Origin of the sequence: Rathayibacter sp. AY1B6, assembly GCF_002932755.1 — a bacterium.
Taxonomy (GTDB): Bacteria; Actinomycetota; Actinomycetes; order Actinomycetales; family Microbacteriaceae; genus Rathayibacter.
The window spans coordinates 1-55404 of sequence record NZ_PSWL01000014.1; the positions used below are offsets into that span (position 1 = coordinate 1).

Genomic DNA, 55404 nt, shown 5'->3' on the forward strand with positions numbered 1-55404 from the left:
CTGCGCTCGTCTGGCGGGCCGACGGCTCGGACGTCTCCGTGCCGGTCGCCGAGCTCGTGACCGGCAACATGACCACCACGCTCGCCCGGGACGACGTGATCCGCTCGATCGAGTTCCCGCTCTCCTCCCTCCAGGCGCGCACCGCGTTCCGCAAGACGGCGCTCTCGCCTCTCGGACGCTCCGGCGCCGTCGTCATCGGCCGCCTCGACACCGACGGCGCGTTCGTCCTCACGATCTCCGCGGCGACCGTCCGGCCGGAGCTGCTCCGCTTCGCCACCGCCCCGTCCGCCGCCGAGCTCGCCGCGGCCGTCGACGGCGTCGCGACCTGGTTCACCGACCCGCACGGAGCCGCCGACTGGCGCCACGCCGTCGTCCGCGTGCTCGCCGAGGAGATCCGCGCCGAGCTGACCGGAGGTGCCCGATGAGGTTCACCGTCAACGGGGAGCCGGTCGACGCCTCCCCCCGCCCGGGCCAGGTGCTGCGCACCCTCCTCCGCGATCACGAGCACTTCGAGGTGAAGAAGGGGTGCGACGCCGGCGACTGCGGCGCCTGCTCCGTCCTGGTCGACGGGACGCCGTTCCACTCCTGCCTCTACCCCGCCCACCGCGTCGAAGGGCGCGAGGTGACGACTGCGGCCGGCCTCGGCACGGGTGAGGAGCCGAGCGCGGTGCAGGAGGCGTTCGTCGAGGCCGGCGCGTTCCAGTGCGGCTTCTGCACGGCCGGCATGGTGGTCACGGCCACGGCGCTCGACGGAGTCTGCGCCGAGGACGTGCCGCGGCTGATGAAGGGCAATCTCTGCCGGTGCACGGGCTACCGTCCCATCCGCGAGGCCGTGACGGGCGCCTGCGCGTCCGGGCACGGCGCGCACGCGGCCGGGCCGTCCGGTTCCGACCGCGGAGAGGCGCCGGGTCACGGGCGGCATGCGGCCCCGCCGTCGGGTCTCACGCCCGTCCGCCGCACGGGTCGCCCGTCGGCCGAGGAGTCGCGGGTCGGCCGCTCGCTCGGCGCGCCCGCCGGCCGCCGGATCGTCCAGGGCCGCGAGCCGTTCACCCTCGACGTCGCCGTGCCCGGCCTGCTGCACCTGAAGGTCGTCCAGAGCCCGCACGCCCACGCGCGCCTCCGCTCGATCGACACGACCACCGCCCGCGCGATGCCGGGCGTCGTCGCGGTCCTGACCGCCGAGGACGTTCCGGACGTCCTCTACTCCACCGCCCGCCACGAGTCCCGGCTCGACGACCCGGACGACACCCGCATGCTCGACACGGTCGTCCGGTTCCGCGGGCAGCGTGTCGCCGTGGTGGTCGCGGAGTCGGTGGCCGAGGCGGAGGCGGCCTGCCGCGCCGTCGAGATCGACTACGAGGTGCTGCCCGCCGTCTTCGACCCGGAGGAGGCGCGCTCCCCCGGTGCGCCGCTCCTGCACGCCGACAAGGACCCGATCGCCTCGCGCATCGCCCGGCCGGAGGCGAACGTCGTCGCGGAGCTCCACGGCGAGTACGGGGACGTGGCCGCCGGACTCGCGGAGGCCGACGTGGTCGTCGAGGGCCGCTACTCGACCTCCCGCGTCGCGCACACGGCGCTGGAGACTCACGGGACCATCGGCTGGATGGAGGGCGGAGAGCTGGTGCTGCGGACCTCGACGCAGGTGCCCTTCCTCGTGCGCGACGAGATCGCACGCCTGTTCGACCGCGATCCGTCGACCGTCCGCGTCTTCACGGCACGGGTGGGCGGCGGCTTCGGCGGCAAGCAGGAGATCCTGACGGAGGACGTCGTCGCCCTCGCCGTACTAGCCACCGGTCGGCCTGTGCAGTTCGAGTTCACCCGGAGCGACGAGTTCACGATGGCCCCCTGCCGACACCCGATGCGGGTCGGCGTCACGCTCGGCGCCCGGCGCGACGGACGGCTGACCGCCCTCGCCGTGGACGTGCTCTCGGACACCGGCGCCTACGGCAACCACGGACCGGGCGTGATGTTCCACGGCACCTCCGAGTCGGTCGCCGTCTACAGCGCGCCCAGCAAGCGCGTCGACGCGCAGGCCGTCTACACGAACAACCTCCCCTCGGGGGCGTTCCGCGGCTACGGGCTCGGGCAGGTGATCTTCGGCATCGAGTCGGCGATGGACGATCTGGCCCGTGAGCTCGGGATCGACCCGTTCGAGCTGCGGCGGATCAACGCGGTGCGCCCCGGCGAGCCGCTGGTGGTCACGCACGTCGAGGGCGACGACATCGGCTTCGCCTCCTACGGGCTCGACCAGTGCCTCGACCTCACCGAGGCGGCTCTGGCCGGCGGCGGCGGCTCCCCCGCCCCCGACGGACCGGGGTGGCGGACGGGGCAGGGCACCGCACTGGCGATGATCGCCACCATCCCTCCGAGGGGCCACTTCTCGGAGGCGACCGTCACCGTCGACGCCGAGGGAGTGCTGACCATCGGCGTCGGCACGGCCGAGTTCGGCAACGGGACGACCACCGTGCACACGCAGCTGGTGGCGAGCGCCTTCCGCGCCTCCGCCGACCGCGTGCGCATCCGGCAGTCCGACACGGACGCGGCGCGCTACGACACCGGAGCGTTCGGCAGCGCGGGAACGGTCGTCGCGGGAAAGGCCGTGTACTCGGCCGCGACGCGCCTCCTGGCCGACCTGCAGGCGCTCGCCAAGCGGCTGACCGGGCACGACGAGACCTTCGAGCCCGACGACGAGGGCCTGCTCGCCCCCGATGGCACCCGCGTCGGATTCGCCGACCTGGTGCGCGCCGCAGGCGGGCCCGTCACGGCGACCGGCACCGAGGACGGGGCTCAGCGCTCGCTCGCGTTCAACGTCCAGGGCTTCCGCGTCGCGGTGCACGAGCCGACGGGCGAGGTCCGCATCCTGCAGTCGGTGCAGGCGGCCGACGCCGGCTTCGTGATCAATCCCGCGCAGTGCCGCGGGCAGGTCGAGGGCGGAGTGGCGCAGGCGATCGGCTCGGCGCTCTACGAGGAGGTGATCCTCGACGGCGAGGGCACCGTCACCACGGCCATCCTGCGGAACTACCACATCCCGCAGATGGCGGACGTGCCCGAGACCGAGGTCTACTTCGCGGACACGGCCGACGACCTCGGACCGTTCGGAGCGAAGTCGATGAGCGAGGCGCCCTACAACCCGGTCGCCCCCGCGCTCGCCAACGCCGTCCGCGACGCGATCGGCGTGCGGCCGACCGAGCTGCCGCTGTCCCGCGACCGCGTCTGGCGGCTCCTCCATCCGGATGCGGCACCGGTCGCGACCGTCGAGGCGGGGTCGCCTCGCGGCTGAGGGCGACGAATCGGATGCGCGGCGCGACCCCGTGAGGCCCGCCTGCTGTGATCCGCCGCTCAGACACGCGACGCGAGCTCCGCGCTCGCCCGGGCCACCTCGCGGGCGATCGCGTCCTCGTCCGCGTTCACCAGCCGGCCCTCCCGCACCGTCGGGCGGCCCTGCACCAGGAGCAGGCTCAGCGGGGGCTGCGCACCGAGCGCCAGCGCCGCGACCGGATCCGCGATGCCCGCGTGCTCGATCCCGTCGATCCGCCAGAGGGCGAGATCGGCGAGCTTGCCCACCTCGATCGAGCCGATCTCGTCCTGACGGCCCAGGACCCGCGCCCCGCCGATCGTGGCGACCGAGAGGGCCTGGCGGGCGCTCATCCGGTCGGCGCCGGCGCGCAGGCGGTTCATCAGCACCGCGGCGCGGATCTCGGAGCCGAGCTGCCCCGACTCGTTCGACGCCGCGCCGTCCACGCCGAGGCCGACCGGTGCTCCCGCGGCCAACAGCTGCGGGATCGGCGCGATGCCCGCCGCGAGCCGGCCGTTCGAGGACGGGCAGTGAGCGACTCCGGTGCCCGTGGCCGCGAACTTCGCGATCGCATCGGAATCGAGGTGGACGCAGTGCGCCATCCAGACGTCGTCGCCGAGCCAGCCGAGCGACTCCAGGTGGTCGGTGGGCGAGAGGCCGAACGCCTCCCGCGTGTAGGCGTCCTCCTCCACGGTCTCGGAGCCGTGGGTGTGCAGCCGGACCCCGAGCTGACGGGCGAGGACGGCCGACTCCCGCAGCAGGTCGGTGGTCACCGAGAAGGGCGAGCACGGTGCGATCGCGACCCGCACCATCGCGTCGGCGGAGGCGTCGTGGTACCGCTGGACCGCCTCTCCGCTCGCCTGCAGCGCGGCAGCGGTGGTCTCGACGGCGAAGTCCGGCGGGAGGCCGCCCCTCGACTCGCCGAGGTCCATCGACCCGCGGGTCGCGTGCAGCCGGAGCCCGAGGGTGGCGGCCGCGTCCACGATGCCGCCGACGATGTCGCCGGAGCCCCGCGGGAAGACGTAGTGGTGGTCGGCGACGGTGCTGCAGCCGGACCGGGCGAGGACGCCCATCGCGCCGAGGGCGGCGGAGCGGGTCAGATCGGCGTCGATCCGGGACCACGCGGGGTAGAGCGCGACCAGCCAGTCGAAGAGGATCGAGTCCTGCGCCCAGCCGCGGGTGAGCCACTGGTAGAGGTGGTGGTGCGTGTTGACGAGGCCGGGCGTGAGGAGGTGGCCGCGGCCGTCGATCCGGGTGAGCGTGATCGGCTCGTGAGCGGGCCCGCCGGTGGGAGAGCGCCCGTCGAGGGCCCACGCCGGAGGGTCGCCGGCTCCGACCGCGACGATGCGGGAGTCGTCGACGACGACGTGGCCGACGGGGTGCTCGGTCCCGTGCGCGTCGACGGTGGCGACATGGGCTCCGGTGAGGACGTGGCGCTGCATGCCCTGAGCATGGCACCGCGGTGTTTCGCGGCCGTTACCCCAGGGGCGCGCGATCTGCAGGAGCGCGTGCCGTCTGCAGGAGGGGGCGCGTGCGATCTGCAGGATGCTGTGCGATCCGCAGGATGCTGTGCCATCCGCAGGAGGGGGCTGTGCGATCTGCAGGACGCTGTGCCATCCGCAGGAGGGCCGCGTGCGATCTGCAGGACGCTGTGCCATCCGCAGAAGGGCCGCGTGCGATCTGCAGGACGCTTTGCCATCCGCAGGAGGGTCGCGTGCGATCTACAGGACCGGAGTGTGCGATTCGCAGGAGGGTGTGCGATCTGCAGGAGTGTGCGCCGTGTGCAGGGGCGGAGTGTGCGATTCGCAGGAGGAAGTGCCGTCTGCAGGACGGGCGCGTGCGATTTGCAGGGGATGCGCGCCTCAAGGCCCATCCTTCCGCGCGATCGGTCGAGAACGAGCAGCATCCCCTGCAAATCGCACATACCCCTGCAAATCGCACATACCGCTGCACACGGCACTCACCCCTGCAGATCGCGCGGGGGCCTGCAGACCGCTCAGAGCCACCGCTCAGGGCCACCGCTCAGCGCGCAGCGTGGATCGGCCCCGAGCGCCCCGCGAGCGGCCCCCCCGACGTCCCCGTGCGCGCGGCGAGGACCTCCGCGAGGATCGACACGGCCGTCTCCTCCGGAGTCGACGCCCCGATGTCCAGGCCGATCGGCGAGTGCAGGCGGGCGAGCGCCTCCTCCGTCACTCCCGCCTCGCGCAGCAGCCGCAGCCGCCGCTCGTGGGTGCGCCGCGATCCCATCGCGCCGACGTAGGCGACCGGGAGCGCGAGCGCGGTCTCGAGCAGCGGGATGTCGAACTTCTCGTCGTGGGTGAGCACCGCGATCACCGTGCGGGAGTCCACTTCGGTGCGGGCGAGGTGGTCGGACGGCCACTCGACGACGACCTCGTCGGCGCCGGGGAAGCGCTCGGCGGTCGCGAACACCGGACGTGCGTCGCAGACGGTCACGCGGTAGCCGAGCAGGGACCCGGCGGAGCAGAGCGCAGCGGAGAAGTCGACGGCGCCGAAGATCAGCAGGCGCGGCCGCTCGGCGTGCACGACGTAGGCGACCTCCAGCTCCGCGCCCCGGCAGGCGGTCTCGACCGTGGCCGAGCGACCGGAGGCGAGGCGCGCCTCGCGCTCGGCGAGGATCCGACGGGCGGTGTCCTCGTCCAGGTGCGGGCCGACGACGTCCTGGAGGCGCGTCGCTCCGGTGAGGACCACGCCGACCAGCTCCTCCGGACCGCCGACGACGATCGCCAGCGCAGCCGAGCGGCCGGCGCGGGCGGCGCGCAGCTCGGCGAGCACCGCCGTGGAGCCGGAGTCGAGCACCTGGCCGAACACCCGCAGCTGACCGCCGCAGGAGAGCCCCGCGGCGAAGGCGGCCTCGTCGTCGAAGCCGAAGTGCTCGGCGGCGGTGCCCGCGGTGCCGAGCACCTCCTGGGCCAGCGCGTACGCCTGCGCCTCCACGCAACCGCCCGAGATCGAGCCGATCGCGTGCCCGTCGGCGTCGACCGCCATGGAGGAGCCCAGGGCACGCGGAGCCGAGCCGAAGACGTGGGTCACGGTGACGACCGCGACGCTCCCGCCCGCCTCGACGCGATCGAGCAGGGCGGCGGCGATGTCGAGCACGACGGCTTCCTCTTCTCGGACGGGAGGCGACGGCGCCGGGGCTGCGTTGGGGAGGGAGGGCGACGGCGCCACGGCTGCGGCAGGGACGGAGGGCGACGGCGCCACAGCTGCGGCACGGACGGGAGGCGACGGCGCCGGAGCCGCAGCGCGGCCGAGCGGAGCCGCCGACGGGCGCTCACACGCAGGAAACATGCCGAGTATAGGGTCGATCCATGCCTGACGACGCTCCCTTCCTCGACCTCGTGATCCGCGCCTCCGACGTGCTGACCGAGAACGGCCGGCGTCCGGCCAGCATCGCGATCGCCGAGGGCCTGATCGTCGCGGTCGGCGAGCGGGACGCCCCCTGGCGCACCACGGAGGAGATCGTCCTCCCCGAGGGCCAGGTCCTGATCCCGGGGATCGTCGACACCCACGTGCACGTCAACGAGCCGGGCCGCACGGAGTGGGAGGGCTTCGCCTCCGCCACCCGCGCGGCCGCTGCCGGGGGCGTCACCACGATCATCGACATGCCGCTGAACTCGATCCCGCCGACCACCACGGTGGCGGGGCTCGAGGCCAAGCGCGCGGCGGCCGGGCCGCAGGCGCAGGTGGACGTCGGCTTCTGGGGCGGGGCGATCCCCTCGAACCTCGGCACGCTGCGCGAGCTGCACGACGCGGGCGTCTTCGGCTTCAAGTGCTTCCTCTCACCGAGCGGCGTGGACGAGTTCCCGCACTTGAGCCGGGAGCAGCTCGTCGAGGCGATGCGCGAGATCGCCGGATTCGACGGACTGCTGATCGTGCACGCCGAGGACCCGGCCGAGCTGGAGGCGAGCGCGCTGGAGCCCGGCGCCTCCTACGGCGCATTCGTCGACTCCCGCCCGCCCGCCTCCGAGCGCAGCGCGATCCTGCACGTGATCGAGGCCGTCCGCGAGACCGGCTGCCGCGCGCACATCCTGCACCTCTCCTCCGCCGATGCACTGCCGCTCCTGCGCGAGGCGAAGGCCGAGGGGCTGCCGATCACCGCCGAGACCTGCCCGCACTACCTCACCTTCGACGCCGGCTCGATCCCCGACGGCGGCACGCAGTTCAAGTGCTGCCCGCCGATCCGCGACGAGCGCAACCGCGAGCTGCTCTGGAAGGGGCTGCTCGACGGGACGATCGACATCATCGCGTCGGACCACTCCCCCGCCACCGCCGAGCTGAAGCTCCCCGCGGGCGGCGACTTCGGCATCGCCTGGGGCGGGATCTCCGGGCTCGAGCTGAGCTTCCGCGCGGTCTGGACCGGGGCCCGCGAGCGGGGCATCCCGCTCGAGCAGGTCGTCGCCTGGATGTCCACGGCGACCGCCGCGTTCGCCGGGCTCGGCCAGAAGGGGCTGCTGCACGCGGGCTCCGACGCCGACCTGGTCGCCTTCGACCCGGAGGCGCAGTGGCGCGTGGACGTCGACGCCCTCTCGCACCGGAACCCCGTCTCGGCCTACGAGGGCCGCGTCCTCCGCGGCACCGTCGCCGCCACCTGGGTCGGCGGCCGCCGCGTCACCGCCGAGACGGTCCCGCCCGCCGGGCGCCTCCTCACCCGCCCCTGACCTCGACCGCCGATCCCTGCACCCCTGGCGACGACACCTCGGGGAGGCCCGCCGCTCATCGGCGACCCCGTGTCATCGGCACATTTCCAGTATGTGAACGGAGGCGGGTCGGAGCCGCGGAGCGGGCGGATCGCACAAGACTCGGGGACGCGGAGACGGCGACTCGGGTCGCTCCGCCGATGCGCAGAGCGTCCGTCAGGCGCGAAGCTGGCGGACGGGCTCGAAGGAGCCTCGAGCCGGACGGGAACCACGCGCGGCCCGGCCGCACGGAACGGACAGGAGCGGACATGTCGATCATCCTCGGGGACCACCAGTACGGGAAAGCCGAGAACCGCGTCGTGCGGATCTACCGCGAGACCCCGCGGCACGAGATCCACGACGTCAACGTCTCCACCGCCCTCCGCGGCGACTTCGAGGCCGCGCACCGCGAGGGCGACCAGTCGGCCGTCCTGCCCACGGACACGCAGAAGCAGACCGCGTACGCCTTCGCGAAGGAGAAGGGCCTGCGCTCGATCGAGCCCTACGGCCTCGAGCTCGCCCGCCACTTCGTCGACGGCTACGAGCCCGTCCACGGCGCCCGCATCGAGATCGAGGAGTTCGCCTGGGAGCGCGTGCTGGTGGACGGGCGCGAGCACGACCACACCTGGGTCCGGAAGGGCCAGGAGACGCGGATCGCGTCGGTGACGGTCGAGGGCTCGGGCGACGAGCGGCGGATCTGGATCACCGGCGGCTTCAAGGACCTCACGATCCTCAAGTCCACGGGGAGCGAGTTCCACGGCTTCCTCACCGACCCCTACACGGTCCTCCAGCCGACGAACGACCGGGTGATGGCGACGTCGCTGGTCGCGAAGTGGCGCTTCGCCCTGACCGAGGGCGAGATCGCGGCGATGGACTGGGAGGCGGTCTACGCGGGCGTCAAGGCGCTGATGACCAGCCGCTTCGCGACCGTGCACTCGCTCGCCCTCCAGCAGACGCTCTTCGAGATGGGGAGGGCGGTGCTGGAGGAGTACCCGCAGATCGTCGAGATCCGGCTCTCCGCGCCGAACAAGCACCACTTCGTCTACGACCTCTCGCCCTTCGGCGTCGAGAACGACAACGAGGTCTTCCACGCCGACGACCGCCCCTACGGGCTGATCCAGGCGAGCGTCACCCGTGACGACGCGCCGCCCGCGGGATCCGCCTGGACCGCCTACACGGGCCTGGTGTGACCGGCGCCGGGGGCGTCCACCGGGGGCACGTCCTGCACGTCTCCGGGAGCGCGACTCTCGAGACCGCGCAGGAGTCGCTGGTGTCGATCCCGGACGGCGCACTCGCGGTGGACGACGACGGCACGATCGCCTGGGTCGGTCCGTACGGCGAGCTGCCGGGCCGCTACGCGCTCCTGCCGGTCTCCGGCGACGCGGCGTCGATCCTGCTGCCCGGCTTCGTCGACGCGCACGTGCACTTCCCCCAGACGTTCTCGACCGACGGCTTCGGCGGCGGCCAGCTGCTCGAGTGGCTCGACCGGACGGTGTTCCCGGCGGAGGCGCGGCTCGCCGACCCGGAGTTCGCCGACGTCGTCGCGCGCGCCTTCACCCGGCGGCGGGTGGCTGCGGGCACGACCGCCGCGATGGTCTTCGGCTCCGCGTTCCCGGCGGCGCAGGACGCCCTCTTCGAGCGCACCCGCGAGGCGGGGCTGCGGATCGTGTCGGGGCGCGGCATCCAGACCACGGGGCCGGCCTCGGCGGCTCCCCTGATCACGTCGGAGGACGAGGCGCTGACGCTCGCGTCGGAGGAGATCGCCCGCTGGCACGGGAGGGACCCGCTCCTGCAGGTCGCACTCGTCCCGCGGTTCTCGCTGTCCGTCACTCCTCGGACCCTCGGTGCGCTCGGCGACCTCTACGACGACGTCCGAGGGCTCGGCGTCTACGTGCACAGCCACCTCAACGAGAACGACCGGCCCGGGGACGGGGAGATCGCCGCGGTCCTCGGCTCGTACGGCACCCGAAGCTACCTCGACACCTACGACGGGCTCTTCCTGCCCGGCTCCGCGCGCGGCGGCTCCTCGCTCCTCGGGCCGCGCACGATCCTCGCCCACGCCGTGCACTGCCAGGACGCGGAGTTGCACCGGATGGCGGAGACCGGCACCTCGATCGCCCACTGCCCGACCTCGCAGCAGTTCCTCGGCTCCGGCACCATGCCCTGGCGCCGGACCGTCGCCTCAGGAGTCACCGTCGCTCTCGGCACGGACGTGGGCGCGGGCGACGAATGGCTGCTGGCGCGAGTGGCGAACGACGCCTTCAAGGTGCACCTCTCGGAGCCCGGCGACGCGGCCGTCGCCCTGCATCCGGCCGAGCTCCTGTTCACGGCGACGCTCGCCGGAGCGCGGGCACTCGACCAGGAGGACCGCTTCGGCAGCCTCGACCCCGGGAAGGACGCCGACTTCCTCCGCATCGAGCCCGACCGGTGGGAGCCGCTCGCCGACGTCCTCGCCCACGGGATCCGCGCGGACGACGAGGAGGAGGCGACGGCCCAGCTGCTCTTCGCCCTGCTGATGACCCTGCGCGAACCGGCGATCGCCGCGGTGCACGTCCGGGGCAGGCGGATCGCGGCTCCGGAGTGACGGGGCCGGCCGGGGCGGCGCGGTGCGGACCGCGCGCACCCGGCCGTCAGCGCAGCCGCAGCGCCAGGAACAGGTCGGCGCGGTCCGCCGTGTCGGACAGGTCCCGCTGCGTCAGCTCCTCCACCCGCGCGATGCGGTACCGCACGGTGTTCAGGTGCAGGTGCGTCTGCTCCGCCGTGCGCACCCACGAGCCGCCGCAGTCGAGGAACGCGGCGAGCGTAGCGACCAGCTGCGAGCCGTACCGAGCGTCGTGCTCCACCAGCCGCCCGAGCACCAGCTCGACGAACACCGAGCGCAGGTGGTCGGGGACCGCGCTCAGCAGCTGCACGGCGGAGGTGACCTCTCCGGAGTCGCTGATCCGCAGGGGCGCGTCGTCGCCCGGAGAGCCCGGCAGCAGCATCCCGTAGCGCGCCGAGCGCAGGGCGCCGCCGAGCGCGGGCAGCGGAGTCGCAGCACTCGTCCCGACGCGCAGCACGGCGCCCGGCCACGCGGCTCCCGCTCGACGGAGCGCCGAGGTGACGACGGCGAGCGGATCCGCGCCGGTCGGGATCGCGTCGGTCGCCTCGGTGGGCAGCACCGCGACCGCGCAGCCCTGGGCGTCGCGTCCGACCACGGCTCGACCCAGGTGCGCGGCGGCGTCCACCAGCACCCGGCGCGCCAGGTCCGGGGGCGCGTCCCCCTCGAACTCGGCGGCGACCACGGCGCACCGCCCGGCGCCGCCGAGTCCGAGCTGCCGCAGGTACACCGCAGCCTCGGGCTGCTCGCTGTCCTCCTCGACGAGCTCGAGCAGGCGGTCGGCGAGAGCGGAGTCGGCCGAGAGCGCCGCCTCCCGCTGCAGCCGGTAGACCCCCACGACTCCGGCGAGCTCGGTCACGGCGTCGAGGACCGCGGCGGGCCAGTCGTTCCAGTCGCCCCCGACGACGACCAGCCAGGAGGTGGCGCGGTGCTCGCCCGCGCCGGCGACGGTGAGGACCGACAGCGCGCCGCCGCGGGCGTCCGGGACCACGACCGGGCTGCGCCGGGCCGTGAGCGCCGCGTGGACGACCCGCTCGATCTCGCCCAGCCCGAGGGGCGAGGCGGAGGCCGCGGTCCGGCCGGTGGCGGTCAGCACCGACACCGGGAGTCCGAGCTCTCGGGAGGTGCGCGCGACGAGCTCGTCGAGCCGCTGCCCCCGGTAGACCTCGGTCAGCAGCTCCCGCTGGCGGGCGAGCGCGGCCGTCAGCCGGGCCACGCGGTCGCCGGCGAGGGCGTTCGAGAGGTGCGCCGTGATCGCTCCGAACGACACGTCGGCCGGCACGGCGATCAGCGGGACGTCGTGCGCGCGGCAGGCGACGACGAGGTCGTCCGGCACGAAGCCCAGCAGCCCCTCGCCCGCGAGCAGAGCGCTGGCGCCGGAGTCCGCGACCGCGGCGACGAAGGCCGCGCTGTCCTGGGCGTCCCGGCGCCAGACCAGACCGGTCAGCACCAGCTGGTCGCGCGAGATGTAGCGGCGCGGATCGAGGAGATCGGTCGTGAAGATGCCGTCGACCGGCCGCGCGAGCGCTCCGTCGCCGGCGACCAGCACGTGCAGCCGCAGCTGCGGCGCGTCGAGGACGTCCTGGAGCTGCATCAGCTGCCCCGGTAGGTCGAGTAGGCGAAGGGGCTGAGCAGGAGCGGGATGTGGAAGTGCGCGTCCTCGTCGTCGAGGCGGAACGCGACGACGACCTCGGGGTAGAACGTCTCGGTGCCCGAGGCGGCGAACCAGGTGCCGGTGTCGAAGACGACCCGGTGGACCCCGGCCGCCAGCCGCTCCGGGCCGAAGGCCGCGACGCGGCCGTCGTCGTCGGTGCGGGCCTCGGCGAGGCGCTCCCAGCCCGATCCGACGCGGGCGTCGAGTGCCACTGGGACGCCGCGCGCGGGGCGGCCGTGGACGGCGTCCAGCACGTGGGTGGTGACGCGGCTGGCGTGCCCGCTCATCGTGCCGCCTCCACCCGGACCAGGCGCCCGTCGTCGAGCCCGCGGACCCGCAGCACCGTGATCTCCCTCAGCTGCTCCGCGACGATGCGCGCCTCCGTCTCGTCGTCGAGCCCGAGCCTCCGCTCCAGCTCCGCGACGACCTCGGCCCGGCCGCGACCGGCCGCGCGGAGGAGGAACACGCGCCCGAACCGCTCCTCGTAGGCGCGGTTGCCGGCCAGCAGCCGCCGGGTCAGCTCCTCGTCGCCGGTGCGGCTCGCCGCCTGCTCCGCGGCCGAGAACGCGGAGGAGCGCCCCGCGCCCGCGTGCCGCTCCCCGATCCGAGGGTGGTCGGCCAGCGCCGCCTCCACCTCCTCCTCGGTGAGCGTGCGCGCGGCCCGCTCGGCCGCGTCGGCCAGCGCGTCGGCCGACGGGTAGGGCGCGCCGGAGGCGACCTCGTCGGCCCAGCGCGGGACGGCGAGGCACGCGAGCAGCACGTCGCGCGCGGTCTCGGATCGGGTGTCGGTCATGCGGTCTCCTTCGTCCGGCGGAGCAGGGGCTCGGCCTGCGGCACGATGGTCGGATGGATCTGGTCGGGAGTCGGGACCTCGTCGGGCTGGTGCTCGCGGCGGGCGCGGGGCGCCGGGCGGGCGGCCCGAAGGCGCTGCGGCGCGACGCGGGGGGAGTGCCCTGGGTGGAGCGGGCCGTCGAGAGGCTCCGCGCGGTCGGCTGCGGGCGGGTGCTCGTCGTCCTGGGCGCGGAGGCCGGACGGGCGCGCCTCCTGGTGCCGCCGTCCGCGGACGTGGTCGTCGCGGCGGAGTGGGAGACCGGCCTGTCGGCGTCGCTCCGCGCGGGTCTCGCCGCCGCCGAGGGCGTCGCCGCGCTGGTCGCCCTGGTCGACCTGCCCGCGGAGCCGCCGAGCGTGGGGGCGCGGCTGCTCGCGGAGGCGCCGGTCGCGCCGGACGTGCTCGCCCGCGCGGTCTTCCGCGGTCGGCCCGGTCATCCGGTGCTGCTGGGACGAGACCACTGGCCGGAGCTCCTCGAGGGCGTGCACGGCGACTCCGGCGCGCGCGACCTGCTGCGCGCGAGGGGCGCGCTCGGAGTCGAGTGCGGCGACCTGTGGTCGGGAGCCGACCGCGACGGGCCGCACTGAGCCGCTCACACCAGGCCCGCATCGTCGAGAGCGGCGGCCAGCGCCCGCCAGGCCAGGGTCGCGCAGACCGAGCGGACGGGGTTGGCCGCCACCGCGAGCAGCGCCTGCTCCTCGCCGGCGAGAGCGCCCTCCCGGTGCGCCATCGCCGCGAGGAACGCGTCGGTCCGCTCCCGCACCGCCGACGCCGGCAGCCCGTCGAGACCGTCCACGAGCAGCGACGCGGATCCCCGGGAGACCTCGCACCCCCGTCCGCTCCAGGCGAGGCGCACCTGCTCCGCGCCGCCGTCGACGCGCAGCTCGATCCGGTCGCCGCAGGTGGGGGTGATCAGCTCGGCCCGGCCGAGGGACGGAGTCGGGTCGGCCTGCCCGACGGGATCCTTCGCGTGCGCGCGGATCAGCTCCGCGGCCTCGCTCACGGCCGGTCCTCCAGCTCCGCGAGCTCCGCGTAGGCCGTGCTGATCCCGGCGATCCGCTCGCGCGACTCCCTCGGGGACGCGCCGAGCACTCCGGAGGCCACGAGCGCGACCGCGCTCATCGCCGCCGCGTAGCTGTCCAGCGCCGTGCCGCTGTCGACCGGGCACTCCAGCCAGACCGCCGCGTGCTCCGCGTAGCGCCGAGCGGGCGGATCCGCGAGGAGCACCACGGGCACCTCGCGCGCGGCGAGCGTCCCGATCAGGGCGGCGAAGGAGGCGGGGCGGCGGCGGAAGCCGACCAGCACCACGACGTCGTCGGCTCCGAGGCCCTCGAGCTCCTCGCCGAGCGACTGGCCGGGCTGCGGGGCGATCCGGACGCGTCCGCGCGCCTGCGCGAGCTGCTGGCGCAGGTGCAGCGCCACCGGGTAGCTGTTGCGCAGTCCGATCACGACGACCTCGCGCGCTCCCGCGATCAGCCGCACCGCCTCCTCCAGCCGCCCGCCGCCGAACGCGGAGGCCAGCCGGGCCAGGTTCGCCCGCTCGCCCTCGAGGTGCGCGGCGAGCGGATCCCCCTGCCCCTGCGCGGGACCGACCGGGACACCGGAGGACCGGAGCGCCCGGGCGTGCTCGCGCACCTCCTGCGAATTCGAGAACCCCAGGCGGCGGAACAGCCGCGAGACCGTGGCCTTGGACACTCCGCTGTGCTGGGCGAGCTCGGTCGCCGTGTAGACGGCCAGGTCGCCGAGGTGGTCGAGGATGAAGTCGGCCGCCCGCTGCTCCTGCCGCGAGAGCGCGGCGTAGCCGGCATCGATGCGGTGGCCGATGCTCGTCGAGGGGGCGGGGGCGGGAGTCACGCGGTCGGCGTCCCGTCGGCGAGCGCCAGGACGGCCGCCTCGAACGCGTCGAGCGCCGTCGCGACGTCGGCCTCCGTCACGTTCTCGTCCGGGTGGTGGCTGACGCCGCCCTCGCAGCGGAGGAAGAGCATCGCGTACTCGGCGAGGTCGGCGACCGCCATCGCGTCGTGGCCGGCCTTGGAGAACAGCACCATCGGCTCCGCGTCCCCGGTCGCGCGGATGCCCGCGCGCACGACGTCCTGGAGCCGCGAGGAGGCGACGACCGCGGGGGCCGAGTGCGTCTCCTCCACGGTCAGCGCGAGACGGCGGCGCGACGCCGACTCCGACATCGCGTGCTCGACGGCGTCCCACGCCGCGTCGCGCTGGGCGTCGGTCTCGGCGCGGAGGTCGAGGCTGAACTCGACCCGGCCCGGGATGACGTTGACCGCGCCCGGGAAGGTCTCGAGCCGGCCGACGGTGGCGATCACGCCCTGCTCCCGCGCGATCCGCTCGACCGCGAGCACGGCCTCGGCCGCTCCGGTGAGCGCGTCGCGGCGGCGGTCGAGCGGGACTCCGCCCGCGTGCCCGGCCTTGCCGGTGAGGGTGAGCGCGAAGCGGCGGGCGCCCGCGATCGAGGAGACCACGGCGAGGGCGCGGTCCGCCTCCTCCAGGTAGGGGCCCTGCTCGATGTGCGCTTCGAGGTAGGCGAGCACGTCCTGCGCGTCGCGCGCGGCGGTGCGGATGCGCGAGGGGTCCAGCCCGAACTCGTGGAACGCCTCGACGAGCGTCGTCCCGTCGGCGTCCGCGAGCTCCCACCAGTGCTCGTCCCAGGTGCCTGCGAGGGCGCGGGAGCCGAGGAGCGCCGTGCCGAAGCGGGTGCCCTCCTCGTCGCCGAACGCGACGACCTCGACGGCGAACGGCAGGCGCCGGCCCGCCCCGTGCAGGCGCGAGACCACGGCGATCGCGAGCATCACGCCGAGGATCCCGTCGTAGCGGCCCGCGTCGGGGACGGTGTCGAGGTGCGAGCCGAGCAGGAGCGCCGGGAGTCCCGGAGTGGCGCCCTCGTAGCGGCCGCACTGGTTGCCGGCCGCGTCCTGCCAGGTGCGCATGCCGGCCTCGGTCATCCAGCGCGCGGCCATCGCGTTCACCCGGGCGTGCTCGGGCGAGAGGTAGACCCGCTCGATGCCGTCGCGGCTGGAGGAGACCGCGGCGAGCTCGTCGCAGCGGGCCATGATCGCGGCGGCGTCGAGGGCGGTCGCGAGAGGGGCCGCGGTCGTGGCGGCGGGGTCCGTGGCGGTGGGGTCCGTGGTGGTGCCGGTCATGCCCGTGCCGCCCCGTAGACCTCGTAGGCTCCAGCGACTCCGCCGCCCACCGGCACGGAGGCACCCGCGCGGCGCAGCACCGCCTCCAGCGCCGCCAGGGTGGTCAGCACCGCGTCCGTCCGGGCGTTGTAGCCCATCGTGCCGATGCGCCAGACCTTCCCGTGCAGCGGGCCGAAGGACGTTCCGATCTCGATGCCGAAGTCGGAGAGCATCTCCCCGCGCACCGCGTCCCCGTTCACGCCCTGCGGGATGTGCACCGCGACGACGTTCGTCATCTTGTGCCCGACGTCGCCGAACACCTCGAGGCCGAGGCCGCGGACGCCGGCGAGCATCGCCGAGCCGTGCAGCGCGTGGCGGGCGACCGTCTCGTCCAGGCCCTCCTCGACGACGATGCGGGCGCACTCGCGCGCGCCGTAGAGCATCGTGGTCGCCTCGGTGTGGTGGTTGAGGCGCCGCGGCCCCCAGTAGTCGAAGACCATGCCGAGGTCGAAGTAGTTGGAGCGGACGCGGCGGGCGCTGACGGCGTCGCCCTCGTCGCGGATCCCGGCCTCGATGCTCTTGCGCGACTCGATCACCGCGACGGCCTTCTCCGAGAAGGTGACCGGCGCCGATCCGGACGGGCCGCCCAGGCACTTCTGGAGCCCCGCGGTGACCGCGTCGAGCCCGAGCTCGTCGGTCGCGAAGGCGTTGCCCGCGAGGGAGGCGGTGACGTCGGTGTAGAAGAGGGCGCCGTGCTTCTCGCAGAGGGCGCCGAGCTCCTCCAGCGGCTGCGCCATGGTGGTCGACGTGTCGCCGTGGACCACGGCCAGCATCTTCGGCTTCACCCGGGCCAGGGCCTCCGCGATCGCCGAGACGGGGAAGACCTGCCCCCACTCGGCCTCGATCACGTGCACCTCCGCGCCGCAGCGCTCCGCGATCTCGCGGAGGAGGTGCCCGAACCGCCCGAAGACCGGCACGAGCACGCGGTCGCCCGGCTCCAGCATCGAGACCAGGGCCGCCTCGATGCCGGCACGGCTCGTGCCGTCGACGAGCATCGTCTTCTCGTTGCGGGTGCGGAACACCTGCCGGTACAGCTCCTGCGTCTCGGTCATCGTCGCCGTCATGAACGGGTCGTACTGCCCGACGAGCTGCGCCGACATCGCGCGCAGGACGCGCGGATCGGCGTTGATCGGGCCCGGGCCCATGAGCAGGCGCGGCGGCGGATCGACGGGGAGGAACGGTGCGGGCGCGGTCATGGGGCCACCTCTTCGCGTGCGGGAGAGAAACAGCTGTTTCACTCGGAGAGCCTATGGGACGGACGTTTCGCCGGTGTTTCACGGGGTGCGGCGGGTCGCGCCCGGGAGGTCCGCGGGACACTGGTCGGCATGAGGACAGCGCCGCACGGAACGGTCGCCGGCCGGTGACCGAGGACCAGATCGTCGCTCTCGTCTGGGCGCCGATCGCGATCGTCTTCGGAGCGGTGTTCATCGGCCGGCGCGAGTGGATCTCCGCGCGGGCCCGTGACCAGATGCGCCGGCGGGGGCAGAGGGTCGGGCCGAGGACGCAGTCGCCCGTCGTGATGGCCGCGGGAGGCGCCCTCCTCGTCGTCGTCGGCGTCGTCGTGATCCTGCTCACGCTGACGTCGGTCCTCCGCGGACCCTCCTGAGCCGTGTCGGGGTCTCGGGACCCCTCCGGCGGCGCAGCGCTCCTCCACAGGGGGGCGCCGCGTGGTCACCCGTCCACCCGATCCGCCTGCGTCCTTGCGGCCGCCGCTCAGGCCGAGCTTCAGCGATGCGCCTCCCCCGTTCTGACCGCGGGGCATGCTGCGTGCCTGCGGGCGGGATGCCCCTCACCCGCCCTCAGAGCGCGCCCTCAGAGCGTGCCGGCCAGCTCCAGCAGCGCGAGATCCGACCCCCGCGGTCCCACCAGGCAGAGACCCGCCGGTGCGCCGTCCACGCTCAGGCGCGGCACCGACAGCGCCGGATACCCGCCGATCCCGGCGACGCAGGTCAGGCCGAGCGTCGCCGTCCGCGCCGCGTCGATCGCCTCGGCCGACGCGTCGAGGGCCGGCGCGACCGACGACGCCGACGGCAGGAGCAGCACCCGCCGCTCGAGCGCGCGGTCGAGCGCTTCCCGGAACCCCGCGACCCGCGCCCGCGCGGCCGCCTCCGTCTGCTCGTCGACGAGCGACGCCGCGTCGAAGCGCGCCTGCACATCCGCCGCCAGCACTCCCGGATGCGCCGCGACCCACGAGCCGCTCGACCGCCACGCCTCGGCGGCCTGCACCAGCCGGAACGCCCCGAGCATCTCCGCCACGGGGGGCAGCACCACCTCGTCGGCACTCAGCCCCTCGACGGCCGCTCGGAACGCCGCCCGGACGGCCGCATCCACTCCGCCCAGCAGTGCAGGCGCCACCGCGAGACCCCGGACCGGCGGGCCGGACGGCAGGCAGACCTCGGCCACCCGCCGCAGCGTGCCGAGGTCCCGCGTCAGCCACCCGACGGTGTCGAAGCTCGGCGCCAGCGGCAGCAGCCCCTCGACAGGCACCGCACCGTGGGTCGTCCTCAGCCCCCACAGCCCCTGGTACGAGGCGGGCACCCGGATCGAGCCCGCCGTGTCGGTCGCGAGCCCGACCGCCGCCTGCCCGAAGGACACCGCGGTCGCCGGTCCACTCGACGAACCGCCCGGGATCGCCCCCGGTACCGCCGGATTCGGCGGCGTCCCGTAGCCGGAGTTCCGGCCCGCGATGCTGTACGCGAACTCGTCGGTCTGCGCGATCCCGCGCACCGACGCTCCCGCCGCGAGCAGCTGGGCGACGGCCGGAGCGGTCGCCGCCTCGATCGGCGCAGAGGCGAGCAGGGCCGGCACGCCGGCGCCGATCCGCTGGCCCTCGATCGCGAAGAGGTCCTTCACCGCCACGTCCAGTCCGTCGAGCGGCCCGGACCCGGCAGCCGGCACCAGCGGCGCGCCCACGGCCCGCCAGACGCGGGGGTCCAGCGGCGGAGTGGGCGCCTGCACCTGCGCGGCGCGCACCCGCCAGATCCCGTCCTCCGTTCGCGACCACAGCTGCGTCACGAGCCCGCGCCCCCCGCGCGCCGGGGCGTTCACGCTCACCACGAGCGCCGTGTCCCGATCGACCGCCCGCACGTGCAGCTCGATCACCTGTCGCACCGGCGCCCCGCCGCGACGGCCCCGGAAGCCGGTGATCGCCGCGTGACCGACGAGCAGTCCGGAGGCGTCGCCCCGGAGCGTCGTCGGCGCGTCGACGAACGCGTCGGCGAGCGCCCTGACGTCGTCCGCCCCGAGCGCCGCCTCGTACGCGAGGACCGCGTCCACCAGCCCGTCCGGCAGGTCGCCCTCGAGGGTCGTCACCCGCGGGTCAGTCATTGAAGTCGGCCGTCCGGACGCGGGCGTGCACGCCCTTCACCAGGTCGACCACCTGCGAGATGTCGAAGTCGGTCGCCGCGCTGAGGTAGGCGTAGGCGTGAGCCGGGTCCATTCCGTATCGGGCGGCCAGCAGCGCGATGGCGGCGCGGACGCATTTCTGGACGGCGACGTCCAGGTCCTCGTCCATCCCGGTGGGCACGAGGAACTCGCCGGTCTCCCCCATCGGCCCGAGCAGCTCCCCGAACGCCGCGAGCGCCTCGGCGCGCGGGACGACGTCCAGGCGCACCCGGACGCGCAGGCTCGCCTCCATCGCCGTCAGCGCCACCTCGCCGTCGCCCTGCGCGAAGTGGGGGTCGCCGACGTAGGCGAGGGCGCCCGGGACCTGCACGGGAAGGTAGAGGCTGGTTCCCGCCGTCAGCAGTGCGATGTCGATGTTGCCCCCGTGCGCACCGGGCGGCACCGAGTGCGGGCGCTCCTCCCCTGCGACGGCGACGCCCATGATGCCGAGGAACGGCCGGAGCGGGAACCGGGCGGCTCGCGTCCCTCCGGGCACCAGCGGGATCACGCCGCGGAGACCGCCCTGCGCGTCCTCGTCGACGCGTGCGAAGACGCTGAACGGCCCCTCCTGCAGCGGGTACTCGCCCGGCAGCGCCCCGCGGCCGTGCCGGTTCGAGACGACTCCGTACGGCACGCGCGGCTCGGCCTCGAGGAGGGTCATCCGGAGAAGGTCCCCCGGCAGCGCCCCCCGGACCGCGATCGGTCCCGTGACCACGTGCGGCCCGTCCGTCCCGCCGTCGCGGAAGGGCCCGTCGGCGGCGAGCGCGACCGCGTCGCGCAGCACCCCCTCCGGAGCGACCCCGTGGCGGCCGAAGAAGGCGACCGGATCGCGCCCCTGGTCCTCCAGCACTCCCTCGTGGCTGAGCGTGTCGATGACGACCTCGGCCCCCGAGTCGACCGTGAGCACGGGCGCGTCCGCCGCGCACGGCAGGCGGCCCCACAGCACCGACCCCGGCTCGGCCGGCAGGTAACTGACCCCCGACGGCACTCCCTCACCGGGCTGCACCGCCCACTCCGTCCACCGCATGCGCGTCCGCCTCCCGCGCGGCCCGTCCGCGCCGTCCGACCCTAACCGCGCCGTGTTTCGAGCATGTGCACGCGTGTGCCACGATTCTCCAGACCCGCCCCCGACGACAGGACCCCCGTGCTCCGACGCCTGCGCACCCGCACCGAGGGCGCCACCCTCGGCCTCATGCTCGCCCTCACCTTCTCGACCGGCATCATCGACGCCGTCGGGTACCTCGGGCTCGACCGCGTCTTCGCCGGCAACATGACCGGCAACGTGGTCATCCTCGGCATGGCCCTCTCCGGGGCGGCCGACCTGCCCGTGATCGGGCCCCTGATCGCGCTGGGCGCCTTCATGATCGGCGCCGTGATCGGCGGCCGGGTGCTGCGGCCGGTGAAGAAGGGCTGGACCTCCCGCTCGACGTGGCTCTTCGCGGTGGTCGGGATCCTGCTCGGCGCCCTGGCGATCGTGCTCGCGGTCGTGCCCGAGCACCCCGAGCCGCTCGCCTTCACCGTCACCGGCGTGCTGGGCGGGGCGATGGGCCTCCAGGCCGCGACGGCCCGCCATCTCGCCGTCAAGGACGTCACGACGGTCGTCGTCACCTCGACGATCACCGGCCTGGCCGCGGATTCGCGCCTGGCGGGAGGGTCCGGTCAGCCCTGGTTCCGCCGCGCCGCCGCGATCGTCCTGATCGCCGCGGGTGCCGGTGTCGGCGCGCTCGCCCTGCTGGTCGGGCTCTGGCTCGGCCTGGCGATCGCCGCCGTCATCACGCTCGTCGCGACGCTGCTCGGCGAGCTCGTCGTCCACTCCCGGTACGCTCCCGCGCCCGCCGACGCCGCGGCCTGACGCGACGCCTCCCGGTGCTTCAGCGCGGCAGCTGCTGGCAGTGCGGGCAGAGGTGCGAGGAGCGGTTCATGAACGGCACCCGCACGATCGCCTCGCCGCAGCGGGCGCACGGCTTCCCCGTCCGCCCGTAGGCGTGCAGGCTGTGCGAGAAGTAGCCGGAGGCGCCGTTCACGTTCACGTACTGCGCGTCGAAGCTGGTGCCGCCCTCGGCCAGCGCCCGCTCCAGCACGGAGCGGACCTCGGCGAAGAGGCGGCGGATGCGCGCCTCGCCGAGCGACGAGCTCGGCCGCTCCGGGTGCAGCTCCGCCGCCCACAGCGACTCGTCCGCGTAGATGTTCCCGATGCCGCTCACGAGCGTCTGGTCGAGCAGCGCCCGCTTGATCCCGCTGCTCCTCCTCGCCAGCGCCGCGACGACCGAGCCCAGGTCGAAGGAGGGGTCGAGCGGATCGCGGGCGATGTGCGCGACCTGCGAGGGCACGGCGCGCAGCCAGCCGCCTCCGCGGGCCTCCTCGCCCGCGTAGCCGCCCGGCGCTCCGTCCGGCGTCGGCACCAGCGCGTCGACCGCCATCGAGCCGAAGATCCGCTGGTCGACGAAGTGCAGGGCCAGCTCGCCGTGCTCGGGGTGCTCGATCCCGATCCGGATGCGCGCCAGCCGCGGCAGCGCCGCATCCGCCGTGCGCAGCAGCACCTGCCCGCTCATGCCGAGGTGCACCAGCAGCGCCTCGTCGCGGCCGGCCGGCAGCCAGAGGAACTTCCCGCGCCGCACCGCCGCTTCCAGCCGGCGCCCGACGAGCAGGCGCTCGAAGGTCCCGTGCGGATGCACGTGCCGCTTGAGCGAGCGCTCGTCGACGATCTCGACGCCGGTCACCAGGGAGCCGGTGACCGCCGGGGCGAGGCCCGCGCGCACCACCTCGACCTCGGGCAGCTCGGGCACGATCAGTCCGAGGCCGCAGGAGCGGCGGGTGCGCCGGGAGCCGCCAGACGGGTCCACGCGTCCAGCGCAGCGGCCATCTCGGCCGCCTTCTTGCTGGTGCCCTCGCCGCGGGCGGTGACGAGTCCGCCGACGATCACGGTGGCGACGAAGACCTTGTTGTGGTCGGGGCCGGTGGCGGCGATCTCGTAGCGCGGGGCCGGCGCACCGCGCTCGGCGGCCGTCTCCTGCAGGCTCGTCTTCGGGTCCATCGAGACGCCGAAGCGGAGCGGATCGGCCCGGAGGGGGGCGATCAGGCGCAGCACCACGTCACGGGCCGCGTCGGGCCCGGTGCCGAGGTAGACGGCGCCGATGATGGCCTCGACGGTGTCGGCGAGGATCGACGCCTTGTCCCGACCGCCGGTCAGCTCCTCGCCGCGTCCGAGGCGGAGGAACTCGCCCAGGCCGATGCCGCGGGCGATCTCGGCCAGCGCGACGGTCGAGACGAGGCTCGCCCGGCGCTTGGCCAGGTCGCCCTCGCTGAGGGCGGGGTACTCGGTGTAGAGCATGACGGTCACGGCCTGCCCCAGGATCGAGTCGCCGAGGAACTCGAGGCGCTCGTTGTGCGGGATGCCGCCGTGCTCGAAAGCGAACGACCGGTGCGTCAGGGCGAGCTCGAAGAGCTCACCGTCGAGGCTCACGCCGAGCGTGGCCTCCAGACGCGACCGGTCGTCGCTGGAGGGTCGTGCGGAGGTCTGGTTCACCATGGACCGCGGTCCGTTCGTCGAGAGGCGGTTCGCCCCGCGCCGTGCGGACCAGGAGCGGGATCAGACGTCGGCGACCTTGCGGCCCTTGTACTCGAGGAACAGCGCGGTGCCCGCGGAGTCCTCGACGACCTTGGCGCGGTGGGGAAGGCTGTAGACGACCTTGCCGTTCTCGATGGTCTTGACGAGGGTGGGGACCTCGGCCTTCCACTGCGAACGACGGGCGTGGGTGTTCGCGCGGGACTTCTTCCTCTTGGGAACAGCCATGATTCTCTCTTCTCTACCTCTAGTCGGATTCGGTGCGGGCGGTCGCGCCCTCACCGCTGTCTGCGGAAGCTCTGTCGGTGGAAGCTCCGGGCGCTGCGGCCCCGCCGTCCCCTTCGCCCAACCCTGCGAGCGCGGCCCACCGGGAGTCGCGCGGCGCCTCGGGTTCAGGCGTGGAGGAATCGGCCAGCCGCTCCCCCGTGACGGGGTCGAGGCCCGGACAGTCCGGCCGGCAGACCGGCTGGAACGGCAGCGACAGAACCACCGCATCCCTGACCAGAGGTTCAAGATCCACGTGGTCGTCGTGAACCTCATAGTCGAAAGCTTCGTCAGAAGAGTACGCGAAAAGTTCCTGGAACTCGACATCGACAGGCAGGGAGATGTCGGTCAGGCACCGGCTGCACTCGCCGTCGGCCCTCGCCGACACCTCGACACTGGCCAGGATCCCCTCGTGCACGGACTCGAGCCGGACGTCGAGATCGACGGCCGATCCCTTGCGGACCGCGACGATCCCCTCGCCGAACTGCTCCGGCGCCTCGAGCTCGAGGCGGTGCTCGCGCATCTCGCCCGGTCGCCTCACGAGGTCGCGCACGTTCACGGTGAACGGCGTCTTCTTGAAAGTAGTCACGAGGATCCAGCCTACTCCCCCCGGCCCGCCCCGGGGCGGGAGGGCCGGGAGAGGCAGGATCGCGGATCCGCCGGCTCAGGCTCCGCCGGCCTCCAGCGTCACATCGATGGGGGCGTAGTCCGCTCCGCTCGTGTCCACGCCCTCATCGGCGAGCTCGGAGAGCGCCTTCTCGACGTACTCGTTCGAGTAGGCCGTGGCGGGCGGGTCCGCACTGATGATCGTGGCGCCCGTCTCGTTCTCCGTCTCCTTCGCGATGTCGACGGTCTGCTGCCAGGCGGCCTCGTCGATCATCCCGACGCCGTCCGTCGAGGGCCAGATCAGCTTGTTGACCTCGTTGGTCATCCAGAGCTGGTGGCTGGTGCCGAGCGTCGAGCCGGCCGCGGTGACGATGTCGGCCGCCCCCTGCGGGTCGTCCTTCGCGTAGATCCAGCCCTTGATGGAGGCCTTGATGAACGCGACGGTCTGCTCCGCGTACGCGTCGTCGTCGGCGAGCCTGCCCGCATCGGCCCAGATCGCGTCCTGGAGCATCGCGGTCCCGACGTCGTTCCAGCTGATGACGTTCAGGTCGTCCGGCTGGTACAGCTCGCCCGTGGCGGGGTTCACGGTCTCGAGGACCTGGGCGTACTCGTTGTAGGTCATCGCCTGGGCCGCGTCGATGTCGCCCGCGAGGAACCCGTTCATGTCGAACTGCTGCTGCACCAGCGAGATGTCGTCGAGCGAGACGCCGTCCTTCTGCATGCCGGCGAACAGCTCCCACTCGTTGCCGTACCCCCAGCTGCCCACGCTCTTCCCGGCGAGGTCGGCGGGCGAGGTGATCCCCTTGTCCTTGAAGGAGATCTGCGTGGTGGCGCTGCGCTCGAAGATCTGCGCGACGTCCGTGATCTCGGCGCCCTGCTCGATCGAGCCGAGGACCTTGGGGACCCAGGAGATCGCGTAGTCGGCGTCGCCCGAGGCGAGCACGTCCTGGGGGACGATGTCGCCGCCGCCCTCGGCGATGGTCACATCGAGGCCCTCGTCCTCGTAGTAGCCCTGGTCGACGGCGGCGTAGTACCCGGCGAACTGCGCCTGGGCCACCCACTGCAGCTGCAGGGTGACCGGCGTGAGCCCGTCTGAGCCGGAGTCGGATCCCGAGCCGGAGCCGCCGGAGGCGCTGCAGCCGGTGAGCGCGAGGCCCACGGCCGCGAAGGCGGCGGTCGTCGTCAGGGTGATGCGGGTGCGTCTGGTCACGGGTCCTCCTGGTGCGGTCTGCGGGGGACGCCGGTGCGGCGCGCCCCGTGGTGCGGCGGTGCAGGTGGTGCTGTGGTGCAGGTGGCGCTGATCGTGCGGCGGTGCGAGTGGAGAGTCGGGTGGAGTCGGGGAAGCTCAGCGGATCCGGCTGCGCCGCAGCGCGAAGGCCTCGAGTGCGGCCGTCACGCAGTAGAAGGCGAGGCCGACGAGCACGGCGCCCAGGACGTAGGCGTAGGCGAGCGCGTAGTCGCTGCCCGAGGCCGCCGTGGTGATCGACTTGCCGAGCCCGCCGACGGGTCCGCCGAAGTACTCGGCGACCAGCGCCGAGATCACCGCCAGCGAGGAGGCGATGCGGAGCCCCGTGAAGACGTAGGGCACCGCGCCCGGCAGCGTGATCGTGCGGGCGGTCTGCCACGGCGTCGCCGCGTAGGCCTTCAGCAGGTCGCGGTGCACCGGAGCGGCCTGCCGCAGCCCGCGCAGCGTCGTCACGTAGACCGGCACGAACACGGCGAGCGCCGCGACGAGCTGCCGCGCGGTCTCGGCGTTCGCTCCGAACATCGTGTAGAGCACCGGAGCGAGGGCCACGATCGGCACGACGGCGGCGGCTGCCACGATCGGCGCGACGAGTCCGTCGAAGACCCTCGCGAGCGCCGAGAGCCCGGCGACCACGATCGCCAGCACCGCGCCGACCAGCAGGCCGACCAGCGCGTTGCGGCCGGTCACCGCGCTGCCCTCAGCGACGGAGCCGAGGTTGGCGGCGAACTCCCGTCCGATCGCGAGCGGCGACGGGAGCACGAACGGCTGGATCGCCAGAGCGGTGACCCCGGCCTGCCACAGCAGGACCGCGGCGATCCCGAGCACGAGCGGAGCGAGCACGCTGCGCGCCAGCGCCGTCGTGCTCACCGGTTCTCCACCCCGCGCGGCACGGCCGCGAGGTCGCCGTGCAGCAGCTCCCGCACGGCGCTCACGTCGCGGAAGAACGCCGTGTCCTCCCGGACCGCCGCGTCGCGCTCGGACGCTCCGGGGAGTCCGACCGGGAGGACGTCGCGGATCCTGCCGGGTCGCGGCGACATCACCACGACCCGGTCCGAGAGGAACACCGCCTCCGGGATCGAGTGGGTGACGAAGACGACGGCCGCGCCGGTCTCGCGCCGGATCCGCAGCAGCTCCGTCTGCATCCGCTCGCGGGTCATCTCGTCGAGCGCGCCGAACGGCTCGTCCATCAGCAGCAGCCGCGGGCTCTCGGCGAGCGCGCGGGCGATGGCGACGCGCTGCTGCATCCCGCCGGAGAGCTGGTCCGGGTAGGAGTCGGCGAAGTCGCCGAGCCCGACCAGCGCCAGCAGCTCGTCGACGCGCGAGCGCCGGACAGCGGCGGCGACGCCGTGGAGCTCGAGCGGCAGGGCGATGTTCGCCCGGATCGTCCGCCAGGGCAGGAGGCCCGCCTGCTGGAAGGCGATCCCGTAGTCCTGGTCGAGCCTCGCCTGCCGCGCCGTCTTGCCGAACACGGCGATCGAGCCGGAGTCCGGCTCGTCGAGGTCGGCGATCAGCCGCAGCAGCGTCGACTTCCCGCAGCCGGACGGGCCGATCAGCGAGACGAACTCCCCCGCGGCGACCTCGAGCGACACGTCCTGGAGCGCGGTCACGCTCGCAGCCCTGGCGGTGGTGAAGGTCCTCGTGACGGTGTCGACGACGACCGCGGATCCTGCAGTGCTCATGCGGGCTGCTCCCCTCGGCGGAACGGACGGAGGAGGGAGCCGAGCAGGGCGACGGCTCCGGCGGCCGCGAGGCCCACCAGCACCGCTCCGAGGATCGGCGCCCACGGCTTGGCGGGGTCGCCTCCAGCGGCGGAGGCGAACTCGATGATCATGCGGCCGATGCCGCCGCGCAGACCGATCGACACCTCGGCGACGATCGTGCCGACGACGGCGCTGACCGCTCCGAGCCGGAGGGCCGGCAGCAGGTAGGGCACGCTCGCCGGGAGCCTCAGGCGCACCAGCGTCTTCCACCAGCCCACGCCGTAGACGCGCATCAGCTCCACCTGGTGGGCGGTCGGCGAACCGAGACCGCGGAGCGCGCCGATCGAGACGGGGAAGAACGCGAGGTAGGAGGCGATCAGGGCCACCGACATCCAGTTCTCCCAGGTCACCGGTCCGAGCTCGAGCTGCGACCCCCAGCGCCGGACCAGCGGGGCGATCGCGATCAGGGGCACCGTCTGGCTCAGCACGATCCAGGGAAGCACCGCCGACTCCGCCGTGCGGAACCGCTGCATCAGGAGGGCGAGGAGCAGTCCGACGACGGTGCCGACGACCCAGCCGACCGCGGCGATCCCCAGAGAGAAGGCGCTCGCCCCCAGGACGGCCGACCAGAGCGCCGGAGCGTTGCGCGCTCCGGTGACCGGCTCGCCGAGCCGGGCCGCGATCTCCCAGAGGTGGGGCATCGCGATCGCGCTCGTGCGCGGGAGCACCGTGACGCCTCCGACGACCACCCCCGCCTCGGGCCCGAGCACTTTCCAGCCCTCCCACACCAGCGCGAGCAGGAGCAGCCCGCCGGCGCCGAGCACGAGCCCGCGCGCGAGGGCCGGTCTCATGCGCGGGCCACGATGTGCTCGCGCAGCTCGGGGATGACCCGCTCGCCGTACACGCGCAGCGTCTCCTCCTTGTTGTCGTGCTGGAGGTAGCCCGCGAACTGCGTCACGCCGATGTCGGCGAGCGCCCGGAGCTTCTCGATGTGCTCGTCCGCCGTGCCCAGCACGCAGAAGCGCTCCACGATCTCGTCCGGCACGAAGGCGGTGTGGCTGTTGCCCGCACGGCCGTGCTCGTTGTAGTCGTAGCCCTCGCGGCCGGCGATGTAGTCCGTCAGCGCCTGCGGCACCGCTCCCGAGGCGCCGTAGCGGCCCACGATGTCGGCCACGTGGTTGCCGACCATCCCGCCGAACCAGCGGCACTGGTCGCGCATGTGCTCCCGGTCGGTGCCGATGTACATCGGCGCCGCGACGCAGAACTGCAGCGACTCCGGATCCCGGCCGGCGTTCGCCGCCGCCTCCTTGACGGCCCCGATCATCCAGCGCGCGATGTCCACGTCGGCCAGCTGCAGGATGAAGCCGTCGCCGACCTCGCCCGCGAGCTTCAGGGCGAGCGGGCCGTAGGCGGCGACCCACATCTCCAGGGACGAGCCCCGGCTCCACGGGAACTGCAGCGTCTGGCCGTTGTACTCGACCGGCCGGCTGTTGGCGAGCTCGCGGATGACGTGGATCGACTCCCGCAGCGTCTTGAGCGTCGTCGGAGCTCCTCCGGTCACCCTCACCGCCGAGTCGCCGCGTCCGATCCCGCACACCGTGCGGTTCCCGTACATCTCGTTGAGCGTCGCGTGCAGCGAGGCGATGACCGTCCAGTCGCGCGTGGCGGGGTTGGTGACCATCGGGCCGACCGTGATCCGGTGCGTCCTCTCGAGGATCTGCGAGTAGATCACGTAGGGCTCCTGCCAGAGCAGGTGCGAGTCGAAGGTCCACGCGTAGTCGAAGCCGTGCGTCTCCGCGAGGACGGCGAGCGCGACGGTGCGCGAGGCGGGCGGGTTGGTCTGGAGGACGACTCCGAAGTCCATGGGGTTCCTTCTGCTCGATCAGGTGCTGGCTCGGATCGGGTGCCGGCTCAGATCAGGTACTGGCTCAGACCGCGCGGGATGTACGCCCCGTCGCCCTTCGTGCCGACGTAGGAGCCGTCGTCGACGACGACCCTGCCGCGGGAGATCACCGTGTCGACGTGGCCGTCGATCTCGAAGCCCTCCCAGGCCGAGTAGTCCATGTTCATGTGGTGGCTGCGGCCCTCGCCGATCCCGATCGAGGTGTGCCCGTTCGGGTCGTAGACGACGACGTCGCCGTCGGCTCCGGGCTGGATGACGCCCTTCCTGCCGTACATCCCGAACATCCGCGCCGGAGTGGTCGAGGTGAGCTCCACCCAGCGCGGCAGGGAGATCTGCCCGGACACGACGCCCTGGTACATCAGGTCCATCCGGTGCTCCACCGAGCCGATCCCGTTGGGGATCTTCGAGAAGTCGCCGACGCCCATGTCCTTCTGGCCCTTCATGCAGAAGGGGCAGTGGTCGGTGGAGACCATCTGGATGTCGTTGGTGCGCAGCGACTGCCACATGTGGTGCTGGTGCCCCTCCGCCTTCGAGCGCAACGGGGTGGAGCACACCCACTTCGCGCCCTCGAAGCCGCCCCACTGCTCACTGGACGCGCCGAGCTGGTCCTCCAGCGAGAGGTACAGGTACTGCGGGCAGGTCTCGCCGAACACGTTCATGCCCCGGTCGCGGGCCTGCGCGATCTGCTCGACCGCCTGCTTCGCCGACACGTGCACGACGTAGAGCGGCGCGCCGGTCAGGTCGGCGATCATGATCGCCCGGTGCGTCGCCTCCTCCTCCGCCTGCCAGGGCCGCGAGGTCCCGTGGAAGTACGGCGCGGTGTTCCCGGCGGCGAGGGTCTGCTTCACCAGCTCGTCGATGAGGGCGCCGTTCTCGGCGTGCATCATCATCATCGCGCCGTTCTCGGCGCCCTTCTGGAACGCCCGCAGGATCTGCCCGTCGTCCGAGAGGAACACGCCCTTGTAGGCCATGAACAGCTTGAAGCTGGTCACCCCCTCGCGCATCAGCTCGTCCATCGCGACGAGCGAGGAGTCCTGCACGTCCGAGAGGATCTGGTGGAAGCCGTAGTCGATCGCGCAGTTGCCGGCCGCCTTCTCCTGCCACGCCTGGAACCGGTCGACGACGCTCTCGCCCGGGTACTGCACCACGAAGTCCACGATCGACGTCGTGCCTCCCCAGGCCGCCGCCCGCGTCCCGGTCTCGAAGGTGTCGGAGGCGGAGGTGCCGCCGAAGGGCATCTCCATGTGCGTGTGCGCGTCGATCCCGCCCGGGATGACGTACTTGCCGCTCGCGTCGATCACGCGGTCCACGTGGGCCGCCAGGTCGAAGCCCAGCAGCGTGGAGCCGGGGGCGAGGACCGCGGCGATGGTCTCGCCGTCGATCAGGACGTCTGCTGCTCCGGTGCCGGTCGCGTTGACGACCGTCCCGCCGGTGATGAGGGTCTTCATCGGTCTTCCCCGTCTCGAACTGCGGTCACGGCTTCGGGATGCTGGTGTAGGACTCCGGCCGGCGGTCCCGGTAGAACTGCCAGTCGTCGCGCATCTCCTGCACCATGTCCATCTCGAGGTCGCGGATCAGGATCTCCTCGGCCTCGCCCGAGCCCCGCTCGCCGACGAACTCCCCCCGCGGATCGATGATCTGGCTGGTGCCGTAGAAGTCGACCGCGAGCTCGCCGTACTCGTTGTCCTCCCGGCCGACCCGGTTGGGCTGCAGCACGAAGTAGCCGTTCGCCACCGCGGCCGCCGGGCCCTCGACCTCCCAGAGGCGGTTCGACAGTCCGGGCTTGGTCGCGTTGGGGTTGAAGACGAGGTGGGCGCCGTTCAGGCCCAGCTCCCGCCAGCCCTCCGGGAAGTGGCGGTCGTAGCAGATGTGGACGCCGACCTTGCCGACCGCGGTGTCGAAGACCGGGAAGCCGAGGTTCCCCGGCCGGAAGTAGAACTTCTCCCAGAAGCGGTCCAGGTGCGGGATGTGGTGCTTGCGGTACTTGCCGAGGATCGTCCCGTCGGCGTCGACCACGACCGCGGTGTTGTAGTAGACGCCGGTCTGCTCCTCCTCGTAGATCGGGAGGATCATCACCACGCCGAGCTCCTTCGCGAGGGCCGCGAACCGCTGCACGATCGGCCCGTCGGCGGGCTCGGCGTAGCGGTAGTACTTCTTGTCCTGCGTGATGCCGAAGTACGGGCCGTAGAACAGCTCCTGGAAGCAGACGATCTGCGCGCCGTCGGCCGCGGCGTCCCGGGCCATCTGCTCGTGCTTGTCGAGCATCGACTCCTTGTCGCCGGTCCAGGTCGTCTGGGTGATCGCTGCGCGGACGATGGTCATCGGTACCTCCATGCTCGGGCGTCCCTGTCCGGCTCCGGTCGTGCTCCGCCGGGCGGTGAGGAGCGGGGGACGTGGACCCACTGTGGTCCCCGCCGGGCCCGAAGGCAATGACGGACCGTCCCGGCTCCGCGGACAGGGCTTCATCGTCGGGGTTCGACGTTTCCCCGGTGTTTCCGGCGCGGATCCGCAGCATTAAGGCTCGCCGGGGGAGGAATCCGTCGGTGCCGCTAGCGTGGGCGGATGCGCATCACGATCCTGGCCGGAGGCGTCGGCGGCGCCCGCTTCACCTCGGCGGTCCGCGAGCACCTCCGCGACCTCGAGGCCGCCGGGGGCGAGGCGAGCGAGATCACCGTCGTCGTCAACACCGGAGACGACATGTGGCTCACCGGCCTCAAGGTCTGCCCCGACCTCGACTCGATCACCTACGCGCTCGGCGGAGTGAACGACACCGAGCGCGGCTGGGGCCGGGCCGGCGAGAGCGAGCGGGTCTCGGCCGAGCTCACCGCCTTCGGCGTCGGCTGGCCGTGGTTCACCCTGGGCGATCTCGACCTCGGCACCCACATCGCCCGCAGCTCGATGCTGCGCGACGGCCTCACCCTCTCGGAGGCGACCGCCCGGATCACCGCCCGCTGGCCGCTGGGGGTCCGCCTGCTGCCGATGTCGGACCAGGACGTCGAGACCCACGTCGAGGTCGAGCTTCCCGGGGAGGGCGTGCGGCTCCTCCACTTCGAGGAGTGGTGGGTGCGGCTGCGCGCGTCCGCGCCCGCCCGCCGCTTCGTCCAGCAGGGGGTGGAGAGCGCCCGTCCCGCCCCGGGCGTGCTGGAGGCGATCGCCGACACCGACGCGGTGCTCGTCGCCCCCTCCAATCCCGTCGTCTCGATCGGCACCATCCTCGGCGTCCCCGGGATCGCGGACGCCCTCCGCCAGACCTCCGCACCCGTCGTGGGCGTCTCCCCCGTCATCGGCGGCGCGGTCGTGCGCGGCATGGCCGACGCCTGCCTCGCCGCGATCGGCGTCGAGACCTCCGCCGAGGCCGTCGGCCGGCACTACGGAGCTCGGAGCGAGGGCGGCCTCCTCGACGCCTGGCTCGTCGGCGAGGAGGACGCGGACGCGGTCCCGGCGCTCGAGTCGGCGGGGCTCCGCGCCCGCTCCGTGCCGCTCTGGCTGACCGGCCGGGAGGCCTCCGCGCGGCTCGCCGCCGACGCTCTCGCCGCCGCGAGGGGCTGAGCGGAGCCTCCTCCGCAGGACCGCCTATCGCGGATCGCAGCGCGGATCCGGTCACGCCTCCCACGGGGCGCCCCGTTCCCTTGTACGGTCGGATGCGGACGAACTCCCCGATTCACTCCCGCATCGGATCCGGAACCCCTCGGTCGCGCCCCCGACCGCGTCCTCACCGCGTCTCCGAGCCCTCCGGAACCGCGTGCCGTCCCGTCAGGAGGACACCATGGAGCCCAGCTCGAGGATCAGCACCGAGCGGATCGAGCCCGACATCGTGGTGATCCGCCCCGTCGGCCGGCTCGACCTGTCCACGGCGTGGGAGCTCGAAGCGGTCCTCCAGCGCGCGCTCGAGGCGGGAGAGGTCCGCGTGGTCGTCGACCTGGCGTCGGTCGAGTTCCTCGACTCATCGGGGCTCGGCGTCCTCGTCGCCGGCCTCAAGGAGGCGCGGAAGGCGGGCGGCGAGCTGCGCGTGGCCGCCGCCGGCGAGCAGCCCGCCATGGTGCTCGGCCTGTCCAACCTCGACCGCCTTCTCGGGAGCGCAGAGACCGTCGAGGAGGCCTACCGTGCCTGAGCGCTCCTTCGTCGTGCGCACGCCGCCCGAGGACGGCGTCACCGCCGTCCACGAGGCGCTCGAGGAGCTGTGGCTCGAAGAGCCGGGCGTCGCGCCGGTCGACCGGATGTCGTTCGAGACCGCGCTGGTCGAGCTGACCTCGAACATCGTCCAGCACGCCCGGTCGTACCGGCACATCATCTGCCTGGTCGAGATCCGCGTCGACGCGGCCGAGCTGCGGGCCTCGCTCAACGACTCCGCCGAGGAGGCGCCCGCCGAGGTCGCCGACCCCCGCGACATGCCGGACGAGTGGGACGAGGCCGGCCGCGGCATCCCGTTCATCCACGCCCTCGTCACCGAGTTCTCCTACCGCAGGGTCGATGGGCAGAACCTCTGGGCGCTCGCCCGGACCCGCACGTGAGCGGGCCGCCCGAGCGCGCCCGCCTCGCTGCGGTCGCCGAGCTCGGGGTCGGCCTGAGCACCCCCCAGGAGCGCTTCGACAGGATCACCCGCGTCGCTCGCCGGCTCCTGCGCGTCCCCCTCGCCGAGATCAACATCCTCGAGGAGACGACGCAGTTCACGAAGTCGCCCCAGCGCTCGGCGCGGGCGAGCAGGATGCTGCGCGCCGACTCGATGTGCGACGTCACGGTCCAGCAGGGCGACATCCTCGTCGTCGAGGACGCCACCGCCGATCCGCGGTTCGCCGACCGCGGCGTGGTCACCGGATCCCCCCACGTGCGCTTCTACGCGGGCCGCCCGCTCGTCGTCGGGGACGGCCTCCGCGTCGGCACGATCTGTATCATCGACAGCGAGGTGCGCGGCTTCTCGGAGGAGGAGCGCGAGATCCTCGAGGACCTCGGCCGGTGGGCGGAGCGGGAGCTGGGCGAGATCGCCTTCTCCGGACGCGCGAGCGAGACGCAGGAGCGGCTCTGGCCCGAGCGCCTCGACCTCGGCGAGTGGAGCCTCGACTCGCTGACCACGCCGCTGCACGACGTCGCCGGCGACTACACGGCGTGGCGCCGCAGCGGGGACGACCTCTCCCTCGAGCTGGTCGATGTGATGGGCAAGGGAGTGTCGGCGGCGATCATCGCCTCCGCGATCCGCTCCGCGTTCCAGGCTCGGCCGGAGCTCTCCCCCGCGGCGGCCGTCGAGGCCGTGAACCGCCAGCTCCTGCCCGATCTGACCGCGACCGGGATGTTCGCCACCGCGCTGATCGCCCGGGTCGACCTCGCGAGCGGCGCCGTCGCGTTCGTGGACAGCGGCCACGGCCTCACCCTCCTCCTCCGCGCCGACGGCACCACGGAGCGGCTCGCCTCCACCGGCGTCCCGCTCGGCATCGCCGCCGACGTCTCCTGGGAGGAGGAGCAGCGCGTGCTCGCCCCCGGCGACGCGCTCTTCTCCTGCAGCGACGGCCTTCTCGACGTCTTCGGCGGGCGGCTCGACGCGCTCGACCGCCTCGCCGAGCTGGTGCGGAGCAACGACGACCCCGCTCTCTTCGAACGTCTGCACGCTCTCGCAGACGACGCGCACGACGATGTGACAGCGTTGGTGCTGCGGCGCACCGCAGCGCCCGACCCCTCCTGATCCTGATCGAAAGGACCTCCCCCATGCCTGGTGCACTCGTCCTCGCCGGCGGCGGCCTCGCCGGAATCGCCTGGGAGCTCGGCGTCCTCCGCGGCCTCGCCGACGCCTCCCCCGAGGCGGCCCGCCTCCTGCTCGACGCGTCGACGACCTTCATCGGCACCTCCGCCGGCTCCGCGGTCGCCGCGCAGCTGAGCACCGGGACCGGCCTCGACGAGTCGTACGAGTCCCAGCTCCAGGAGGAGTCCGCCGAGATCGGAGCGGACGTCGACGGCGAGCGCCTCCAGGCCCTCTTCGCCGCGGCCGTCGAGGGCGCGACCTCGCCCCAGGACGCGCGGCGCCGCATCGGCACCCTCGCGCTCGAGGCCGAGACGCTCCCCGAGGACACCCGCCGGGCCGTCATCTCCGCCCGCGTGGGCGACGCCGACTGGCCCGAGCAGCGTCTGCTCATCACCGCGGTCGACACGGCCACCGGCGAGCTGCGCGTGTTCGACCGCGAGAGCGGTGTCGGCCTCGTCGACGCGATCTCCGCCAGCTGCGCCGTCCCCGGGGTCTGGCCTCCCGTCAGCATCGACGGCGTCCGCTACATGGACGGCGGCGTGCGCTCCGGCAGCAACGCCGACCTCGCCGCGGGAGCCGACTGGGTCCTGATCGTCACTCCGCTGCCGGGCGTCGGCACGCCCGGCGCGGGCCTCGTCCCGACCGGCGAGCTCGACGCTCTCGCGGACTCGCGGGTCGAGGTGCTCTACGCCGACGAGGAGTCGGTGCGCGCCTTCGGCCCGAACTCGCTCGACCCGGCCGTCCGCGCCGCCTCCGCCCGCGCCGGACGCGCCCAGGGCGCCCGTCTCGCCTCGAGGATCGCCGCGCTGGTCGGCGCCGAGTAGCCGGTCTCAGCGCCGCACGCTGTAGCGCGTGAAGACCGTTCCGTCGGCGAAGCGGTGCTCCTCGCGCAGGTCGAGGCGCGCGTGGAACCCGCACGGGAGGAAGTGGGTCCCGCCGCCCACCGCCACCGGCACCGTGTAGACCTGCACCTCGTCGACGATCCCGGCGAGCAGCGCGTGTCGGGCCAGGGTCGGCCCGCCGATCGAGACGTCGTGGTCGGCGGCGCCGACCTGCGCGGCGACGACGACCGGGTCGAACCCGTTCTCGACGCGGGTGCGGCGGGTGTCGGCCGACTCCAGCGTGGTCGAGTACACGACTTTGTCGGCCGCCCGCCACATCTCCTGGAAGTCGCGGATGAACGCGAACTCCTCCGCGAGGGCCCAGGTCTGCTCCCACGCGCGCATCACCTCGTACATGCGCCGCCCGTACAGGTACGTGCGCACCCGCCCCTCGCGCTCCGTGATGAAGCGGTGCACGGCGGGTCGCGGCTCCGCCCAGGCGAATCCGCCGTCCGCGTCGTTCACGTAGCCGTCGAGCGACGCGATCGAGCTGTAGATGAGCGCGCCCACGTCGGCCTCTCTCCGTGGCCGGCTTCGGGACCGCCCACGGGCGCGAACGTAGGCCCCCCGCCTCCGTCCGGCAATGTCCGCCGGGGGGTTTGGCGCGGATCGACGGGCCGACGCGGCTCCCGCCGGCGCTCCCGGCGGTCGGCGCCCCATCCTGGACCGCGTACCGTGGTCGTGCCGCAGGGAGCGGCCGTGAAGGGTTCGGGATGAAGATCAGCCAGCTGCGCCATTTCGTGGCGGTCGCCGAGGAGCTGCACTTCGTGCGCGCCGCCGAGCGTCTCGGCATCTCACGGCAGAAGCTCGACTCCTCCGTCGCCGCGGTCGAGCTCGACCTCGGCAAGCCGCTCTTCGAGCCCGGTGCCGCCGCGACGACCCTCACCGCGGCCGGGCGGCAGCGCCTCGCCTCGGCCCGCGAGGAGCTGGCCGCTCTCGGCGACGAGCCGGAGGCGGCTCCGAAGTCGGGAGGCAAGGCCAAGGCCTCCAAGGGGACCGGCCGGGCCCCGATCGTGAAGGGCCAGCCGAAGCCCTACAAGCGCCGCCAGTCCCGCTGACGCGGAGCTCCGACCGCCTGAGGGGGTGGGCCCTACCGGGCTCGAACCGATGACATCCACGGTGTAAACGTGGCGCTCTACCAACTGAGCTAAAGGCCCCCGTCGCGGGCGCACCCGCGGACGATCGACACGATCCTACGGCAGGCGGAGCGGCCCCCTGCGGGCACTAGCCTCGGCACATGACCGCCGACAGCGACTCCCGGGCGAGACGGCGCGCCGAGAGCCGCTGGCCCGCCTCCGCCGCGATCCTCGTGGCCGTCGCCCTGAACGTGGCCGGTCACAGCGCCGACACCTCGGTCGTCCGCCTCGTCGCCGCCGGCATCACGCTCGCTCTGCTCGTGCCCCTGTTCGTCGTCAACCCGCGCCGCCTCGACAGCGAGACGCGCTGGTCGCGCGGGGTCTCCATCGCCCTGGCGGTCGTGCTCGCCGTCGCGAACCAGGTGAACGTGGTCGCCGTGGTCGTCGACCTCGTCGACGGGACGGCCGACGGCCCGCCGCTGCTGCTCACCGCGCTCCAGGTCTGGGTCACCAACGTCGTCGCGTACGCGCTGCTGTTCTGGGAGCTCGACCGCGGCGGTCCGGTCGCCCGCGGAACGCTCCCCCGCACCGAGCTGCCGGCGGCCGACTTCGCCTTCCCGCAGGACACCTACCGAGACACCGCGCCCGAGGTCGCCGCGACCTCCTCCGAGCGCGCCGACTGGCGGCCCGGCTTCGTCGACTACCTCTCGGTCTCGACGACGAACACCATGGCGTTCAGCCCGACCGACACGATGCCGCTCTCGAGCCGGATGAAGCTCCTGATGATCGCCGAGGCGTTCACCGGCTTCGTCCTGCTGGCCCTCGTGATCTCGCGGGCCGTCAACATCCTCAGCTGAGGACCGGCGCGATCGGCCTCCGGAGGGTCAGACGTGCGCGGGGGCGAGCGCGTCGATCGCGGCGCGGTAGGCGTCGATCGAGCGCGGCTCGCCCGGGGCCGTCATGAACGTGTCCCGGATGACGCCGGCCTTGTCGATGAGGAAGGTCGCGCGGGTCGCGTAGCCCTTCGCCTCGGTGAACACGCCGTACTGCTTGGCGACGTCGCCGTGCGGCCAGAAGTCGGAGAGGAGCGTGAAGTCGTAGCCCTGCTTCTCGCCCCAGGCGCGCAGCGTGTGCTTGGAGTCGACCGAGATGCCGATCAGCTCCACGTCGGCGTGCTCGAAGAGGGAGAGGTTCTCGCGCAGCGCGCAGAACTCGCCGGTGCAGGTGCCGGAGAAGGCGAGGGGGAAGAACACGAGGGCGACGTTGCGCCGCCCGTGGAAGTCGCCCAGCTGGATGCGCTCGCCGTACTGGTTCGCGAGTTCGAAGTCGGGAGCCAGGGTCAGCTTCTCGAGAGCCATCGGTCCGATGTCCTTCCGTGCGCACGAGAGTCGCGCGAGCACGAGGGGCAATGCTAGACCCGCTCCGCGCAGACTCCAAGGAACAGCCCGTCTCGCCCGATCGCGGGCCGGTCGACGCGTCCCGTCTGGCGCTCTCCTACAGTCGACGGCGCCCATCCGTCGTGGATCACCACAGTGCGGTTCCAGGTTCGGGGCACGGGAATCGCTAGGCTGACGGAGGTGCCCGCGCGCGGCTCGTCATCCGAGCCCCGGATCCGCGGATCCGCACCGCTTCATGAGAGTGATGTCTCGGGCACGATCTGCCCCCAGAGAGAGGTCGAGGGTGACTGTTAACGATCAGGACCCGTATTCCGTCGGTCACGTGGACTCGGACCCCGAGGAAACGTCGGAGTGGAACGAGTCGCTCGATGCGCTCGTCGAGGAGCGGGGCCGGGGTCGCGGGCGCGACGTCATGCTCAGCCTCCTCAAGCGCTCCAAGGAGCTCCACCTCGGCGTGCCGATGGTGCCCACCACGGACTACATCAACACCATCGCGCCCGAGAACGAGCCCGACTTCCCGGGCGACGAGGACGTCGAGCGCCGCTACCGCGCGTGGATCCGCTGGAACGCGGCCATCCTCGTGCACCGCGCGCAGCGTCCCGGCATCGGGGTCGGCGGCCACATCTCGACGTACGCGTCGAGCGCCTCGCTGTACGAGGTCGGCTTCAACCACTTCTTCCGCGGCCAGGACCACCCGGGCGGCGGCGACCAGATCTTCATCCAGGGCCACGCCTCCCCCGGCCCGTACGCGCGCGCCTTCCTCGAGGGACGCCTGAGCGAGCACCAGCTCGACGGCTTCCGCCAGGAGAAGTCGCACCAGGGGGGCGGGCTCTCCAGCTACCCGCACCCGCGCCTCATGCCGGAGTTCTGGCAGTTCCCCACGGTGTCGATGGGCCTCGGCCCGATCAACGCCATCTACCAGGCGCAGGCGAACAAGTACCTCACCAACCGCGGCATCAAGGACGCCTCCGACCAGCAGGTCTGGGCGTTCCTCGGCGACGGCGAGATGGACGAGGTCGAGTCGCGCGGTCAGCTCCAGGTCGCCGCGAACGACGGCCTCGACAACCTGAACTTCATCGTCAACTGCAACCTCCAGCGCCTCGACGGACCCGTGCGCGGCAACGGCAAGATCGTGCAGGAGCTCGAGTCGTACTTCCGCGGCGCGGGCTGGAACGTCATCAAGCTCATCTGGGGCCGCGAGTGGGACGACCTGCTCGCCCGCGACACCGAGGGCGCGCTGCTCGACCTGATGAACAAGACGCCCGACGGCGACTTCCAGACCTACAAGACGGAGGACGGCGCCTACGTCCGCGAGAACTTCTTCGGCCGCGACCCCCGCGCCAAGAAGCTCGTCGAGGGCTACTCCGACGAGCAGATCTGGGGCCTGCGCCGCGGCGGCCACGACTACCGCAAGATCTACGCGGCCATGAAGGCCGCGACCGAGCACAAGGGCCAGCCCACCGTCATCCTCGCCCACACCATCAAGGGCTACGGGCTCGGCCGCAGCTTCGAGGGCCGCAACGCGACCCACCAGATGAAGAAGATGACGCTGGACAACCTCAAGTCGTTCCGCGACACCATGCGCATCCCGATCACGGACGCGCAGCTCGAGGAGAACCCGTACCTCCCGCCGTACTACCACCCCGGTCAGAACGACGAGGCGATCGAGTACCTGCAGGAGCGCCGCCGCGCGCTCGGCGGCTACCTCCCCGAGCGCCGCTCCAAGTACACGCAGCTGAACCTCCCCGAGGACTCGGCGTACGCGGTCGGCAAGAAGGGCTCCGGGACGCAGGAGATCGCCACCACCATGGCGTTCGTCCGCATTTTGAAGGACATCCTCCGCTCGAAGGACTTCGGCAACCGCGTCGTCCCGATCATCCCGGACGAGGCGCGCACCTTCGGCATGGACGCGTTCTTCCCGAACGCGAAGATCTACAACCCCCGCGGCCAGCACTACACGTCGGTCGACCGCGAGCTCCTCCTGGCCTACAAGGAGAGCCCGCAGGGACAGATCCTCCACGTCGGCATCAACGAGGCGGGCGCTCTCGCGGCGTTCACCGCGATCGGCACCTCCTACTCGACGCAGGGCGAGCCGCTCATCCCGGTCTACGTCTTCTACTCGATGTTCGGGTTCCAGCGCACGGGCGACGCGATCTGGGCGGCCGGCGACATGATGTCGCGCGGCTTCATGATCGGCGCCACCGCGGGGCGCACCACGCTGACCGGTGAGGGCCTCCAGCACGCGGACGGGCACTCCCCGATCCTCGCGGCGACCAACCCGGCCGTCGTGAGCTACGACCCGGCCTACGGGTACGAGATCGCGCACATCGTGCAGTCCGGACTCGAGCGCATGTACGGCGGGAAGCACACCGACCCGAACGTCATGTACTACATCACGGTCTACAACGAGCCGATCGTGCAGCCGAAGGAGCCGGAGGACGTCGACGTCGAGGGCATCGTCCGCGGCATCCACCGCATCTCCTGGGGCCAGTGGGACGGGCCGAAGGCCCAGCTCCTCGCCTCGGGCGTCGCGGTGCCGTGGGCGATCGAGGCGCAGAAGCTCCTCGCGGAGGACTGGGGCGTCTCGGCGGACGTCTGGTCGGTCACCTCGTGGAACGAGTTGCGCCGCGACGGCATCAAGGCCGAGCAGCACAACTTCCTCCACCCCGAGGACGCCGAGCAGGTGCCGTACGTGACGCAGAAGCTGGCGGACGCGAAGGGTCCCTTCGTCGCCGTCTCGGACTTCTCGCACCAGGTCCCGGACCAGCTGCGCCAGTTCATCCCGGGCGACTTCGCGACGCTCGGCGCGGACGACTTCGGCTTCTCGGACACCCGTGCAGCGGCGCGGCGCTACTTCCAGATCGACGGCCCCTCGGTCGTCGTGCGGACGCTGCAGCTGCTCGCCAAGCGCGGCGAGGTCGACCCCTCGCTCGCGGTCCAGGCGATCGAGAAGTACCGCCTCCTCGACGTCAACGCCGGCACCACCGGCAACGCGGGCGGCGAGAGCTGACGGACGAGTCCGTGCTCTCGCAGGAACCCGCACCGTCGAGTGCGCGGGGTCCTGCTCCTGCGGCGGAGCGTCCGGCCACCCGGCCGGGCGCTCCCCGCACGAAGGAGCAGACCCTCGCCTGGCTGCGCACCCTCGCCGGTGAGCTCTCGACCCAGACGATCAAGCGCCTCGAGGACACGCTGCCCTGGTACGGCAGCATGCCCCCCGGCCGGCGCTCGGCGGTCGGCCTCGTCGCGCAGGCCGGTATCACGTCGTTCATCTCGTGGTTCGACGACCCGTCGGCCACGCCGTGGATCGCGGCGGACGTGTTCGGAGCAGCTCCCCGCGAGTTATTGCGCTCCGTGTCGCTGACGCAGACGCTGCAGCTGATCAAGGTGACCGTCGAGGTCGTCGAGGACCGGATCAAGAACGGCGGCGAGGACCTCCGCGAGGCGATCCTGCTCTACTCGCGCGAGATCGCCTTCGCCGCGGCCGACGTCTATGCGCGCGCCGCCGAGGCCCGCGGTCTCTGGGACGCGCGCCTGGAGGCGCTGGTCGTCGACTCGATCCTCACGGGCGAGGCCGACGACGAGCTGCCCAGCCGCATCGCCGCCCTCGGCTGGCACGGCCACGGCGAGGTCGCCGTCCTGGTGGGCACCGCTCCCAAGATGCTCGACGTCGACCAGCTGCGCCGCACGGCCCGGCACATGGACGCCGACGTGCTGATCGGCGTGCAGGGCAGCCGTCTCGTCCTGGTCATCGGCCGCGCCGAGCCGAGCGAGAACGCCACGGAGGAGACCGGTCCGCCGGTCGCGTTCCTCGAGATCGCGGAGGCGCTCGAGCCCGGCTTCGGGACGGGCCACCTCGTCCTCGGCCACGAGGTGCCGACCCTGGTCGAAGCGTCCCGCAGCGCCCGCGCGGCACTCGCGGGGTTCGCGGTCGCCCGCTCCTGGCGGAACGCACCGCGACCGGTCAACGCCGACGACCTCCTTCCCGAGCGCGCCCTCGCCGGCGACCCGCTCGCCCGGCAGAGCCTCATCACGCAGATCTACCGGCCCCTGCAGAAGCACTCGACCGAGCTGCTGACCACGCTGTGGGCCTATCTCGACAACGGCCGCTCCCTCGAGGCGACCGCCCGCGAGCTGTTCGTGCATCCGAACACAGTGCGCTACCGCCTCAAGCGGGTCGCCGAGGTGATCGGCTGGGACGCGACGGGCGCCCGCGAGGCGCTTATCCTCCAGTCCGCCCTCATCCTCGGCTCCATGAGCGACCCGGACGGCGCCGTCCGCCGGAAGCCGTCCCGCCGCTGAGCCCCTCTGCTCACTGAAGCCCTCTGCTCACTGAAGCTCCCTGCTCACTGAAGCTCCCTGCTCGCTGAACCCCCCACCCCTGAACACTTGTAGACCCGCGACAAGCTCTTTGTGCTTTGTCAGTGGCTCCACGCGCCGCACGAGCGGGCGCAGATCGGAAGACTGGATACCGTGATCGTCGTCGTCGCCCCGGGTCAGGGCTCCCAGACCCCCGGATTCCTCGCGCCCTGGCTCGAGATCCCCTCCGTGGCCGAGCAGGTCGCCGCGCACTCGGAGGCGGTCGGCATCGACCTCGCCGCGCACGGCACCGTCTCGGACGCGGACACCATCCGCGACACCGCGGTCGCCCAGCCCCTGATCGTCTCCGCGGGCCTCGTGAGCCTCGCCGCCCTCCTCGAGGGCGGACGCCGCGAGCGCATCGCGGGCATCGCCGGCCACTCGGTCGGCGAGATCACCGCGGCCGCCGGAGCCGGAGTCCTCACCGAGGCCGACGCGCTGGTGTTCGTCCGCGAGCGCGCCCGCGCCATGGCCGCTGCGGCCGCCGCCGAGCCGACCGCGATGAGCGCGGTCCTCGGCGGCGACGAGCAGGCCCTGATCACCCGGCTCGACGAGCTCGGCCTCGAGCCGGCCAACTACAACGGCGGCGGGCAGATCGTCGTCGCCGGGGCGGTCGACGCGCTCGAGGCCCTCAAGGCGGAGCCGCTGCGCGGGACCCGCGTGATCCCGCTGCAGGTGGCCGGTGCCTTCCACACCCGCTACATGGCGCCCGCCCGCGACTCCCTCGCCGGCGTCGCCTCCGGGCTGACCCCCTCCGACCCGACGCTCCGGCTCTGGACGAACCGCGACGGGTCGGTCGTCGACTCCGGCGCCGCGTTCCTCGAGCTGCTCGTCGGCCAGGTCGCCTCCCCCGTCCGCTGGGACCTCTGCATGGCGGCCTTCGCCGACGCGGGCGTCACCGGGATCATCGAGCTGGCACCCGCCGGCGCGCTGGTCGGCCTCGCCAAGCGCGGCCTCAAGGGCGTGCCGAGCATCGCCATCACGACCCCCGACGACGTGGACGCCGCCCGCGCCTTCCTCGACGAGCACGCCGCCTAGCAGGAGAGACCCCATGACGACCCCTTCCCTCACCCAGTCCAGCGGCAGCGCGTACACCCGGATCCTCGGCATCGGCGCGGCCCGCGGCGACCTCGTCGTCCCGAACGACGACCTGATCGAGCCGATCAACTCCTCCGACGAGTGGATCCGCCAGCGCACCGGCATCATCGAGCGCCGCCGCGCCTCCGCCGACGTCCACGCGGTCGACCTCGCGACCGCCGCCTCCCTCGAAGCGATCGAGAAGGCGGGCATCCGCCCGGACCAGATCGGCGTCGTGCTCGTCTCCACGATCAGCAACACCGTGCAGACCCCGTCGCTGGCCGCGCTCCTCGCCGACCGCATCGGCGCGAACCCCGCCCCGGCCTACGACATCTCGGCCGCCTGCGCCGGCTACACCTACGGCATCGCCCAGGCGGACTCCTTCATCCGCTCCGGCCTGGCCGAGTACGTGCTCGTCGTCGGAGCCGAGAAGCTGTCCGAGCTGGTCAAGCCGACCGACCGCAGCATCTCCTTCCTCCTCGGCGACGGCGCGGGCGCCGCGGTCGTCGGCCCCAGCGACTCCGCCGGCATCTCGAAGACCGTCTGGGGATCGGACGGCTCGAAGTGGGACACCGTCGGCATGGACAACCCGCTCGCGGCCTACCGCGACGGCACCGCCGAGTGGCCCACCCTCCGCCAGGACGGCCCGTCGGTCTTCCGCTGGGCGGTCTGGGAGATGGCCAAGGTCGCCAAGCAGGCGCTCGCGGAGGCGGGCGTCCAGCCCGAGGACCTCGCCGCCTTCATCCCGCACCAGGCGAACATGCGCATCATCGACGAGCTCGCGAAGCAGCTGAAGCTGCCCGAGACCGTCGCGATCGGCCGCGACATCGAGACCACCGGCAACACCTCCGCCGCGTCGATCCCGCTCGCCACCCACCGCCTGCTCGAGGAGCACCCGGAGCTGCACGGCGGACTCGCGCTGCAGATCGGCTTCGGCGCCGGACTGGTGTTCGGCGCGCAGGTCGTGGTGCTCCCCTGACCGGCGCGACCCCACCCCTAAACTGACCTACGGTCACTGACGAACACCCGAAGAACCCCCAAGGAGAGAACCATGGCACTGTCCAACGAAGAAGTCCTCGCCGGCCTGGCCGAGCTTGTCAACGACGAGACGGGCATCGCCACCGACTCCGTCGAGATGGACAAGTCGTTCACCGACGACCTCGACATCGACTCCATCTCGATGATGACCATCGTCGTCAACGCCGAGGAGAAGTTCGACGTGAAGATCCCGGACGACGAGGTCAAGAACCTCAAGACGGTCGGCGACGCGGTCCGCTTCATCGTCAAGGCGTCCGAGTAGTCGACGCCCGCGCACCCCGTCCTCGTGGCGGACACCCCGGCCGGCGACCGTCGGCCGGGGTGAGCCCGGCACCCATCCCCACGGAACAGAGAAGCTCGTCATGACCAAGAAGATCGTCGTCACCGGAATCGGTGCCAGCACTCCCCTCGGCGGGACCGCCCGGGAGTCCTGGAACGCACTCCTCGCCGGCGAATCAGGTGTCCGCTCCCTCGAGCAGGACTGGGTCGCCCAGTACGACATCCCGGTCACCTTCGCCGCCCAGGCGAAGGTGCGCCCGGAGGAGGTGCTCTCCCGCCCCGAGGCGAAGCGCCTCGACCCCTCCAGCCAGTTCGCGCTCATCTCGGCCCGCGAGGCCTGGGCCGACTCCGGCATCACCGACGTCGACCCGCTCCGCGTGGGCGTCGACTACTCGACCGGCATCGGCGGCCTCTGGACCCTCGTCGACGCGTGGGACACCCTCCGCGAGCGCGGTCCCCGCCGGGTCCTGCCGATGACCATCCCGATGCTCATGCCCAACGCGGCCGCCGCCGCGATCAGCATGGCCATCCCCTCCCGCGCCTACGCCCGCACCGACGTGTCGGCCTGCGCCTCCAGCACCGAGGCCCTCGCGAACGCCTACGAGCACATGCAGCTCGGCCTCGCCGACGTGGTCATCGCCGGCGGCACGGAGTCGGTCGTCCACCCGCTCCCGATCGCCGCCTTCGCGTCGATGCAGGCACTCTCGCGCCGCAACGACGACCCGGCGACCGCCTCGCGCCCCTACGACGTCTCCCGCGACGGCTTCGTCCTCGGAGAGGGCGCCGCGACGCTCATCCTCGAGACCGAGGAGCACGCCCTCGCCCGCGGAGCCCGCATCTACGCGGAGCTCGCCGGCGGCGCCGTCACCAGCGACTCGTACCACATCACCGCACCGGACCCCGAGGGCTCCGCCGCCGCCCGCGCCATGATCGGCGCCCTCGAGCAGGCCGGAGCAGCGCTCACCGACGTCACCCACGTCAACGCCCACGCGACGAGCACCCCGGTCGGCGACATCGCCGAGTACCGCGCCCTGCTGCGCGTCTTCGGCGACCACCTCCCGAACATCGCCGTCTCCGCGACCAAGGCGGCCACCGGCCACCTCCTCGGCGGCACCGGCGCGCTCGAGGCCATCTTCACCGTGCTCGCCCTCCACGAGCGCACCGCACCTCCCACCATCAACCTCTTCGAGCAGGACCCCCAGATCCTCCTCGACGTCGTCACCAGCCCCCGCGCCCTCGGCGACGGACCGCTGGTCGCCATCTCGAACTCGTTCGGGTTCGGGGGGCACAATGCTGTTGCCGCTTTCCGGACGGTGTAGCGGGGCGTAGCCCCGCTCCACCGTTCGGAGAGCGGGCTGCGCCGCTCCTTGCGCGGCGCAGGCGCGTCCGCTGGGGAGGGGGGTCGGGTCTCCGAGGGCCGGTGCGGTGCGGCGACGGTGATCCGCTGGAACGCGGATCCCCGGATACGCCTCGTGTCGCGAGGGACCTGCACCACCGTGCGGGTCGGCGCTGGTGGCCACACCGTGCTGGTGGGAGCGCGGGCTTCGCCGCGACTCGGGTCGCATGCTCCGATCACGGAAGCTGTCCGAGTGGGAGCGCGGGCTTCGCCGCGACTCGGGTCGGACGCTTCGGTTCACGCAGCTGAGCTCGAGGGGAGCGCGGGCTTCGCCGCGGCTCGGTCCGATCGTGTCGTGCAGAACATCGGTGCGGGCGACCGCGCAAGGACCACGCCGCCCTCTGCCGGCTCGTGTGGCCCCTGCCGACGTCCAGGTCGCCGATGCCTGAGGCGCGAGCAGCACCCGCGAGGCGTATCCGACGATCGTCAGCTTATCCGCGTCGCCGAACGCGAGACGCCCTACGGAAGCCGACCACCTCCCCGAGCCGACCGCGCGACGCCGCACAGGGAACGGCGTCGGATCAGCTCACCCGACCCCGTGCATCCAGACGACGGGGGCGAAATCGCCGCCGTAGCGGAAGGGCTCGAGCTCGTCCTCCCAGGCCTGGCCGAGGGCGAGGCGCAGCTCGCGGTGCAGCTCGATGGGGTCGGCGCCGGCGAGCTCCATGGCGGAGCGGATGCGGTCCTCGGGCACGACGGTGTTGCCCGCGCTGTCGGTCTGGGCGTAGAAGATGCCGAGCTCGGGCGTGTGCATCCAGCGGCCGCCGTCGACGCCGGGCGAGGGCTCCTCGGTGACCTCGTAGCGGACGTCGGCCCAGCCGCGGAGGGCGGACGCGATGACCGCACCGGTTCCGACAGGGCCTTCCCAGGCGAACTCGGCGCGCAGCGTGCTGCGGAGCACGGGCTGCTCGATCCAGGCGAAGTTCACGGCACGACCGAGAGCGCGACCTGTCCCCCACTCGAGGTGGGGGCAGAGCGCGCGGGGGGCGGAGTGCACGAAGAGCACACCCCGAGTCTGCTGCGCCACCATGGTGTCCTCCGTTCGTCCCGGTGCGTCTTCCCCAACGACCCGGACCACGGAACACTCTGCGGTGCGCCTTCTTCGATTATGACGGCGGACGTGCCACCACGCCCGATCATGCAGGAGCGGCGGACCTCCGTCAAGGCGGCTCGCCGCGCCTGCTCGACCGGCCGCGTCCGGCTCCTGCCTATACTCGGGTCGTCCGCGCCGCCGGACGCCGCACACCGCCAGACGCCCGCCGGGAGGAGCACCGTGTCCGTCCGCGACGGCCTGCTCGCCCTGCTCACGCTCGGCCCCGCCTACGGCCTCCAGCTGCACGCCGAGCTCCTCGACCGTGCCGCGCACCGGCCGCGGGTCAACGTCGGCCAGATCTACTCGACGCTCGAGCGCCTGCGCGAGCGCGGCCTCGTCGTCTCGGCCGGGTCCACCGACGACGGCCTCCCCCTGCACGCGCTCACCGACGAGGGCCGCACGGAGGCCGCCGCCTGGCTGACGGGTGACGGAGCGTCCCCGGAGGAGGACTGGGACGACGTCCTCGACCGGGTGATGCTGGCGTCGAGCCTGTCCGGCGCCGACCTCGCCGCCGTCCTCGACGCGTACGAGAGCGCGCTGCCCGCCACCGCCGACGAGCAGGCGGAGGAGGAGGACCCGCACCCGCAGCGCCGCCTCGCCGCGATCGCCGCCCGCGTGCGGGAGGAGTCCCTGCGTCGCCTCCTCGTGGCGGCCCGCGACGAGCTCACGGGCGACGGGCCGGGACGGGGCGTCCGCGGGTACGCCCTCGAGCGTCCCCGCCGGGGCCGTCGCGCCTCGAGCCGGGACGAGACAGGCACGGGTGCCGTCGCCTAGGGTGGTTCGCATGTCCCGCACCCCCCTCGGTCTCCGCGTCCCCTCCCGGGCGCGCCGGCGCCTCGTCGCCGCCGGAGCGGGCACGGTCCTCGTCCTGTGCGCCGCCCTCGCCGCACCGCTCTCCGCGTCCGCCGCCTACGACCCGTCCGACTACCCCTCGTGGTCCGATGTCGAAGCCGCGAAGTCGAGCGAGAGCGCCACCGCCGCCGAGGTCGACCGCATCACCGCCTTCCTCGCCGACCTGCGCGACCAGGCCGCCGCTCTCACCGACGCCGCCATCAGCCGCGCCGCCGAGGCGGACGCCGCGCAGAGCGCTCTCGACGAGGCGACCCAGCGCGTGAGCGCCCTGGAGGAGCGGGCCTCCGCCGCCCGCTCGGACGCCGACGCCGCGAAGGAGCAGGCCGGCCGCCTCGCCGCGCAGCTCTACCGCAACGGCGGGACCGATGCGACGCTGAACCTCCTCATCGGCGGCGACGCGTCGAGCGAGCTGCTCTACCGCCTCGGCACCATGACGCAGCTCACCCAGCAGACCAGCCGGCTCCAGACCGCGGCGCAGTCGACCGAGAACCAGGCCGTCTCCCTCGCCGCCCAGGCCGAGCAGGCCCGGGGCGAGCGCGTCTCCCTCGCCTCTGCCGCGGCCGACGCGCTCTCGGCCGCCCGCTCCGCTCAGGCCGAGGCCGACGCCAAGGTCGCCGACCAGGAGAAGTACAGCCAGGAGCTCTACACCCAGCTCGCCTCGCTCAAGAACACCACCGCCGAGGTCGAGCGGGAGTACGCCGACGGCCAGGACGCGAAGTCGGCCTTCGAGGAGCAGCAGCGCCTCTCCCGCCTCGCCGCCGAGGCCGAGGCCGCCCGCCAGCGCGCGGCGTCGGCCCCCGCCGCGGCCGCGGCTCCGGCAGCGCCCTCCAACAGCGGAGGCGGTGGCGGCGGCGGCCCGGTCGAGCTCGGCGACGACGACCCGACAGGCGCGCGCAACAGCTCCGCCAAGACCATCGCCGCCCTCGGCACCTACGCCGGCCGCACCGACGGCCTCTCCCCCGCGCAGGCCCAGGCCTACGCCCGCACCGCCGTCGGCCGCTTCGGCTGGGGCGCGGACCAGGTCGACCGATGCCTCATCCCGCTGTGGAACGGCGAGTCGGGATGGCGCTGGAACGCGTTGAACCGCTCCTCCGGCGCCTACGGCATCCCCCAGGCCCTGCCGGCGAGCAAGATGGCCAACTCGGGAGCCGACTACCAGACGAACGCGGCGACGCAGGTCGACTGGGGGCTCTCCTACATCAAGAGCGCCTACGGCTCGCCCTGCAACGCGTGGTCGAGCTGGAACAGCCGCTCGCCGCACTGGTACTGAGCCCGCGCCTCACTTCGCCTGGTCGTAGGAGTCGACCACGGCGACGGTGACCGGGAAGTCGACCTCGCCCTCCCCGAAGAGCGAGCGTCCGGCGCGCACCGCCGCCTCGCGGACGATCGCGGCGACCCGCTCGCCGGCGTCGGCGGGAGCGTGCACGATCACCTCGTCGTGCAGGAAGTAGACGAGGTGCGCCCGGCCGACCGCGCCGCCCTCAGCTCGCAGTCGTGCCCGCAGCTCGCCCATCCAGCACAGCGCCCACTCGGCCGCGGTCCCCTGCACCACGAAGTTGCGGGTGAAGCGCCCCCACTCGCGCGCTCGCGCCGCATCGGTCGAGAGCCCCTCGGGCCCGGGAGGCGAGCTGCGCCCGAGCCGCGTCGAGACGCTCTCGCCGCGCTCCCCCGCCCGCGCCGCCGCCTCGACGTGTGCGACCGAGCGCGGGTAGGCGCGGGCCAGCCTCGGGAGCAGCCGCCCGGCCTCGCCGCTCGTCGCTCCGTACATCGCCCCCAGCATCGCGACCTTCGCCCGCGGTCGATCGGGGACCACGCCGGCGTCGACGATGCCCTGGTAGAGGTCGCGGCCCCGCCCCGCGGCGGCCATGGCCGAGTCGCCCGAGAGCGCGGCGAGGATGCGCGGCTCGAGCTGCGCCGCATCCGCGACCACGAGGCTCCAGCCCGTGTCCGCGGTGACCGCGGCGCGGATCTGCCGCGGCAGCTGCAGCGCCCCTCCGCCCGAGGTCGCCCAGCGGCCGGTGACGACGCCGCCCACCACGTACTCCGGGCGGAACCGCCCGTCGCGCACCCACGCGTCGAGCCAGGCCCAGCCGTTGGCGGTGAGGAGGCGGGAGAGCTTCTTGTACTCCAGGAGCGGCGGCACCGCGGGGTGCTCGATGGACTGCAGCTCCCAGGAGCGCGTCGACTCGACCGGCAGTCCCGCGCGTCGCAGCGCCTTGAGGAGCTCGGCGGGCGAGTCGGGGTTGAGCTCGGGCGCGCCGAGCGCGTCGCGCAGGCGGCCGGCCAGCGCCTCCAGCCTGGCCGGGCGGCCGCCGAAGAGCGGGCGGGGGCCGAGCATCCCGGTGAGCACCCGGTCGTGCACGTCGGCGCGCCAGGGCAGTCCTGCATGGGCGATCTCGCGCGCGATCAGCGCGCCGACGGACTCGGCGGCGAGCAGCAGGCGGAGCCGGCCGGCCTCGACGGCGCCGGCGAGCGCCTCCTCCTGACGGGCGAGCTCGAGGACGGGGTCGAGCTCGTCGGAGCCGCCCGCCGCCTCCTCGAACCCGATCAGCGTGTCCAGCGCGGCGGGGGCTGCGGCTCCCGCGTCCCACGGGTCGAGGGGCGAGCGCGCGAGAGCCGATCCGGCGGCGGCGACGGATCGGCGGAGGATCGCGCGGGCCAGCCGGAGGTCGTGGCACCGGGCGACGACCACCCCGGCCGACAGCAGTGCGGGGTACCACCGCGCGGTGTCGTCCCACACCCAGCGCGGGCGCTCCGGCTCCCGCTCCCGGACGAACGCCGCCAGCTCGCCCGGACCCCGACCGCTCCCGGCCTCGGCGCCGCCGACGGGGTCGACCGCCCGCCACGCCCCGGTGGGGCCGCCGACGAGTGCGAGGAGCATCGGGCCATTCTCCCCCGTGGCGGACACGGAGGCCGCCGTCGCGGGGACGGCCGGGCCCCTGATCGCGGGAGGAGTCACGACGACGGCCGCGAGGGCGGGTAGCCGGGGAACGGCTTCTCCTGCGCCGTCGGCGGCTGATGGGCCCACAGGGCGGCCGCGATGGTGTCCATCGAGCGGGAGTAGCCCACGAGCGTCCGCTTCTCCGGCTCGGCCGCCCAGGTGACCGCGCGGAACCAGGTCTCGCGGTACGGGCCGGTCTCGATGCGGCGCACCAGGCCGATCCTGCCGGTGCGCAGGGCGTCGACCATCACCCACTCGTCCTGCCCGCTGCTGCGCAGCATCTGGAGCGGACTCCACTCGATCATCGCGCCTCCCACCGGTCGATCCGCGGCCGTGGCGAGCACGAGCGCCGCGGCGTACACTCGCAGACTATCGAACACATGTTCGAACGGCCAACCGGGTCCGGCGAGTGAACGGGAGCACGACGATGGCGGTGATCGACGAGACGGCGCTGGTCTCGACCGACGGCGAGGGAGTGCCGATCGCGCTCGAGTGGCGGGGCGGGAGCTACCGCGTGACCGACCGGCCGACGGTGTGGACCTGCACGAGCGAGTGGTGGGCGCCCCTCGAGGGGTTCCCACCGACGTTCGGGCGCACGCCGGTGAGCATCGGCGGCTGGCGCTTCCAGGCGACGGACCTCGAGACCGGCGGAGCGTTCGTGCTCGACGTGGTCGCGTCGACGGATCCGCAGTGGAGCGTGGTGCGGATCTACGAGTAGTGCCGGCGCGAGGCCGGCCGGGAGGCTACTTGTCGGCCGACCAGGGAGCCCGCGTCATGGCGATGAGAGCCGCGACACCGGAGACGAGGCCGACACCGGCGATGGCGGACACGACGAGCCAGAGAACGAGTTCCATGCCGCCAGTCTACCGAGCCCCGGAGCGGATCCTCTCCGCCCCGCTTCCATCCCCCGGCTATGGAATAGCCTGGACAGAGTGACCGACGCCCCCACCCGCGCGAGTGTCGGACTGCGCTCGGAGCGCGGCCCGATCCTGCTGTCCCTGATGATCTCGACCGCTCTGGTCGCCCTCGACGCCACGATCCTCTCGACGGCCGTGCCGTCGATCGTCGCCGACCTCGGCGGCTTCGAGCAGTTCCCCTGGCTGTTCTCGATCTACCTGCTGGCCCAGGCCGTCTCCGTCCCCCTCTACGGCAAGCTCGCCGACGTGATCGGGCGCAAGCCCATCATGCTGATCGGCATCGCGCTGTTCCTGGTCGGCTCGCTCCTGTGCGGCCTCGCCTGGAGCATGCCCGCGCTCATCGCGTTCCGGGCTCTGCAGGGACTGGGGGCCGGAGCGATCCAGCCGATGGGCATCACCATCGCCGGCGACATCTACACGGTCGCCGAACGCGCGAAGACCCAGGGCTACCTGGCGAGCGTCTGGGGCATCTCCTCGGTCGTCGGGCCGACCCTCGGCGGCGTGCTCTCGGACCTGGGCGCCTGGCGCGGCATCTTCCTCGTCAACATCCCCCTGTGCCTCCTGGCGGCGTTCCTCCTGATCCGCAGCTTCCGCGAGACCACGCGGGGCGAGAAGCAGCGGATCGACGTGGCCGGCGCCTCCGTGCTCGCCGTCGGCACCGCGCTGCTCATCCTCGGACTGCTCGAGGGCGGCAGCGCCTGGCCGTGGCTCTCCCCCGCCGGAGTCGGCGTGTTCGTCGTCTCGGCCCTCGCGTTCGCCGGCTTCGTCGCGATCGAGCGGCGTGCGGCAGCCCCGGTCCTCCCCCTCTGGGTCCTCACGCGGCGCGTGCTGATCTCCACCAGCCTCGTCTCGGTGACCGTCGGCGCGATCACGCTCGGCGTCACCTCGTACTTCCCGACCTTCGCGCAGGGCGTTCTCGGCAGCTCCGCCCTCGGCGCGGGCTTCGCCGTCGCCGCGATGACGCTCGGCTGGCCGGTCGCGGCGAGCCTGTCGGGCCGGCTCTACCTGCGCATCGGCTTCCGCAACACCGGCTTCCTCGGAGCGGGGCTCGTCGTGATCGGCACGGCGCTGACCATCCTGCTCGGCTCCTCCTCGACGCTGTGGGAGATCGCCGGCTTCTGCGTGCTGATCGGCGCCGGCATGGGGCTCGTGGCGACTCCGACGCTGATCCGGGCGCAGTCGAGCGTCGACTGGAACGAGCGCGGAGTGGTCTCCTCGACCAACTTCTTCGCCCGGAACATCGGCAGCGCCGTCGCCGTGGCCGTCTTCGGCGCGATCGTGAACGCGAAGGCGGGCGGCGGCGTCCCCGCACCGGCGGACCTCGCCGAGGGCACCCGCTTCGTCTGCATCGCGCTCACGGTCCTCGCCGTGGGCATGCTCGCCGCGGTCTGGGCGATGCCGAAGGAGGGGCGCCCCGCGTCCGAGCGCGCCTAGCCCTCGCGTCGCGCCGCGGCCGTCGCCCGCAGGTGGTCGCGGTGGGTCCGACGCACCCGGTGCGTCCAGCGCTGCAGGGACGACCCCATCCCGGGGTGCCGCGCCAGCGTGTGCAGAGCGCGGTCGAAGCGGCGGAGCATGTCGGCGAAGGCGCCGAACGGGCGCGCCGAGATGCCGACCTCGAGGTGGCGGTCGAGCACGATCCGGTGCCGGAGTCCCAGGTGCACGCTGATCTCGACGTCGTCGTGCACGTAGGCGTCGTGCCGGTGCATCTCCTCCGCGATCTCCTCCCACGCCGACCGGCGGACGGCGCAGTTCGAGCCGAAGAGCGGCCAGTTGGCCAGCGCCGACCCCATCAGCACGAAGTAGGCGTCCATGTAGGCGACCCGCGCGATCACCCGGGCGATCGGACCGAGCTCGTCGAAGCGTCCGGGACCGGTCACCGCTCCGACCTCGGGATCGGCGAAGTGGCCGGCCAGGCGCGCCAGCCAGTCGGGTCCCGGGCGGGAGTCGGCGTCGAGCCGCGCGAGGACGTCGCCGTGCGCCTCGTCGAAGCCGTGCGCCGTGCTCGCCGGGATCCCGGCGCCGTCGTGCCGCACCACCCGCGCGCCCGCCGCCCGCGCGACGGCGGCGCTGTCGTCGGTGCTGCCGTCGTCGACGACGACGATCTCGAACGGAGCGAGCGTCTGCTCGCGGAGGAGCTCGAGCAGCTGCTCGAGGTGGCGGGCGTCGTCCTTCACGGGGACGACGACCGAGATGCGCCGGTGATCCATCCGCCCAGTCAACGCGATCGGGGCGCTCAGCGGGGACACCGCCACGCGTCACGCGCGAGCCCGGACCTGTCAACCGGCTCCCGAGCGCTCCGGAGCCGCTGATGGGATCGATCCGTGTCCGCCGGATCGGCGGCTCGATCGAGACAGGAGACGACATGACTCAGGGACCTCGGGACTTCCGGCCCACCCGTGCACTGGTGACCGCCTCGGACTCCGGCATCGGCCGGGCGACCGCGGTGGCACTGGCCGAGGCGGGAATGGACGTCGGCATCACCTGGCACAGCGACGAGGAGGGCGCGCAGGGCACAGCGGAGGAGGTGCGCTCCCTCGGCCGGCGCGCCGAGATCGCGCGCCTCGACACGACGGATCTGGAGGGCGCGGGCGATGTGATCGACGACCTCGCGGATCGACTGGGCGGGCTCGACGTCGCCGTCAGCAATGCGGGCGGGGGTGGGGGCGAGCCCTTCCTCGAGCAGAGCCTCGACAGCTGGCGCTCGACCGTCGCCCTCAACCTCGACGGTGCGTTCGTCTGCCTCCAGCGCGCCGCGCGGCGCATGGCGGCACAGGGCACGGGCGGCAGGATCATCGCGGTCACCAGTGTCCACGAGCACCAGCCGCGGGTCGGCTCCGTCGCCTACACCGCTGCCAAGCACGGGCTGGGCGGGCTGCTGAAGGTCGCCGCGCTCGAGCTCGGCTCCCTCGGCATCACTGTCAACGCCGTCGCCCCCGGAGAGATCGCCACGCCGATGAACGACGCCGAGGACGTGGACCCCTTCACGCTCGACCGCCCCGGCATCCCTCTCGGCCGCCCCGGCGACGCCCGCGAGATCGCGGCGGTGGTCGCCTTCCTGGCCTCTCCCGCCGCCTCCTACATCACCGGATCCTCGTACGTCGTCGACGGCGGGATGCTGCAGATGGGGCCGCAGGCCGGCTCCCACCTCCGGCAGGACGACTGGCGCGAGGCCTGAGCCGCCGACCACGGCGCCCGCCCGCCGGGTACTCTCGAAGGGGTGCTCCGGCGGGCGGGGCGCCTGCTCCGGGATGTAGGTGACGCACGTGTGGTTCCGGCGTCGACGCAGGTTCAAGATGGAGCCGTACGACCCCGATGAGAACCCGTCGCGCGAGCCCGCCTCCGTCGAGGAGGCCGCCGAGGAGGGCCTGATGCTCGCGCAGTACGCGAGCCGGATGGCCGTGAAGAACCGGGTGCTGATGGACGGCCTCGGCGCC

General features: G+C 73.1%; 54 protein-coding genes, 1 tRNA gene and 1 pseudogene (1 of these 56 only partly in view). 27 read left to right on the top strand and 29 right to left on the bottom strand.

Annotated features, from left to right (window positions below; genetic code table 11):
* Together C5D08_RS17000 and C5D08_RS09030 are read left to right on the top strand one after the other, a co-directional pair.
* A pseudogene (locus C5D08_RS17000) lies at positions 1 to 425 on the top strand (FAD-binding molybdopterin dehydrogenase); the annotation flags it as partial.
* Positions 422 to 3280 (top strand): molybdopterin cofactor-binding domain-containing protein, encoded by a 2859-nt coding sequence (locus C5D08_RS09030; RefSeq protein WP_104276760.1) that lies wholly within the window; start codon positions 422 to 424, stop codon positions 3278 to 3280. The pseudogene C5D08_RS17000 and the gene C5D08_RS09030, both read left to right, overlap by 4 nt.
* Positions 3281 to 3339: 59 nt before the next feature.
* On the opposite strand, the gene C5D08_RS09035 is transcribed toward C5D08_RS09030, so the two are convergent.
* Both C5D08_RS09035 and C5D08_RS09040 read right to left on the bottom strand, forming a co-directional pair.
* Positions 3340 to 4737, bottom strand: a complete 1398-nt coding sequence (locus C5D08_RS09035; protein ID WP_104276761.1) for an 8-oxoguanine deaminase — start codon at positions 4735 to 4737, stop codon at positions 3340 to 3342.
* Positions 4738 to 5317: 580 nt separating this feature from the next.
* Positions 5318 to 6412 (bottom strand): XdhC family protein, encoded by a 1095-nt coding sequence (locus C5D08_RS09040; RefSeq protein ID WP_258067371.1) that lies wholly within the window; start codon positions 6410 to 6412, stop codon positions 5318 to 5320.
* A 212-nt stretch (positions 6413 to 6624) separates the two neighbouring features.
* Between C5D08_RS09040 and allB the strand changes: the two genes are divergently transcribed.
* The 3 genes from allB to C5D08_RS09055 all read left to right on the top strand — a co-directional run bounded on the left by allB (position 6625) and on the right by C5D08_RS09055 (position 10576).
* Positions 6625 to 7974 carry an allantoinase AllB gene (gene allB / locus C5D08_RS09045; RefSeq protein ID WP_104276763.1) on the top strand — a complete coding sequence of 450 codons (1350 nt, stop codon included), beginning with the start codon at positions 6625 to 6627 and terminating at the stop codon, positions 7972 to 7974.
* A gap of 287 nt (positions 7975 to 8261) precedes the next feature.
* A complete protein-coding gene (gene pucL / locus C5D08_RS09050; RefSeq protein ID WP_104276764.1) occupies positions 8262 to 9182 on the top strand; it encodes a factor-independent urate hydroxylase in 921 nt (306 codons plus the stop codon).
* The gene (locus C5D08_RS09055) at positions 9179 to 10576 is read left to right on the top strand and encodes an amidohydrolase family protein (RefSeq protein WP_104276765.1); all 1398 of its coding nucleotides are present in this window, start codon (positions 9179 to 9181) and stop codon (positions 10574 to 10576) included. Before pucL ends, C5D08_RS09055 begins: the two co-directional genes overlap by 4 nt.
* A gap of 46 nt (positions 10577 to 10622) precedes the next feature.
* Here C5D08_RS09055 and C5D08_RS09060 read toward each other — a convergent pair whose 3' ends face one another.
* From C5D08_RS09060 to uraD, 3 genes are read right to left on the bottom strand one after another with little or no spacing between them, the layout of a single operon-like run.
* Positions 10623 to 12185 (bottom strand): PucR family transcriptional regulator, encoded by a 1563-nt coding sequence (locus tag C5D08_RS09060; RefSeq protein ID WP_104276766.1) that lies wholly within the window; start codon positions 12183 to 12185, stop codon positions 10623 to 10625.
* Complete coding sequence (gene uraH / locus C5D08_RS09065; RefSeq protein WP_104276767.1) at positions 12185 to 12532, bottom strand: hydroxyisourate hydrolase; 348 nt, start codon at positions 12530 to 12532, stop codon at positions 12185 to 12187. Before uraH ends, C5D08_RS09060 begins: the two co-directional genes overlap by 1 nt.
* Entirely contained in the window at positions 12529 to 13038 is a 510-nt protein-coding gene (gene uraD, locus C5D08_RS09070; RefSeq protein ID WP_104276768.1) for a 2-oxo-4-hydroxy-4-carboxy-5-ureidoimidazoline decarboxylase, read from the bottom strand. Before uraD ends, uraH begins: the two co-directional genes overlap by 4 nt.
* A 53-nt stretch (positions 13039 to 13091) precedes the next feature.
* Between uraD and C5D08_RS09075 the strand changes: the two genes are divergently transcribed.
* A complete protein-coding gene (locus C5D08_RS09075) occupies positions 13092 to 13661 on the top strand; it encodes an NTP transferase domain-containing protein (protein WP_104276769.1) in 570 nt (189 codons plus the stop codon).
* Positions 13662 to 13666: 5 nt separating this feature from the next.
* Here C5D08_RS09075 and C5D08_RS09080 read toward each other — a convergent pair whose 3' ends face one another.
* From C5D08_RS09080 to C5D08_RS09095, 4 genes are read right to left on the bottom strand one after another with little or no spacing between them, the layout of a single operon-like run.
* Entirely contained in the window at positions 13667 to 14077 is a 411-nt protein-coding gene (locus tag C5D08_RS09080; protein ID WP_104276770.1) for an iron-sulfur cluster assembly scaffold protein, read from the bottom strand.
* Positions 14074 to 14928, bottom strand: coding sequence for a MurR/RpiR family transcriptional regulator (locus C5D08_RS09085; protein ID WP_219815166.1), 855 nt, complete (start codon positions 14926 to 14928; stop codon positions 14074 to 14076). Before C5D08_RS09085 ends, C5D08_RS09080 begins: the two co-directional genes overlap by 4 nt.
* Entirely contained in the window at positions 14925 to 16229 is a 1305-nt protein-coding gene (locus tag C5D08_RS09090) for an allantoate amidohydrolase (protein ID WP_104276771.1), read from the bottom strand. Before C5D08_RS09090 ends, C5D08_RS09085 begins: the two co-directional genes overlap by 4 nt.
* On the bottom strand, positions 16226 to 17464 hold the full coding sequence (locus C5D08_RS09095) for an alanine--glyoxylate aminotransferase family protein (RefSeq protein WP_258067372.1): 1239 nt from the start codon (positions 17462 to 17464) through the stop codon (positions 16226 to 16228). The genes C5D08_RS09090 and C5D08_RS09095 overlap by 4 nt, the downstream gene beginning before the upstream one ends.
* Before the next feature lie 164 nt (positions 17465 to 17628).
* On the opposite strand from C5D08_RS09095, the gene C5D08_RS09100 reads away from it, so the two are divergent.
* Entirely contained in the window at positions 17629 to 17874 is a 246-nt protein-coding gene (locus C5D08_RS09100; RefSeq protein ID WP_104276772.1) for a hypothetical protein, read from the top strand.
* A gap of 206 nt (positions 17875 to 18080) precedes the next feature.
* Here the strand turns inward: C5D08_RS09100 and C5D08_RS09105 are convergent, their stop codons facing one another.
* Positions 18081 to 19595: an AtzH-like domain-containing protein gene (locus C5D08_RS09105; RefSeq protein ID WP_104276773.1), complete on the bottom strand. Its 1515-nt coding sequence runs from the start codon at positions 19593 to 19595 to the stop codon at positions 18081 to 18083.
* Positions 19588 to 20679: an acetamidase/formamidase family protein gene (locus tag C5D08_RS09110; RefSeq protein WP_104276774.1), complete on the bottom strand. Its 1092-nt coding sequence runs from the start codon at positions 20677 to 20679 to the stop codon at positions 19588 to 19590. The genes C5D08_RS09105 and C5D08_RS09110 overlap by 8 nt, the downstream gene beginning before the upstream one ends.
* A 117-nt stretch (positions 20680 to 20796) precedes the next feature.
* On the opposite strand from C5D08_RS09110, the gene C5D08_RS09115 reads away from it, so the two are divergent.
* The gene (locus tag C5D08_RS09115) at positions 20797 to 21504 is read left to right on the top strand and encodes a YoaK family protein (protein WP_308471630.1); all 708 of its coding nucleotides are present in this window, start codon (positions 20797 to 20799) and stop codon (positions 21502 to 21504) included.
* A gap of 19 nt (positions 21505 to 21523) precedes the next feature.
* Here C5D08_RS09115 and mutM read toward each other — a convergent pair whose 3' ends face one another.
* The 11 genes from mutM to C5D08_RS09170 form a co-directional block, all read right to left on the bottom strand.
* A complete protein-coding gene (gene mutM, locus C5D08_RS09120; RefSeq protein ID WP_104276831.1) occupies positions 21524 to 22438 on the bottom strand; it encodes a bifunctional DNA-formamidopyrimidine glycosylase/DNA-(apurinic or apyrimidinic site) lyase in 915 nt (304 codons plus the stop codon).
* 2 nt (positions 22439 to 22440) lie between these two features.
* The gene (rnc, locus tag C5D08_RS09125; protein WP_104276776.1) at positions 22441 to 23181 is read right to left on the bottom strand and encodes a ribonuclease III; all 741 of its coding nucleotides are present in this window, start codon (positions 23179 to 23181) and stop codon (positions 22441 to 22443) included.
* Between the two features lie 60 nt (positions 23182 to 23241).
* Positions 23242 to 23445, bottom strand: a complete 204-nt coding sequence (gene rpmF, locus C5D08_RS09130; RefSeq protein WP_104223482.1) for a 50S ribosomal protein L32 — start codon at positions 23443 to 23445, stop codon at positions 23242 to 23244.
* 19 nt (positions 23446 to 23464) lie between these two features.
* Positions 23465 to 24004 (bottom strand): DUF177 domain-containing protein, encoded by a 540-nt coding sequence (locus C5D08_RS09135; RefSeq protein WP_104276832.1) that lies wholly within the window; start codon positions 24002 to 24004, stop codon positions 23465 to 23467.
* Between the two features lie 141 nt (positions 24005 to 24145).
* A complete protein-coding gene (locus C5D08_RS09140) occupies positions 24146 to 25297 on the bottom strand; it encodes an ABC transporter substrate-binding protein (RefSeq protein ID WP_258065105.1) in 1152 nt (383 codons plus the stop codon).
* Positions 25298 to 25432: 135 nt separating this feature from the next.
* A complete protein-coding gene (locus tag C5D08_RS09145; RefSeq protein WP_104276777.1) occupies positions 25433 to 26200 on the bottom strand; it encodes an ABC transporter permease in 768 nt (255 codons plus the stop codon).
* Positions 26197 to 27012, bottom strand: a complete 816-nt coding sequence (locus C5D08_RS09150; protein WP_104276778.1) for an ABC transporter ATP-binding protein — start codon at positions 27010 to 27012, stop codon at positions 26197 to 26199. The genes C5D08_RS09145 and C5D08_RS09150 overlap by 4 nt, the downstream gene beginning before the upstream one ends.
* Complete coding sequence (locus C5D08_RS09155; protein WP_104276779.1) at positions 27009 to 27884, bottom strand: ABC transporter permease; 876 nt, start codon at positions 27882 to 27884, stop codon at positions 27009 to 27011. Before C5D08_RS09155 ends, C5D08_RS09150 begins: the two co-directional genes overlap by 4 nt.
* Positions 27881 to 28897, bottom strand: coding sequence for a TIGR03842 family LLM class F420-dependent oxidoreductase (locus C5D08_RS09160; protein ID WP_104238194.1), 1017 nt, complete (start codon positions 28895 to 28897; stop codon positions 27881 to 27883). Before C5D08_RS09160 ends, C5D08_RS09155 begins: the two co-directional genes overlap by 4 nt.
* 47 nt (positions 28898 to 28944) lie before the next feature.
* Positions 28945 to 30384, bottom strand: coding sequence for a dihydropyrimidinase (gene hydA, locus C5D08_RS09165; RefSeq protein WP_104276780.1), 1440 nt, complete (start codon positions 30382 to 30384; stop codon positions 28945 to 28947).
* A gap of 25 nt (positions 30385 to 30409) precedes the next feature.
* Entirely contained in the window at positions 30410 to 31258 is an 849-nt protein-coding gene (locus C5D08_RS09170; RefSeq protein ID WP_104276781.1) for a nitrilase-related carbon-nitrogen hydrolase, read from the bottom strand.
* A 240-nt stretch (positions 31259 to 31498) separates the two neighbouring features.
* Between C5D08_RS09170 and cofD the strand changes: the two genes are divergently transcribed.
* The 5 genes from cofD to C5D08_RS09195 all read left to right on the top strand — a co-directional run bounded on the left by cofD (position 31499) and on the right by C5D08_RS09195 (position 35491).
* Positions 31499 to 32485, top strand: coding sequence for a 2-phospho-L-lactate transferase (cofD, locus tag C5D08_RS09175; protein ID WP_104276782.1), 987 nt, complete (start codon positions 31499 to 31501; stop codon positions 32483 to 32485).
* A gap of 217 nt (positions 32486 to 32702) precedes the next feature.
* Entirely contained in the window at positions 32703 to 33047 is a 345-nt protein-coding gene (locus C5D08_RS09180) for an STAS domain-containing protein (protein WP_104276783.1), read from the top strand.
* On the top strand, positions 33040 to 33447 hold the full coding sequence (locus tag C5D08_RS09185; RefSeq protein WP_104276784.1) for an ATP-binding protein: 408 nt from the start codon (positions 33040 to 33042) through the stop codon (positions 33445 to 33447). The genes C5D08_RS09180 and C5D08_RS09185 overlap by 8 nt, the downstream gene beginning before the upstream one ends.
* Positions 33444 to 34610, top strand: a complete 1167-nt coding sequence (locus C5D08_RS09190; RefSeq protein ID WP_181110090.1) for a PP2C family protein-serine/threonine phosphatase — start codon at positions 33444 to 33446, stop codon at positions 34608 to 34610. The genes C5D08_RS09185 and C5D08_RS09190 overlap by 4 nt, the downstream gene beginning before the upstream one ends.
* Positions 34611 to 34633: 23 nt before the next feature.
* Positions 34634 to 35491 (top strand): patatin-like phospholipase family protein, encoded by an 858-nt coding sequence (locus tag C5D08_RS09195; protein WP_104276786.1) that lies wholly within the window; start codon positions 34634 to 34636, stop codon positions 35489 to 35491.
* 6 nt (positions 35492 to 35497) lie between these two features.
* On the opposite strand, the gene C5D08_RS09200 is transcribed toward C5D08_RS09195, so the two are convergent.
* Positions 35498 to 36058, bottom strand: a complete 561-nt coding sequence (locus tag C5D08_RS09200) for a dihydrofolate reductase family protein (RefSeq protein WP_104276787.1) — start codon at positions 36056 to 36058, stop codon at positions 35498 to 35500.
* Between the two features lie 203 nt (positions 36059 to 36261).
* Between C5D08_RS09200 and C5D08_RS09205 the strand changes: the two genes are divergently transcribed.
* Entirely contained in the window at positions 36262 to 36606 is a 345-nt protein-coding gene (locus tag C5D08_RS09205) for a LysR family transcriptional regulator (protein WP_104223469.1), read from the top strand.
* A 26-nt stretch (positions 36607 to 36632) separates the two neighbouring features.
* On the opposite strand, the gene C5D08_RS09210 is transcribed toward C5D08_RS09205, so the two are convergent.
* Positions 36633 to 36705 (bottom strand) — tRNA-Val (locus C5D08_RS09210).
* A gap of 80 nt (positions 36706 to 36785) precedes the next feature.
* Between C5D08_RS09210 and C5D08_RS09215 the strand changes: the two genes are divergently transcribed.
* Positions 36786 to 37481, top strand: coding sequence for a hypothetical protein (locus tag C5D08_RS09215; RefSeq protein ID WP_104276788.1), 696 nt, complete (start codon positions 36786 to 36788; stop codon positions 37479 to 37481).
* A gap of 27 nt (positions 37482 to 37508) precedes the next feature.
* On the opposite strand, the gene C5D08_RS09220 is transcribed toward C5D08_RS09215, so the two are convergent.
* On the bottom strand, positions 37509 to 37982 hold the full coding sequence (locus tag C5D08_RS09220) for a peroxiredoxin (protein ID WP_104238203.1): 474 nt from the start codon (positions 37980 to 37982) through the stop codon (positions 37509 to 37511).
* A gap of 322 nt (positions 37983 to 38304) precedes the next feature.
* Here C5D08_RS09220 and aceE point away from each other — a divergent pair, with 322 nt between their 5' ends.
* The 6 genes from aceE to C5D08_RS09250 all read left to right on the top strand — a co-directional run bounded on the left by aceE (position 38305) and on the right by C5D08_RS09250 (position 46090).
* The gene (gene aceE, locus C5D08_RS09225) at positions 38305 to 41031 is read left to right on the top strand and encodes a pyruvate dehydrogenase (acetyl-transferring), homodimeric type (protein WP_104276789.1); all 2727 of its coding nucleotides are present in this window, start codon (positions 38305 to 38307) and stop codon (positions 41029 to 41031) included.
* Positions 41032 to 41153: 122 nt separating this feature from the next.
* A complete protein-coding gene (locus C5D08_RS09230) occupies positions 41154 to 42320 on the top strand; it encodes a CdaR family transcriptional regulator (RefSeq protein WP_181027189.1) in 1167 nt (388 codons plus the stop codon).
* A 171-nt stretch (positions 42321 to 42491) separates the two neighbouring features.
* A complete protein-coding gene (locus C5D08_RS09235) occupies positions 42492 to 43415 on the top strand; it encodes an ACP S-malonyltransferase (protein ID WP_104276790.1) in 924 nt (307 codons plus the stop codon).
* A gap of 13 nt (positions 43416 to 43428) precedes the next feature.
* Entirely contained in the window at positions 43429 to 44433 is a 1005-nt protein-coding gene (locus tag C5D08_RS09240; RefSeq protein ID WP_104276791.1) for a beta-ketoacyl-ACP synthase III, read from the top strand.
* 72 nt (positions 44434 to 44505) lie between these two features.
* The gene (locus C5D08_RS09245; protein WP_104223463.1) at positions 44506 to 44754 is read left to right on the top strand and encodes an acyl carrier protein; all 249 of its coding nucleotides are present in this window, start codon (positions 44506 to 44508) and stop codon (positions 44752 to 44754) included.
* 100 nt (positions 44755 to 44854) lie between these two features.
* A complete protein-coding gene (locus C5D08_RS09250) occupies positions 44855 to 46090 on the top strand; it encodes a beta-ketoacyl synthase (protein ID WP_104276792.1) in 1236 nt (411 codons plus the stop codon).
* Between the two features lie 603 nt (positions 46091 to 46693).
* On the opposite strand, the gene C5D08_RS09255 is transcribed toward C5D08_RS09250, so the two are convergent.
* Complete coding sequence (locus C5D08_RS09255; protein ID WP_104226674.1) at positions 46694 to 47197, bottom strand: DUF3145 domain-containing protein; 504 nt, start codon at positions 47195 to 47197, stop codon at positions 46694 to 46696.
* A gap of 243 nt (positions 47198 to 47440) precedes the next feature.
* Here C5D08_RS09255 and C5D08_RS09260 point away from each other — a divergent pair, with 243 nt between their 5' ends.
* Both C5D08_RS09260 and C5D08_RS09265 read left to right on the top strand, forming a co-directional pair.
* Entirely contained in the window at positions 47441 to 48034 is a 594-nt protein-coding gene (locus tag C5D08_RS09260; RefSeq protein WP_181110088.1) for a PadR family transcriptional regulator, read from the top strand.
* Between the two features lie 10 nt (positions 48035 to 48044).
* Positions 48045 to 49382: a hypothetical protein gene (locus C5D08_RS09265; RefSeq protein WP_104276794.1), complete on the top strand. Its 1338-nt coding sequence runs from the start codon at positions 48045 to 48047 to the stop codon at positions 49380 to 49382.
* A gap of 9 nt (positions 49383 to 49391) precedes the next feature.
* On the opposite strand, the gene C5D08_RS09270 is transcribed toward C5D08_RS09265, so the two are convergent.
* Both C5D08_RS09270 and C5D08_RS09275 read right to left on the bottom strand, forming a co-directional pair.
* Positions 49392 to 50993, bottom strand: a complete 1602-nt coding sequence (locus C5D08_RS09270) for a bifunctional 3'-5' exonuclease/DNA polymerase (protein ID WP_104276795.1) — start codon at positions 50991 to 50993, stop codon at positions 49392 to 49394.
* Positions 50994 to 51067: 74 nt separating this feature from the next.
* On the bottom strand, positions 51068 to 51358 hold the full coding sequence (locus tag C5D08_RS09275; protein WP_146087936.1) for a hypothetical protein: 291 nt from the start codon (positions 51356 to 51358) through the stop codon (positions 51068 to 51070).
* Positions 51359 to 51462: 104 nt separating this feature from the next.
* Between C5D08_RS09275 and C5D08_RS09280 the strand changes: the two genes are divergently transcribed.
* Both C5D08_RS09280 and C5D08_RS09285 read left to right on the top strand, forming a co-directional pair.
* Positions 51463 to 51771 carry a hypothetical protein gene (locus C5D08_RS09280; protein ID WP_146086074.1) on the top strand — a complete coding sequence of 103 codons (309 nt, stop codon included), beginning with the start codon at positions 51463 to 51465 and terminating at the stop codon, positions 51769 to 51771.
* Positions 51772 to 52054: 283 nt separating this feature from the next.
* On the top strand, positions 52055 to 53404 hold the full coding sequence (locus tag C5D08_RS09285; RefSeq protein WP_104276834.1) for an MFS transporter: 1350 nt from the start codon (positions 52055 to 52057) through the stop codon (positions 53402 to 53404).
* Here the strand turns inward: C5D08_RS09285 and C5D08_RS09290 are convergent.
* Positions 53401 to 54177, bottom strand: a complete 777-nt coding sequence (locus C5D08_RS09290; protein WP_104276798.1) for a glycosyltransferase family 2 protein — start codon at positions 54175 to 54177, stop codon at positions 53401 to 53403. The two genes, C5D08_RS09285 and C5D08_RS09290, sit on opposite strands and share 4 nt — an antisense overlap.
* Positions 54178 to 54332: 155 nt before the next feature.
* On the opposite strand from C5D08_RS09290, the gene C5D08_RS09295 reads away from it, so the two are divergent.
* Positions 54333 to 55145 (top strand): SDR family oxidoreductase, encoded by an 813-nt coding sequence (locus C5D08_RS09295; protein ID WP_104276835.1) that lies wholly within the window; start codon positions 54333 to 54335, stop codon positions 55143 to 55145.
* Positions 55146 to 55263: 118 nt separating this feature from the next.
* Positions 55264 to 55404: the start of a hypothetical protein gene (locus C5D08_RS09300; RefSeq protein ID WP_104276799.1), read on the top strand. Its footprint extends 447 nt past the window's final position; 141 of the gene's 588 nt are visible here — the first part of the coding sequence; the start codon lies at positions 55264 to 55266; its stop codon lies beyond the right edge, outside the window.

Excerpts from the sequence above, each read along its gene's own strand:
- C5D08_RS09270 (WP_104276795.1), bottom strand. The coding sequence starts at position 50,993 with ATGCTCCTCGCACTCGTCGGCGGCCCCACCGGGGCGTGGCGGGCGGTC.
- C5D08_RS09245 (WP_104223463.1), top strand. The coding sequence starts at position 44,506 with ATGGCACTGTCCAACGAAGAAGTCCTCGCCGGCCTGGCCGAGCTTGTC.
- C5D08_RS09255 (WP_104226674.1), bottom strand. The coding sequence starts at position 47,197 with ATGGTGGCGCAGCAGACTCGGGGTGTGCTCTTCGTGCACTCCGCCCCC.
- C5D08_RS09240 (WP_104276791.1), top strand. The coding sequence starts at position 43,429 with ATGACGACCCCTTCCCTCACCCAGTCCAGCGGCAGCGCGTACACCCGG.
- rpmF (WP_104223482.1), bottom strand. The coding sequence starts at position 23,445 with ATGGCTGTTCCCAAGAGGAAGAAGTCCCGCGCGAACACCCACGCCCGT.
- uraH (WP_104276767.1), bottom strand. The coding sequence starts at position 12,532 with ATGAGCGGGCACGCCAGCCGCGTCACCACCCACGTGCTGGACGCCGTC.
- C5D08_RS09275 (WP_146087936.1), bottom strand. The coding sequence starts at position 51,358 with ATGATCGAGTGGAGTCCGCTCCAGATGCTGCGCAGCAGCGGGCAGGAC.
- uraD (WP_104276768.1), bottom strand. The coding sequence starts at position 13,038 with ATGACCGACACCCGATCCGAGACCGCGCGCGACGTGCTGCTCGCGTGC.
- C5D08_RS09295 (WP_104276835.1), top strand. The coding sequence starts at position 54,333 with ATGACTCAGGGACCTCGGGACTTCCGGCCCACCCGTGCACTGGTGACC.
- C5D08_RS09290 (WP_104276798.1), bottom strand. The coding sequence starts at position 54,177 with ATGGATCACCGGCGCATCTCGGTCGTCGTCCCCGTGAAGGACGACGCC.
- C5D08_RS09090 (WP_104276771.1), bottom strand. The coding sequence starts at position 16,229 with ATGACCGGCACCACCACGGACCCCACCGCCACGGACCCCGCCGCCACG.
- C5D08_RS09150 (WP_104276778.1), bottom strand. The coding sequence starts at position 27,012 with ATGAGCACTGCAGGATCCGCGGTCGTCGTCGACACCGTCACGAGGACC.
- C5D08_RS09195 (WP_104276786.1), top strand. The coding sequence starts at position 34,634 with ATGCCTGGTGCACTCGTCCTCGCCGGCGGCGGCCTCGCCGGAATCGCC.
- C5D08_RS09155 (WP_104276779.1), bottom strand. The coding sequence starts at position 27,884 with ATGAGACCGGCCCTCGCGCGCGGGCTCGTGCTCGGCGCCGGCGGGCTG.
- C5D08_RS09215 (WP_104276788.1), top strand. The coding sequence starts at position 36,786 with ATGACCGCCGACAGCGACTCCCGGGCGAGACGGCGCGCCGAGAGCCGC.
- C5D08_RS09180 (WP_104276783.1), top strand. The coding sequence starts at position 32,703 with ATGGAGCCCAGCTCGAGGATCAGCACCGAGCGGATCGAGCCCGACATC.
- rnc (WP_104276776.1), bottom strand. The coding sequence starts at position 23,181 with ATGGTGAACCAGACCTCCGCACGACCCTCCAGCGACGACCGGTCGCGT.
- C5D08_RS09105 (WP_104276773.1), bottom strand. The coding sequence starts at position 19,595 with ATGACTGACCCGCGGGTGACGACCCTCGAGGGCGACCTGCCGGACGGG.
- pucL (WP_104276764.1), top strand. The coding sequence starts at position 8,262 with ATGTCGATCATCCTCGGGGACCACCAGTACGGGAAAGCCGAGAACCGC.
- C5D08_RS09265 (WP_104276794.1), top strand. The coding sequence starts at position 48,045 with ATGTCCCGCACCCCCCTCGGTCTCCGCGTCCCCTCCCGGGCGCGCCGG.
- C5D08_RS09205 (WP_104223469.1), top strand. The coding sequence starts at position 36,262 with ATGAAGATCAGCCAGCTGCGCCATTTCGTGGCGGTCGCCGAGGAGCTG.
- C5D08_RS09035 (WP_104276761.1), bottom strand. The coding sequence starts at position 4,737 with ATGCAGCGCCACGTCCTCACCGGAGCCCATGTCGCCACCGTCGACGCG.
- C5D08_RS09110 (WP_104276774.1), bottom strand. The coding sequence starts at position 20,679 with ATGCGGTGGACGGAGTGGGCGGTGCAGCCCGGTGAGGGAGTGCCGTCG.
- C5D08_RS09220 (WP_104238203.1), bottom strand. The coding sequence starts at position 37,982 with ATGGCTCTCGAGAAGCTGACCCTGGCTCCCGACTTCGAACTCGCGAAC.
- cofD (WP_104276782.1), top strand. The coding sequence starts at position 31,499 with ATGCGCATCACGATCCTGGCCGGAGGCGTCGGCGGCGCCCGCTTCACC.
- C5D08_RS09095 (WP_258067372.1), bottom strand. The coding sequence starts at position 17,464 with ATGACCGCGCCCGCACCGTTCCTCCCCGTCGATCCGCCGCCGCGCCTG.
- C5D08_RS09285 (WP_104276834.1), top strand. The coding sequence starts at position 52,055 with ATGATCTCGACCGCTCTGGTCGCCCTCGACGCCACGATCCTCTCGACG.
- C5D08_RS09170 (WP_104276781.1), bottom strand. The coding sequence starts at position 31,258 with ATGACCATCGTCCGCGCAGCGATCACCCAGACGACCTGGACCGGCGAC.
- allB (WP_104276763.1), top strand. The coding sequence starts at position 6,625 with ATGCCTGACGACGCTCCCTTCCTCGACCTCGTGATCCGCGCCTCCGAC.
- hydA (WP_104276780.1), bottom strand. The coding sequence starts at position 30,384 with ATGAAGACCCTCATCACCGGCGGGACGGTCGTCAACGCGACCGGCACC.
- C5D08_RS09160 (WP_104238194.1), bottom strand. The coding sequence starts at position 28,897 with ATGGACTTCGGAGTCGTCCTCCAGACCAACCCGCCCGCCTCGCGCACC.
- C5D08_RS09030 (WP_104276760.1), top strand. The coding sequence starts at position 422 with ATGAGGTTCACCGTCAACGGGGAGCCGGTCGACGCCTCCCCCCGCCCG.
- C5D08_RS09250 (WP_104276792.1), top strand. The coding sequence starts at position 44,855 with ATGACCAAGAAGATCGTCGTCACCGGAATCGGTGCCAGCACTCCCCTC.
- C5D08_RS09075 (WP_104276769.1), top strand. The coding sequence starts at position 13,092 with ATGGATCTGGTCGGGAGTCGGGACCTCGTCGGGCTGGTGCTCGCGGCG.
- C5D08_RS09060 (WP_104276766.1), bottom strand. The coding sequence starts at position 12,185 with ATGCAGCTCCAGGACGTCCTCGACGCGCCGCAGCTGCGGCTGCACGTG.
- C5D08_RS09135 (WP_104276832.1), bottom strand. The coding sequence starts at position 24,004 with ATGCGCGAGCACCGCCTCGAGCTCGAGGCGCCGGAGCAGTTCGGCGAG.